This is a genomic window from Microbacterium sp. p3-SID336, from assembly GCF_025143365.1.
GTDB lineage: Bacteria > Actinomycetota > Actinomycetes > Actinomycetales > Microbacteriaceae > Microbacterium.
On record NZ_JALXPE010000021.1, the window covers coordinates 1 to 56,936 of the forward strand.

The window sequence follows — 56,936 nt, forward strand, 5'->3', positions numbered from 1 at the left end:
CACGCGGTGCCCCGCTCAGCGCTGCTCCCACACGTCGTTCTCGACCACGCGCGGTCGGCGCGTGCGGCGCGCCGCCGAGCGCTCAGGGTCGGCGGTGATGATCACGCGCTGAAGCCACCGGTCCGTGCCGTCGTAGCGGGGTTCGAAGCTGGTCCGCGCGTGCAGCACGCGCCGGTTGTCGAACAGCAGGATGTCGCCGGCGCGGAGGTTGACCGCAAGGCGCGCGGCGTCGGCGGCATCGTGGAACCGCTGCAGCGCGGCGGCGGCCTCCGCGTCGCCCTCGATCGCGGCGGCGCAGTCCATGTCGACACGCACGAAGCGCTCGCCCTGCTCGCCGGAGAGAACAGGGCCGACCACGCCGTCCTCGGGGCGCCCCGTGCCGCCTGACGCCTTGTCGATGCCGTGCCGGAACCGCGGCTGCCGCAGGATTGCGTCGTCCTCGTCCGAGATGCTGATCCGGTCGATCGGGGCGAGGGCGGTGTCGGCGTGGACGTCGCCGCGGACGCACAGGAGGCCGACGTAGTGCGGGTGGGCGTCGTCGAACGCGTCTTCCGTGTGCCAGTCGAGCAGTCCTCTGCTGCCGGTGCCAACGGCGTCGTACTCGTGGCCCTTCACCGGTGCCACGTTCTGGATCTGCGCGCCGTCGTGCTGACGCGCGAACGAGAAGATCGAGCCCGCCGTGCCGGCGACGGCGAGCAGAGCGGCTTCGGTGCGCGGATCCCTGTCCTCGTTCTGATGCTCGAGCTGCCAGCCCTCCGGGGTCGCCCCCATCTGCTCCTGGTCGACCTGGAAGCCCGTGAACAGCACTGCGCCGTCCGGCACCTCGGCGGCGGCGAAGCGGCGGACCACCTCGACCGTCTCGGAGTCGTGTGCAGCGAGTGCGGCGGTGGCCGCCGCCAGCAGGTCCTCGAAAGCGCGGTCGTCGCGGTAGATGCCGCGGCGTCCCGCGGAGACCTGCGCCAGCGCGGCGAGAGCCTCGGGAGCGAGCGCGTGCGTGATCATCGTGTCACCTCCCGCCTGATCGATTTCGAACTGCCGGACGAGGGGAGGAGGTGCGACATCGGACTCTTCTTTCTGGAGGGCGCCCGCACCACGGGCTCGTGATGCGGATGTCCCCACCGTAGCCTGTTACGTGTAACACGTTAGTGACATGCCGATGTTCTCTTGCTGTCGCGCAGCCGCGCCGAGGGCGACGGAGTCTCGATGGGGGAGGGGATTCGAGACCCCGCCGCCGGTCTCAGGGTGCGACGCGGATCTCGGCGATGACCTCGCCGTACGCGGTCTCTCCGACCGGCGTGAAGCCGACGCGGTGGAAGAAGTTCTCCGGCCCGCCCTCGCCCGCCTCGTAGATCACGTTGACGTGGTCGACACCGCGACGGCGGGCCTCCTCCACGAGGCTCTCGACGGCGAAGCGGCCGACTCCGCGCCCCTGGTCGTCGGCGTCGACGTTGATGCGCCACAGCACGGAGCGGAAGTGCTCCTCCGGCGCCTCGTCGTCGAAGTTCGCGCTGACGAAGCCCACGACCTCGTTGCGGTCGAGGATCACCCGCTGCCACGAGGTCTGCGGGTTGATGACGGTGGCCGCGATGCCGTACGAGACCGGGGCGAGGAACTGCTCCTGTCCGGGCTTGAGCGACAGGTTGTTCACGGCGACGATCGTCGCAGCGGAGAGTTCGACCATGCGCAGTTCGGACATGAACCCAGGCTAGCCCCTCCCACGCGGCGGTACACCGTTCCCGCCCACTTTTCCTCGGCGCCCGCCTCGCCGGAGCCGCCCGTCGGCCGCCCCGCGTCGCGGCCATGAGCGGCTCAGGTATCTTGGTATCGAGACAAATAGACCTCGTGAACGGAGAACCTCCCGGTGACCGACGACGCCATCATCTACACCTACACCGACGAGGCACCGGCACTGGCCACCGCCTCGTTCCTGCCGATCATCCAGGCCTACACCGGCCAGGCGGGCATCGAGTTCGAGACGCGGGACATCTCTCTGGCCGGACGCATCCTCGCCGCGTTCCCGCAGAAGCTGTCGCCGGAGCAGCAGGTGGGCGATGCGCTCGCCGAGCTCGGCGGCCTGGCCACTCTGCCCGAGGCGAACATCATCAAGCTGCCGAACATCTCCGCCTCGATCCCGCAGCTCAAGGCGGCCATCGCCGAGCTGCAGCAGCAGGGCTACGACGTCCCCGACTTCCCGGACGAGCCGTCCTCCCTCGAGGAGAAGGACGTGCGCGCCCGCTACGACCGCATCAAGGGCTCCGCCGTGAACCCGGTGCTCCGCGAGGGCAACAGCGACCGCCGTGCCCCGCTGGCCGTGAAGAACTACGCCAAGAAGCACCCGCACCGCAACAAGCCGTTCGCGGAGGGCTCGAAGACCCGCGTCGCGACCCTGGGGCACGACGACTTCAAGCACAACGAGCGTTCGTGGGTCGCCGCGCACGACGACGTGCTCTCCTTCCGCCACACCGCGAAGGACGGCACGGTCACGGTGCTGAAGGAGGGGCTCAAGATCCTGCCGCGCGAGATCATCGACGCGACGTTCCTGTCGGCGAAGGAGCTCGACGCCTTCCTCGCGGAGACGCTCGCGCAGGCCAAGGCCGACGACGTGCTCTACTCGGTGCACCTCAAGGCCACCATGATGAAGGTCAGCGACCCGATCATCTTCGGTCACGTGGTGAAGGCGTTCTTCGCTGACGTCTTCGACCAGTACGGCGCGCAGCTCGCCGAGGCGGGCCTGAGCGCGAACGACGGTCTCGGCTCGATCCTCGCCGGGCTGGCCGATGTGGCCGGCGGCGATGAGATCGCGGCGGCGTTCGACAAGGCCATCGCAGAGGGCCCGCGTCTGTCGTACGTGAACTCCGACAAGGGCATCACCAACCTGCATGTCCCCAGCGACGTGATCGTCGACGCCTCGATGCCCGCACTCGTCCGCAACGGGGGGAAGCTGTGGGGTAAGGACGGCGAGGAGGCGGACACCATCGCGGTCATCCCCGACTCCTCCTACGCCAGCGTCTACCAGGCCGTGATCGACGACGTGATCGCGAACGGACCGCTCGACCCGGCGACCATCGGCACGGTGCCGAACGTGGGTCTCATGGCGCAGGCCGCGGAGGAGTACGGCAGCCACGACAAGACGTTCGAGATCGCCGCGGACGGCATCGTCCAGGTGCTCGACAGCGAGGGCACCGTGCTCATCGAGCACGAGGTCGGCAAGGGCGACATCTGGCGCGCGACGCAGACCAAGCACATCCCCGTCATGGACTGGGTCAAGCTGGCGGTCGGCCGTGCGCGCGCGACCGGCGCTCCCGCGGTCTTCTGGCTCGACGCGAACCGCTCGCACGACGCCCAGATCATCGCGAAGGTGCACCAGGGTCTCGCCACGCTCGACACGAAGGGTCTGACGATCACGATCCTCGCGCCGGAGGAGGCCACGCGCTACACGCTCGCCCGCATGCGCCACGGTCTGGACACGATCTCGGTGACCGGCAACGTGCTGCGTGACTACCTCACCGACCTGTTCCCGATCCTCGAGGTCGGCACGAGCGCCAAGATGCTGTCGATCGTGCCGCTGCTCGCGGGCGGCGGGCTGTTCGAGACCGGTGCGGGCGGCTCCGCACCGAAGCACGTCCAGCAGCTGGTCGAAGAGAACTACCTGCGCTGGGACTCGCTCGGCGAGTTCTTCGCGCTGGCAGCGTCTCTCGAGCACTTCGCCGACCGCACGGGCAACGAGAAGGCCCGCGTGCTCGCCGAGACGCTCGACGCGGCCACGGGTACCTTCCTCGAGGAGGATCGCTCGCCCGGCCGTGCGCTCGGCACGATCGACAACCGCGGCAGCCACTTCTACCTCGGCCTCTACTGGGCGCAGGAGCTGGCGAAGCAGACGAAGGATGCAGAACTCGCCGCAGCCTTCGCGCCGGTCGCCGAGAAGCTCGCGGCGAACGAGGAGACCATCGTCTCCGAGCTGAACGCGGTCCAGGGCTCGCCGGTGGACATCGGCGGTTACTACCGTCCGGACGAGAAACTCGTCGCAGCCGTCATGCGGCCCTCGGCGACGCTGAACGAGATCGTCGACGCGCTGCGCTGACAGACGACGAAGGGGGCGGATGCGATGGCATCCGCCCCCTTCGGCATGTCCGGCACCGGTGCTCGGCTCGACGAACCTGGCACGGTTCGGCCGAGGTGCCGGTCGGCGTCAGTTGTGGACGGAGACCTCGAGGCCGACAGGCGACCAGTCGTAGACGTACTTCGCGAGGTCGATCGGCAGGTTGACGCAGCCGTGGCTCATGCGCTGGCCGAAGTTGTTGTGCCAGTACGTCCCGTGGAAGCCGATGTTGGTCGTGAACCACGTGATCCACGGCACGTCCTCGGTGCAGTACGGCGCACCCTCGTAGCAGCCCATGTCCTGCATGCGCGTGTGGGCGAAGACCTTGAAGTTGCCGGTCGGCGTCAGCGTGCCCGGCAGGCCCGTCGACACGGCCCAGGACTTCACGACCTCGTTGTTCTCGAAGAGGATGGCGCGCTGCGAGCCCAGGTCGATCTCGATGCGGCGGAACAGGCTGACCGTCTCGAACGGCGTCTCGGTCACCGACAGTGCGAAGACACCGTCGCCGGCGGCGAGCTGCGCGGCGAACTGATCCGCAATGCCGGAGGTGTCGCCCAGCGCGCGGCCGGTCATGCCCTCCTGCTCTGCCCGCAGGACGTTGCCGGCGGAGTCGACGATGTTGGTCGCGTTGACCGGGGCGCGGTCGACGACCGCGGGCAGGGCGTCGACCGTGGCCTGGATGGCCTGCGGGTCGGCTTCGATGCGCAGCTGACCCTCGTCGTCCACGACGGTCAGCCACGAGGCGGCGACCGCAGGGTCGATCGGGACGGTGCGCTCGTCGCCGACGTAGAAGCCGACGGTCGTCAGCATGGTGTTGAGGCTCGTGGCGGTCGCGGTGGCGTCGTCGTCGGACACCGCCGGGAGGGCCTCGGCGGGGCCGCCCGGGTACTCGAACGAGGTGCTTCCCGCGCCGACGGCCTCGACGAAGGCGGCGTTGAGATCCCCGACATCGATCCCGGTGCCGCTCTCGGCCGGGGTGATGCCGTAGACACCGGTCGTCGCGTCGAACACGACACCCGCGTCGACGGGGTCGACGAAGCTGGAGGGAACCGCGTCGCGGAGCGCGGCGGACGCCTTCGCGTCGTCGAGGACGATGTCGGCGGGGACGGGGTCTCCCATCCAGGCGCCGAGGTTCCACATCGGGTGGGCGGCGAACGCGGCATCGGCGAGTGCGGCGGCATCCGCCGTCGCGCCGAGGTCGGCACCCGTCAGCACTGCTCCGTCCCCCTCGCCCGTCAGCGTGACCTCGGTCTGCGCCAGGTGGCTGCTGATGGCCTCGGCGGCGGCGCCGGGGGTCATCCAGCCCACGGGAATGCCGGCGACGGTGGTGCCGGGAGCGATCAGGATCATGGAGGCGGCGCCCGCGCCGAGCACGACGGCGCCGACACCGAGACCGATCCACAGGCCGAGGCGACGCTTCTTCGGGGACGGCTCGATCGGCGCCCAGGCGAGCGGCTGCTCGCCGGTCTGCGGCGGAACCGTCTCCGTCGGTGCCTCCGACGGCGTCAGCACGGTCGTCTCAACCGCATCATCGGCCTGTACCCCCGTTGCAGCGCCCGGCGCTGAGATCAGATCGGTCACGAACTACACCCCCCGCGGTTCGACGTGTCCTGTCTTCCTATGGTACGGGATGGCAGGTAACGGGGAGGCAACGGTCCTGCTACCCTGCCTCCCCGTCCGACCGCTCGTGCTGCCCGGCTGTCAGGAGACGACCGCGAGGCCGTCGATCTCGACCAGCATCTCCTCGCGCGGCAGGCCGGTGAAGACCGTGGTGCGCGAAGGCAGGATGCCGCTCGGGGTGTTGGCGGTGACGAACGCGCCGTAGGCCTCGTTCATGATGGGGAAGTCCTCGCGCTTGGTGAGGTACACGCGCAGCATGACGACGTCGTCGAAGGTGGCGCCGGAGGCCTCCACGATGGCCTTGACGTTCTCGAGCGTGCGAGTGGTCTGCGCCGCGACGTCTCCGGGGTGGAGGTACTCGTTCGTCTCGGGGTGCACGGGGCCCTGACCCGAGATCTGGACGATCGGTCCCTTGCGGACACCCTGCGAGAAGGTGTGGGCGGGAGCGGGGGCGGCGTCGGTCGAAACTCGTGTCTTCTCGGTCATGCCGCCAGCCTAGTAGCCTTGTTAGATGCCTCTACAAATCCCGGATCCCGTTCTCGGCGCCTGGACGAAGGGGTTTCCGGCGCGTGCCGCCGGGCTTCGGCTGTCCGATGTGGCCGGCGCGGACCTGCACCTGTCCGACCTCGTCACCCCGGTGCTGACCGTGCACGCCGACGCCCTCGCGCACAACGAGAAGACGGTGTTCGACTGGGCCGCGCGGCAGGGAGTGCACCTGGCGCCCCACGGCAAGACCACGATGGCCCCGGCGCTGTGGCAGCGACTGCTCGACGCCGGCGCCTGGGGCATCTCGGTCGCGACGCCCTGGCAGGCCGAGGTCGCCGTCGATGCGGGCGTGCCGACGGTGCTGATCGCCAACGCGGTCACCGACGCCGCCGCCGCCCGTCGGCTCGGCGAGCTGCTTGCCGCGGACGAGGGGCTGCGCATCCTGTGCTGGGCCGACTCGGTCGCCGGCGTCGACCTGCTGGCCGCCGCGCTCGCCGCGGCGCCCCGGCCCCTGGATGTGCTGGTCGAGCTCGGCGGCGCGGGGGGTCGCACCGGTGCGCGGACCGTCGCCGAGGGCGAGCGCATCGCCGCGGCCGTCACGGCAGCGCCAGGGCTGCGACTCGCCGGAGTCACCGGGTACGAGGGGCCGTTCGGGCCTGACCGCTCCGACACCTCGGTCGCCGCGGTCGACGCCTACCTCGCCACGCTCGTCGAACTGCATCGCCGGCTCGACTACCCCGCGGATGTGCGCCCCGTGGTCAGCGCGGGCGGCAGCTCCTTCCCCGATCGCGCCGCCGCGGTGCTCGCGCCGCTGGCCGCGGAGGCGGACGTGGTGCTGCGCTCGGGGGCGTTCCAGATCCACGACGACGGGTTCTACGCGCGGATGTCGCCGTTCGGTCCTCTCACCGGAACGGCGCCACTGCGCTCGGCGATGCACGCCTGGAGCCGCGTGGTGTCGCAGCCCGAGGGAGGGCTCGCCCTGCTCGATGCCGGGCGCCGCGACGTGCCCTTCGACCTCGACCTGCCCGTGCCGCAGTCCGTCGCCGGGGAGATCACCGCGCTGAACGACCAGCACGCGTTCCTGCGGCTCGCGCCGGAGGCCTCGGTCGGGATCGGCGACGTCGTGCGGCTCGGTCTCTCGCACCCGTGCACCGCGTTCGACAAGTGGCGCGTGGTCGCGGTGATCGACGACCCGGACGCGGCCGACCCGCGCGTGATCGGGGCGGTGGCGACGTGCTTCTGAGTGCGGAGAAGGCCGCGGCCGGTCTGGTGCGCGTGTACCGCGACGCCACGGTGGTCGACGGCACCGGCGCCCCGCGCTACCTCGCGGACGTCGCCGTCGAGGGCGCCCGCATCGCGGCGGTCGTGCCGCAGGTCGACGAGCGCGGACTCGAGCTGCCGGAGGGCGCGGTCGAGGTGGACGCGGCCGGCCTCGTGCTGGCGCCCGGCTTCATCGACCTGCACGCGCACAGCGACCTCGCCGTGCTGCAGGGTGCGCAGCACGACGCGAAGATCCGCCAGGGCGTCACGACCGAGGTGCTCGGTCAGGACGGCCTGGGCTACGCACCGCTCGACGACGCGACGGCCGCGGTCATCCCGCTGCAGATCGCCGGGTGGAACGGTCTCCCGGCCACCGTGCCGTGGCGCTCGATGGGCGACCTGCTGGCCGAGATCGATGCGGCGGCCGTCGCCAACGCCGCGGTGCTCGTGCCCCAGGGCAATCTGCGGATGATGGTCGTCGGACACGAGAACAGGGCGGCCACCGCGGCCGAGATCGACGCCATGGCCGCGCTGCTGGGAGAGGCCCTGGACGCCGGTGCGTTCGGCATGTCGAGCGGCCTCACCTACACGCCGGGGATGTACGCCGACACCGCGGAGCTGGAGGCGCTGTGCCGCGTGGTCGCCGAGCGCGGCGGGTACTGGGCTCCGCACACCCGCAGCTATGGCGGCGCCGCCCTGGAGGCGTATGCGGAGGCGATCGAGATCGGGCGACGCACCGGGTGTCCGGTGCACCTCACCCACGCCACCATGAACTTCGCCCCCAACCGTGGTCGGGCCGGCGAGCTGCTGGCACTCGTCGACGCGGCGCTCGCCGACGGCGTCGATGTGACGCTCGACACGTACCCCTACCTGCCGGGCGCCACCACGCTGTCCGCCCTGCTGCCCAGCCGCCTCGCGGCCTCGGGCGATCTGCTGAGCGCCATCGCCGCGCTCGACGCCGAGGGGCGGGAGGCCGTGCGGGTCGAGCTGGAGGAGATCGGCTGCGACGGCTTCCACGGGGAGCGCGCCGACTGGTCGGTCATCCAGATCTCCGGCACGGCGAACCCCGCCCTGTCCGGTCTCATCGGCCGGACGGTCGCGGAGATCGCGGCCGCGAGCGGACGGCGTGCCGTCGATGTCGTCCTGGACACGATCCTGGCCGATGCGGGCGCCACCGGGGTTCTCATGCACATCGGCGACGAGGACAACGTGCAGGCCATCATGCGGCACCCGCGACACGGCGGCGGCAGCGACGGCATCCTCATCGGGGCCCGCCCCCACCCGCGCGGTCGCGGCACGTTCCCGCGCTACCTCGGCCACTACGTGCGCGAGCTCGGGGTGCTCACGCTGGAGGAGGCCGTGCAGCATCTCGCGGGGAACCCGGCTGCGCGCCTCGGCCTCGACCGGGGCGATGCGCCGCGCGGCGTGATCCGCGAGGGCGCGACCGCGGACCTCGTGCTGTTCGATCCGCAGACGGTCGCCGCCGGTGCCACGTTCGAGGATCCGCACCGCGCGCCGGAGGGGATCCGCGAGGTCCTGGTCGCCGGGGTCCCGGTGCTGCGCGACGGCGAGCTGACCGGAGCCGTCGCGGGACGGGCGCTGCGGATGCCGCCGCCCCCGCACCGGGCGACGGTGCCGCGGATCGCGGCGCACATCGACCCTGGCGCGCCCGGGTTCCTGTGGTCGCCGGAGACCCCGGTCGACGCGTCCCCCGAGCTCGCCGCCGCCGCCGCGCGGCTCGCCGGAGCAGTGCGGGACGATTCCGCCGCGGGCCCTCGGCACACCGACACGAGCGCCGGCTCTGGCCCCCACGCCGCCGTGGACTCCTCCGCGGCAGGCATCACCTCCGACGGAGGCGGCGCACCGATCCGGCTCCTGGTGGATGAGGCTCTCGGCGCCGCGGCCACGGCGGCCGGTCGCATCGGCGAGGAGGCGTTCCGCGTGACCGTGGCGGCGGAGGGAGTGGAGATCCGCGGTGGTGGCCCCGCCGGCGTGTTCCGCGGAGCGACCGTGCTGCGTCAGCTGCGCGACCCCGACGCGGCGGCCACCGCATCCGCACTGCTGCCGGCCGGGGTCTGGGAGGGCGCGCCCGCTCACGCCTGGCGTGGGATGATGCTCGACGTCGCGCGGCACTTCCGTCCCGTCGAGGACGTGAAGCGCCTGATCGACCTGCTGGCGGACCACCACCTGAACGTGCTGCACCTGCACCTCTCGGACGACCAGGGGTGGCGCTTCGAGGTGCCCGGCTACCCGCGGCTCACCGCGGTGGGCGCTCGGCGCGAGGCCACGCAGCGCGGACACGGCCCGCAGGCGACGGTGGAGCCCGGCGTGCACGAGGGGTTCTACTCGACCGCGGAACTGCGCGAGCTGGTGCGCTACGCCGACGATCGCGCGGTGACCCTGGTTCCGGAGGTGGAGCTGCCCGGCCACGTCCAGGCGGCGCTCGCGGCCTACCCGGAGCTCGGCAACCTCGATGTGGGCGAGCCGGCCGCAGGGCCGTGGGAGCGGTTCGGCGTGAACCCGCGCACGCTCGCGCCGACCGAGGCCTCGCTGGCCTTCGGCCGGGCGGCCATCGACGCGCTGTGCGACGTCTTCACCTCGGAGTGGATCGGGATCGGCGGCGACGAGGTGCCCGTGACGGAGTGGGCGCAGAGTCAGGCCGCCGCGTCGCGCATGGCGGAGCTGGGCCTGGCGACCGCGCACGACGTGCAGCCGTGGTTCACGGCGCACTTCGTGGCGCACGTGCGCGCTCGTGGTCGCACCGCGCTCGCCTGGGACGAAGTGCTCGAGGGGGAGGTGCCGGACGGCGTCCGCATCCTCGCCTGGCGCGGGCCGGTCGCGATGCAGGAGGCGCTGGAGCGCGGCATCCCGGTGGTGGCCTGTCCCGACCTGGAGGCGTATCTGGACTACCCGCAGTCGGAGTCGACCGAGGAGCCGATCCGCGTGGGCCCGCCGCTGTCGATCGAACGCGCGTACACGCTGCGCGTCCCGGACGGTGCGGTCGGCGGTCAGGCGAACGTGTGGAGCGAGCATCTGCCGACCAGGGACAGGGTGGACTTCGCGGTGTTCCCGCGCCTGGCCGCCGTCGCCGAGCGACTCTGGGAGGGAGGGGAGCCGCGCGCGTTCGCCGACTTCGCGCGGCGACTGCCCCCGCATCTGCGCCGGCTGGCCGCGGTGGGTGTACGGTATCGTCCGCTGGACGGTCCGACGCCGGAGCAGCGGCGCCCCGGAGTGCCGGGCAAGCCGATGACGGTGGCGGCACGAGAGGCCATCGTGGCGGGGCTGGTGGAGCGGCTCGTGGAGCGGTCGGCCGCGCGGGCCCTGGACGCTCGAAAGTAATGTAACGTTTCGGTAACCCTGCCCGCGCCCCCGCGGGGAGAGGTTGCGCAATTTTTGTTCGTAAGGTCTACTAACAAACATGTCCGTTTCGGATGATCAGCGCCCCGCGGCGACGACAGACTTCGCCGCCGCGAATGCGCATGCCTTCGGTCCGGCGCGTCACCTGCGCTCGCGCACCAAGGTGCTGCCTGAGCACGCCCGCGGGCACAACCGCGCGCTCGTGCTGCAGACCCTGTACCACGCGGGTGCGATGAGCAGAGCGGATCTCTCCCGGGAGACCGGGCTGACGCGCGTCACCATCTCCGACCTCGTCGCCGAGTTCATCGCCGACGGCATCGTGATCGAGATGGGCGTGCGCGAGGCGGTGGGACCGGGGAAGCCCCCGATCCTGATCGACATCGACCGCGGCGGACACCAGATCGTCGGCCTCGACCTGTCAGGGCCCAACGCCTTCGAAGGGGCCGTGCTCAGCCTCGACGGCGACGTGCTCGAACGACGCCAGGTCCCGCGGCCCGAGACGCCGGACGGCGACGCGGCCTACGCCGCACTGCGCGAGCTCGCGCAGACGCTCGTGGACGCCGCCACCCGACCCGTCCTCGGGGTCGGCATCGGCACCCCCGGCGTGGTGCGCCCCGACGGGCTCGTGCTGAGCTCTCCGAACCTCGGATGGACGGACTTCCCGCTGGAGGCGAAGCTCGGCGCCGAACTCGACCTGCCGGTGCTCGCCCGCAACGACGCGAACGCGGCGGTGCTCGCCGAGTACACGTTCGGCGACGCCAAGGCCGACTTCATGCTCATCAAGATCGGCCGCGGTGTCGGCGCCGGTCTCATCACCGGCAGCCAGCCGCTGCTGGGAAGCCGCTTCGCGGCCGGGGAGATCGGCCACGTCGTGGTCGGCACGGACGGCGGTCCGCGCTGCGCCTGCGGCAAGATCGGCTGTCTGGAGGCCTGGCTCAGCGTGAGTCGCATGCGCGAGGCGCTGGAGGCGGATCCGCCGGCGCGCGAGGAGATCCTGCGCGACTCCGGCACCCGCATGGCCATCGCGATCGCGCCGATCGTGGCTGCGCTCGACCTCTCCGAAGTCGTGCTCTCCGGCCCGGCAGAGCTGCTCGACGGCACGCTGATCGACGCCGCGATCGAGACACTGCACGCCCGCACCCTCGAGGGCGTGTTCGAGGATGTCATGGTGCGGCTCACCCACCAGGACGACATCGTGCTGCGCGGAGCCGCGGTGATGGTGCTGTCCGGGCAGCTGGGAGTGTCGTGACGTCCGCGACCACGACAGAGACCGGCATCCGATGACCCTCGCTGCTGCCGCCGACCTCTCGGGTCGGCCGATTCGCGTTGGCCTGGACGTCGGCGGGACCAAGATCGACGCCGTCGCCGTGAACCCCGCAGGAGAGATCCTCGGACGCCTGCGCCGCCCCACCGGCTGGGGCGAGGACGCGGTGGTCGAGAGCGTCGTCACGACGGTGGTCGCGCTCGCCGAGGAGACGGGCATCCCGCTGTCCGACGTCGGCTCCGCGGGCGTCGGCATCCCCGGGCTCGTCGACGCCGAGGCGGGGCGCGTCGTCCACGCCGTGAATCTGGGGGTGGAGGCGCTCGACCTCGCGGATCGTGCCGAGCGGTCCCTCGGCGTGCCGTTCCGCGTGGAGAACGACGTGAAGGCCGCTGCTCTGGGCGCAGCCGTCCTGAGCGGCGTGACCGGATCGATGGCCTACCTCAACCTGGGGACCGGGGTGGCCGCGGGCATCGTGGTGGACGGGCGCATCTGGCGCGGAGCGCGGGGCACCGCGGGCGAGGTCGGTCACATCTCGGTCGACCCGCGCGGACGCCTCTGCGGCTGCGGTCAGCGCGGCTGCGTGGAGACGTTCTGCGGCGGTGGGGCGCTCTCGAAGGCGTGGGGTCGCCCCGGCGCGCTGCCCATCAGGGACATCTTCGACGCGGCGGACGCAGGGGACCGGCAGGCGCTGGCACTGCGCGACGATCTGTACTTCGGCGCCGCCGCAGCCGTGCGGGTGCTGGTGCTGTCCGCCGACGTCGAGACCGTCGTCATCGGGGGTGGCCTCACCGCGCTGGGCGCGCGGCTCGAGGAGGGGATCAGGGGCGCGCTGCACGCCGGAGCGGAGGCGTCACCGTTCATGCGGTCGCTGCGCCTTGATGAGAGAATCGAACTGCTCCCCGCGGGTTCCCCCGCCGCCGCTCTCGGCGCCGCTCTGGTGGGCGCATCCGTTTCTGAGAAGGAGATCGTTCCGCATGGCTGAGGTCGTCATCGTCGAGAGTCCCGAGGCCGCCGGTGCGCTGGTCGCCACCGAGATCGTGGAGCTCATCGACAGCCGTTCCGACGCCGTGCTGGGCCTGGCCACCGGCTCCACGCCGCTTCCGGTCTACCAGGCGCTGCGCGCGAAGCTCGCCGGCCGCGACGTCTCTCAGGTCCGCGGCTTCGCGCTCGACGAGTACGTCGGCATCGACCCGAGCCACCCCGAGAGCTACCGCTCGGTCATCACCCGCGAGGTCGTGGAGCCGCTGGGGCTCGACCCCGAGCGCATCCACGTGCCGAACGGCGCGGAGGCGACGATCCAGCACGCGGGGGAGGACTACGAGGCCGCCATCGAGGCCGCCGGCGGCGTCGACCTGCAGATCCTCGGCATCGGCACGGACGGCCACATCGGCTTCAACGAGCCGGGCTCCTCGTTCGCGTCCCGCACCCGGGTGAAGACCCTCACGGAGCAGACCCGCGAGGACAACGCGCGCTTCTTCGACTCGATCGACGATGTGCCCATGCACTGCATCACGCAGGGCCTCGGTACCATCCTCCGCGCCCGCCACCTCGTGCTCCTCGCGTTCGGCGAGGGCAAGGCCGATGCGGTCGCGGCGGCCGTGGAGGGTCCGCTCACCGCGCTGCTGCCCGGCTCCGCCATCCAGCTGCACCCGCACGCCACCATCGTCGTCGACGAGGCTGCGGCGTCGCGCCTGCAGCTTGCCGACTACTACCGGTACACGTTCGCCAACAAGCCGGCCTGGCAGGGCATCTGAGAGACGCGCAGCACCCCGCGTGCGGCGGGGAGCCCCTCAGTGCGAGGGCCAGGCGAGCGGCAGCAGATGCTCGACGCTCAGCGGCGCGAGCGGCAGCGTCTCGGCGTCGACCGGCGTGATCCAGCGCAGCTCGGCAAGCTCGGCCTGCACACGCACCGTCGCGGGATCGACGGACGTGGCGAAGGCCTCGGCGACCACGCGGTGACCCGGCTCGTTGGCGGCGGCGGAGACGAACGTGCCCAGCGGCCGCAGCGCGTCCTCGGCGAGCAGCAGACCCAGCTCCTCGTGCAGCTCGCGGATGAGGGTCTGCGCCGCTGACTCTCCCGCCTCCGGCTTGCCTCCCGGCTGCATGAACCGGGTCGTCCCGTGTTTGCGCACGACCAGGACCCGGCCCTCGTCGTCGACGATCACGGCTGCGCTCACGTGGATGTCAGGCATCGGGGGCGAACACCTTTCCGGGGTTGAGGATTCCGAGGGGATCGAACACCGCGGCGATGTCGCGCTGCAGCTGCCACTGATCCTCGCCGAGCTCTTCGGCGAGCCACCGTCGCTTCAGCACACCGATGCCGTGCTCGCCGGTGAGCGTGCCACCCAGCCGGATCGCGGCGCGGAACAGCTCGTCGGCCGCCGCCCACACCTGCGCCGGGGTCTCGGGGCCTTCGAAGATGAAGTTCGGATGCAGGTTGCCGTCTCCCGCGTGCGCCACGGTCGGGATCACGAGCCCGAACTCGCGCTCGATGCGGGCGATCTCGTCGAACATCGCGGGCATCGCGCTGCGCGGCACCGAGACGTCCTCGATTAGCGTCGTGCCGAGAGACGCCATGGCCGCGTGCATGGACCGGCGGATCGCCAGCAGGCGCTCACCCTCCTCGCGGTCGTGTGACACCACCGGGACGCCCTGGTGCGCGGCGAGCACCGCTGCGATCGCGTCGGCCTCCGCGCGCGCGGCGGGACCGTCGGTCTGGATGGTCAGCTGAGCGGCACCCGGCGTCGGCGCCGGCAGGCCGAGCAGGGCATGCACGGCCGCGAGGCTCGTCGCATCCATCAGCTCCATGATCGCGGGCTGCACACCCGCGGCGGTGACCGCGGCGGAGGCCGCCGCAGCGGCGCGCACTCCGGGGAAGGTCGCGGTCACGGTGCAGGTCTCGCCGGGCACGAGGCGCCGCAGTTTCAGCGTCGCGCCCACCACGACGCCGAGGATGCCCTCGGAACCCACCACGAGCGCCGTGAGGTCGAGGCCGGTGACGCCCTTGACGCTGCGATGTCCGAGCCGCAGCAGCCGCCCGTCGGCCAGCACGAGGTCGACGCCGAGCACCGCGTCGCGCACGACCCCGTACTTGGCGCACAGTAGCCCGCCGGCGCCCGTGGCGATGTTGCCGCCGACGGTCGAGATGTCGCGACTGGCCGGATCGGGGGCCCACCACAGGCCGTGCGCGGCGAGGTGCGCATTGAGATCGGCGTTCAGGATGCCCGGTTCGACCACGGCGAGCAGATCGTCGGGGCGTACCTCGTGGATCGCGGTCATGCGCCGCAGCGACAGCACGATCTCGCCGTCGCCCGCGTTCGCCGCTCCCGCCAGCCCCGTGCCGGCGCCGCGGACCACGACGGGCGTGCGGGTGGCGGTGGCGATGCGCAGGGTCTGCTGCACATGCTCGACGCGCTCCGCATGCACGATCGCGAGGGGGCGACCGACCGCGGCATGACCCGAGCGGTCGGAGCGCGCCTGCTCCCTGGCGCCCTCGTCGGTGTCGACCAGGGCGCCTAGTGCCTCCTGGAGCAGCGCGACGACGCTCACGGCCGCGAGCTCACGCCAGGGCGCGACGGCCGCTGAGCACTCCGGCAACCACGGCCACCAGCGCGAAGGCGGTGCCGATCAGGGCCTGACCCATCGACCACCAGGCGATGGTCACGCCGACGTAGATGAGCAGCTCCACGATCGCGCGGAGGAAGGGGTGCACGCGCAGCACGGCGCGGGGCGACAGGAACAGGGCCCACAGGACGAGAGCGATGAGCGGGGCGCCGACGCCGAACACGATGTTCCACGGCAGGTCCCAGCTCGCGAAGCCCCAGAGGGCGAGAGACGCGATCGCGACGAGCAGGACGACGACGCGCACGATGTCGAGGGCCGAGAGGGCCGGACGTTCGACGCCGGGGACGGGTGCGGGATCCGGGGTCATGGATCCAGTCTATTCGGCGATCGGCGCGTCCTCCGCCGGCACGGTCGCTGCGACCGCCGCTGCGGTCTCCACCACGGCGGGGGCGGGCTCCGCCACGGCAGGGGCGTCGACGGGCGCCGGAGCGGGCTCCACGGGCGCCGGCGCGGGCTCGACCGATGCCGGAGCGGGCTCGACAGGCGCAGGCGCGGTTTCGACCGGTGCCGGGGCGGGCTCGACCGGCGCCGCCGCCTCGGGAGCAGCGGCGACAGTGGCAGCGGCGACAGTGGCATCGGTGACGGCGGCATCGGCGACCGCGGCATCGGCATCGGCGACCGCATCGGCGTCCGCGACGGCCGGAGCAGCCTCATCGGCGTCCGCGAGCGAGCCGAGCGTGAGCGCCAACAGTGTGGTGTCGGTGGACGGTCCGGGACCGGCGGCCAGAACGTACCGGAAAGTCACGATCGTCGCGGCCGCGTCCCACAGCTGACTCGCCGTGGGGCGCAGGTCGATCGTCCCGGTCCCGTCGGCGCCGAGAACGATGCTGTCTCCGCCGCCGGTGCGGCCGTCGATCAGCGCCTCGACCTGCGTGCCGGCGGCGCCGGACACGGGGACGTAGTAGTGCAGCTGGATGCCCGTGAAGTCCAGCCTGGCCGTGCTCCACTGCGGGGCCTCGGTCGGCTCCGCCGGCTCGGTCGGGTCGACGGGCGTCTCGGGGTCGACGGGCGTCTCGGGGTCGACGGGAGTCTCGGGGTCGACGGGAGTCTCGGGGTCGACGGGAGTCTCCGGGTCGACGGGAGTCTCGGGGTCGACGGGCCCTGCCTCCTCCGGCGGCGCGACGGGCGCCGCAGGGACGACGGGCGGCGCGGGCTCCCCGGCGACCGGACCCGTCTGCTCGCTGGGTTGCGGGGAAGGCATGAGGTCGGCCGGAGGAACCGGCGCCTCCTCCTTCGTCTCGGGGGTCTCGATGACCACCGGCTCCTCCAGGTCCAACGAGGAGTCCGGCGCGATGTCCGTCGTGATGGACGACGGGTCGCTGTCCCCCGCGCTGGGCAGGGAGGTGGCGGGGTCCGCCCCGGCGAGCCCAGGCACGATGGCCGCGGCGGTGACGACGCCTGCCACGACCAGAGCGGCCGAACCTGCACCGACGAGTGCACCCATCCCGGTGAACACGCCCCCGGAGCTCGTGCCGCCGCCGGCGCCGCCGGAACCCGACCCCCCGGCGCCGGAGCCGGATGCGGCGAGACCGGTCGCGGCGTGACCGGCACCGCCGTCGCCCGCGAAGACCGCGCCGGGGATGCTCGAGGGCATCGCGGCCAGTGCGACGATCGGGGTTCCCGCACCCTGCAGGGTGGCGAGGTAGCCCGACGCTCCGGTGACTCCGAGCACGAGCGGCAGGAGCACGAGGGCGAGGCGCTTGGAGACGTCCTTCGCTTCGGCCGCGACGATCATGCAGCGGGCGCACTCGTCCAGGTGCAGCTCCAGGCGCTTGTGATCGCGCGTGCCGAGGTTCCCTCGCGAGTAGGCGCCGAGGTGCTCGATGGTCCACTGGCAGTCCGACCCAGGGGCCGCGCTGCGCAGGTGCGCCTGGATCCATGCTTCGCGCAGGCCCTCGCGAGCGCGGAACGCGAGCTGCGAGACGGCGCCGGCCTTCATGCCGAGCAGCGGACCCACATCCTGAGGCTTCATCTGCTCGATCTCGGTGTACCAGAGCACCTCCTGCCACCGGGACGGCAGGCTGCGGAACGCCTGCGCCGTGAGGCTGCGGTCGAGGGCCTCGTTCGAGGCGTGCTCGGTGCTGTCCGGATCGGCCACGGTGTCGAGCTCGTCGATCGCGGTCTCGCGACGAGCTCGGCCCCAGGCCGCCGCGGTGTTGCGGATGCTCGTGAACAGATAGGCGCGGAACGAGCCGTTGGGGCCGCCGCCCTTGATGATCGCCTGGTAGATGCGCGTGTACGCCTCCTGCACCAGGTCGTCGGGGTCGATGGACGACGTCACGGACCGTGCGACCGCGAGGCCGGACGGATAGTGGCGCTTCCAGAGTTCGCCGAAAGCCTCCGTGTCGCCCGAGCGGGCGCGAAGGATCAGGTCGGCATCGCCGATGGGCTCGTCAGGTGTGGTGTTCTCTCGGTGCACAATCATCCATCTGTCCCGGGGCGCGAGTCGCCCTCAGGAGAAGAGACGCAGGGAAGCGCATCTCATTACGCGGTTCAACGATTCTCTCCCGAATCCGTGCGCGGGGCCACCCCCAGCCGGCCATTTAAGGGAGATCCATGGCAGGCATCGAGCGGGCGGACAGAAACCATGGGCGGCGCGATAGCGGCTTCCGAAACTTTTTTTCGAAGTCGCGTAATGAACCGTGGAGTCCCTCGTCTCATCCGGTGGAGACAGCCACACGAACTCCTCCGGGGGGCGGAGTTCTGGCGCTGGTGCGGGGGGTCTGCACCAGGGGGCGGGTCGGGATCCTCGGGGGAGGAGCTCCCGGCCCCGCCCGCTCATACGGGGGGAACGGGCCGCCGATCTGGGGAGAACGGCGGCCCGCCACCCCCGCTCTATGGAGAGCCAGGCACCGATCTGGGGAGAACGGTGCCGGTCGATTCCGCTCTATGGGAGAGCCAGGCACCGATCTGGGGAGAACGGTGCTGGTCGATTCCGCTCTTTGGGAGAGCCAGGCACCGGTCTGGGGAGAACGGTGCCGGTCCACCCGCTCTATGGGAGAGTCCGACGCCGATCTGGGGAACGGTGCTGGTCGCTCTCGCTCTTCGGGAGAGAAGGGCCGCCGGTCTGGGGGAGAACGGCGGCCGTTCCCCCACTCGTCCGATCAGAAGCCGCAGCGCTGCGCGTCGCGCGGAGCGCTGCCTACTCGGAGGGCAGCGCCGGGCCCGTCCAGACCCGCGCGACGCGCAGCTCCGCGTCCAGCAGCACCGCATCGCCGAGCATGCCCGGACGCAGCGCCCCGAGGTGAGCGTCACGGCCGATGGCCTTCGCCGGCGTCTCGGTCAGGGCGCGCACCGCCTCCGCCAGCGGGACTCCGGCGCGCACCGAACGCAGCAGAGCCCCGTCCTGCGTGAGCGTGGACCCGGCGATCGAGCCGGTGTCGTCGGCTCTGGCGATGCCGTCCTGCACGGTCACGCGCACGGCGCCGAGATCGTAGTGGCCGTCCGCGCTGCCTGCTGCGGCCATGGCATCGGTGATGAGTGCCACGCGTCCAGGAGCCGCGTCGAAGACGAGCTTCACGACGGTCGGGTCCAGATGGATGTCGTCGGCGATGACCTCGAGGATCACCCGGTGATCAGCGGCCGCCGCCAGCACGGGGCCGGGCGCGCGGTGATGGATGCCGGGCATGGCGTTGAACGCGTGCGTCAGGATCGAGGCGCCCGCCTCGAAGGCGGCCACCGCCATCGCGGCGTCCGCGTCGGTGTGGCCGACCGCCGCGGCGGCGCCGGCGTCCACGATCTGACGGACGGCGTCGAGCCCTCCGGGCAGCTCGGGGGCGATGGTCACCTGGCGGACGGTGCCGCGCCCGGCATCGAGCAGGCGGGCCACGTCGTCTGCCACGGGATGCCGCAGCAGCGAAGGCTCGTGGGCACCGTGATGGCCGGGGTCGAGGAACGGACCCTCCAGATGCGAGCCGAGGATGTCGCCGTCGGTCTCGGTCAGATCGGCGATCGTCGCGACGCTCTGCGCGAGCGCATCCAGGGTGCCCGTCACGAGGGAGATCACGGCGCGCGTCGTGCCGTGCGCGCGATGCAGCGCGCGCCCGGTGCGGATCGCATCGACGCCGTCGTCGTAAGCGGCACCGGCGCCCCCATGCCCGTGGATGTCGACGAAGCCCGGCGTCAGGAGGGCCCCGTCACCCGCGAGCTGGGCGGCATCGATCACGACGTCGGCCGGCGCCCAGTCCGAGCCTGCGCCCCGCGCGGCGATGACGCCGTCCTCGATGCGGACCCAGCCGTCCTCCGCGATCTCTCCGCGGTCGACCAGTCGGGCGGAGTGGACGACCAGGGATCCGGTCGCGGAGGAATGGGTCGTCAACGTGCGCTCCAGGGGATCTCGGCAGAGGGGTGGAATTCGACCCCCTCAGCTTTCCACAGCGGTGCGAGGGATCCGACACGCACCCGGAACGACTCCCACGACCGCTCCGCGCCCTCGCGGGGGGACCAGGCGATCTCGGCCTGCGCGGCGGCGCGCGGGAACACCAGCTGCTCGACCTCGCCGAGCGTGCGGGTGGTCTCGGTCCACATCGGCGCCTCGACGCCGAGGATCGCGGCGTCCGGCACGTCCAGCACCGCCGTCGGCTCCCACTCGTAGGCCGAGCGCACGTCGATGATCGCGGCCCACGTGAGACCGAGCGGGAAGTCGGCCGTGTACTTCATGTCGAGGTAGGTCACATCGGCCGCCGACATGATCAGCGCCCCGCCGCGCTCGGCGAAGTGCGCGGCCTCCTCGGCGTGCGATCCCTGCGGGGTGGTCTTGCCCCAGTACTGGCCGACGGTGCCCTCGGCGATCCCTGCCGCGGAGCCCATCTCGTGCCAGGCGACAGGAGTCTTCCCCTCCTCGACCACGATCGCCGTGACGCGCTCGGCGAAGTGGTCGAAGTCGGCCTGCGGCGTGCCAAGGGACTCGTCGCCGCCGACGTGGATGTACGGTCCCGGCGTCAGCGCGGCGAGCTCGCGGACGACGTCGCGCACGAACTCGTACGTGCGCTCGGAGCGGATGCGGACGCTCGAGTGCCCGACGCCCCACCCCAGGTACGGCTCGCCCGCGACCGGCAGCGGCTGCCCGAGGCGCTCGGACTCCGTGATCAGGGTGTCGTTCATGACCGGCGCCTCCACGAGCTCCGGATAGGCGACGCCGATCGCGTGCGTGTGGCCGGGCAGGTCGATCTCGGGGATGACGATCATGTGCCGCGAGGCCGCGTGGGCGACGATCTCGCGATAGTCGTCCTGGGTGTAGAAGCCGCCGGGGTCGCCGTTCGCCGAGGTCGTGGCCGCACGCTCCGTCAGCAGGGGCCAGGAGTCGATATGCACGCGCCAGCCCTGGTCGTCGCTCAGATGCAGGTGCAGGTGGTTGTACTTCAACGCACTCGTCCGGTCGATGAAGCGCTTGACGTCGTCCACGCCGAAGAAGTGGCGCGCGACGTCGAGCATCACGCCGCGCCGGGCGAACCGCGGGGCGTCGGCGATGTCCGCGCACAGCAGGCCCCAGCCGGACTCGTCTTCGCGGAGCAGCTGCAGCAGCGTCTGGACGCCGTAGAACAGCCCCGCCTCGTCGGCGCCGGTGACGACCGCGCGCTCGCCGATCATGAGGGTGTAGGACTCGGCGTCCTCGGCGTCGGGGTCGACGCGCAGCTCGATCTCGGCCGGGCGCTCGGGCGTCGTGGCGAGGCTGATGCCGGTGCGGCGCTCGACCGCGTCGAGGAGCTGGGCGACGGCGGGGGAAGTGCCGTGCACGCGCGTCGTCGCGGTGATCGGCAGCCGTCCCTCCCCGGGGGTCGCGGAGACGGGCGTCGGCACGAGCGGAAGCGCATGAGGAAGGACCATGAACAAAACCTAGCGGGCGCAGCGCCCCAGGGGAACAGGGGAATCGAAACGATTCTGTACGCGGGTGGGAACGGGTCCCGGTGGCCGCCGCGCGGTGCTCTCCGCATCCGCTATGCTCATAACCGTCGCGACTGGCGTCTGGGTGGACTACCACCGGGGAGCGACTGACCACGGAATTCGACCGCGCGCCTGGGCCGATGCGAACACCCCTCGAATCCGTCGTCAAAGGAGCACGTCATGACCGACCGTTACTTCAACGCCCCGCTCGCCGAGGTCGACCCGGAGATCGCCGAGGTCCTCGACCGCGAGCTGAAGCGTCAGCAGACCTTCCTCGAGATGATCGCCTCGGAGAACTTCGTCCCCGTCTCGGTGCTGCAGTCGCAGGGCTCCGTGCTCACGAACAAGTACGCCGAGGGCTACCCCGGGCGCCGCTACTACGGCGGCTGCGAAGAGGTCGACGTCGCCGAGTCCCTGGCCATCGAGCGGGCGAAGAGCCTCTTCGGCGCCGAGTTCGCCAACGTCCAGCCGCACTCCGGCGCCTCAGCGAACGCCGCCGTGCTGCACGCCATCGCCCGCCCCGGCGACACGCTCCTCGGTCTGTCCCTCGACCAGGGCGGCCACCTCACGCACGGCATGAAGATCAACTTCTCGGGCCGCCTGTACGACATCGTCGCCTACGGCGTGAACCCGGAGACCTCGACCATCGACATGGACGAGGTGCGCCGCCTCGCCCTCGAGCACAAGCCGAAGGTCATCATCGCCGGCTGGTCGGCCTACCCGCGCACGATGGACTTCGCCGCCTTCCGGGCGATCGCCGACGAGGTCGGCGCGATCCTCTGGGTCGACATGGCGCACTTCGCGGGACTGGTCGCGGCCGGGCTGCACCCGAACCCCGTGCCGCACGCGCACGTGGTGTCGTCGACCGTGCACAAGACCATCGGCGGTCCGCGCTCGGGCTTCATCCTCACGAACGACGCCGAGATCGCCAAGAAGATCAACAGCGCCGTGTTCCCCGGCCAGCAGGGCGGCCCCCTCATGCACGTGATCGCCGCCAAGGCCACCGCGTTCAAGCTCGCCGGCACCCCCGAGTTCAAGGAGCGTCAGGAGCGCGTGCTGCGCGGCGCCGCGCTGATCGCCGAGCGGCTGTCGCAGCAGGACGTGAAGGACGCAGGCATCGCCGTGCGCTCCGGCGGCACCGACGTGCACCTGGTGCTGGTCGACCTGCGCGACGCGGAGATCGACGGCAAGCAGGCCGAAGACCTCCTGCACGACATCCACATCACCGTCAACCGCAACGCGGTGCCGAACGACCCGCGTCCGCCGATGGTGACCTCGGGTCTGCGCGTCGGCACCCCCGCGCTCGCGACCCGCGGCTTCGGCGACGCCGAGTTCACCGAGGTGGCCGACATCATCGCGCTCGCGCTGCTGCCCGGCGCCGACGTCGAGGCTCTGCGCGCGCGCGTCGACGCGCTCGCCGCCGCCTTCCCGCTCTACCCGGACCTGCAGCAGTGACCGCGGTCGTCCTCGACGGCAAGGCGGCAGCGGCCGAGATCCGCGCCGAGCTCACCGAGCGGGTCGCGGCGCTGAAGCAGAAGGGCATCACGCCCGGCATCGCGACCGTGCTCGTCGGCGCCGACCCCGCCTCGCAGCTCTACGTGGGCATGAAGCACCGGCAGTCCTCCGGCATCGGGATGAACTCGATCCAGCGCGAACTGCCCGCCGACGCCACGCAGGCCGAGGTGGAGGCGCTGATCGACGAGCTCAACGCCGACCCCGCGTGCCATGGTTACATCGTGCAGCTGCCGCTGCCGAAGCACCTGGACACGGACGCCATCCTGGAGCGGATCGACCCCGCCAAGGACGCGGACGGCCTCCACCCGACCAACCTCGGGCGGCTCGTGCTCAACGTCAACGCGCCGATCCACACGCCGCTGCCGTGCACGCCCCGTGGTGTGATCGAGCTGCTGCTGCGCAATGACTACGACCTGAAGGGCAAGCACGTGGTCGTCGTCGGCCGTGGTGTGACGATCGGCCGCTCGATCGGGCTGCTGCTCACGCGCCGCGACCTCAACGCCACGGTCACCCTGACGCACACCGGCACGGTCGACATGCCGCGGTACCTGCGGGAAGCGGACGTCATCGTCGCCGCGGCCGGGGTCAAGCACCTGATCCGCGCCGAGGACGTGAAGCCCGGCGCCGCGGTGCTCGACGTCGGCGTGACGCGCGAGACCGATCCGGAGACGGGCAGGAGCCTCGTGTTCGGCGATGTCGCGCCCGAGGTCGCCGAGGTCGCCGGGTACCTGTCGCCGAACCCCGGCGGCGTGGGGCCGATGACCGTGGCCCTGCTCATGACCAACGTCGTGGAGGCCGCAGAGCGCGTGGCCTGACCGGTGCCACGTCGCACTCTCACGCGAACGCCGCAGGAATCCGCACGATCCCTGCGGCGTTCGTGCGTTTCTGCGACCGCAGCCCTGGGCGTGGCGCGATCTCAGCCCTGGGCGTGCAGGCGTGTTCAGCCCTGGCCGTGCAGGGAGCTCTCGACGCCGCTGATGCGCGCCTGGTCGTCGAAGCGGAAGCTCGCTGTCCCCGTGGTGTCGGTGACCGTGGCGCCGCTGAACGCCTCGTCGGCCCAGGTGAGCGTCCACCCCGCCAGGCGGGCGAGGTCCCATACGGCCGTGCGAGCATCGGGCAGCGTCGTGGCGGACAGCACGCGGGGGAGCGCGACGACAGCATCCGCCACCGTGAGCGCGGGGATCGGTGCATCGAGCAGGAACACCGCGCGCGTGCCGCCGTCGACCGGGGCGGAGTAGTACGGCGAGCGGCCGGTGAGCTCCACCGCGACGCCGCCGACGGTGTGCGCGGCCTGGGCGATCGCGTCCGCGTCGACGGAGGCGTCGGCGGGGAACGGGACCTCGGCCGACGACAGCTCGGTGATGCCGTGCTCGGCGCCGTACGCCCGGAGCTGGGCGGCCACCCCCTGCGCGTCGCCCTGGGGGTGCGCCCAGGCCCACAGCAGCGAGCGGGGCCCGGGGGCGATCGTCGCGATCAGGTGCGCACGTGTCACGAGCTGCCTGGTCGGATCGGCCTCCGCGGTGAACGTGAGGGTGCCTGCCGTGAGGTCGGCGTCCCAGCGGTGCGCGCCCAGTGCGTCTGCTGCCGCGGAGAGGGCATCCTGACGGAGCGCGGTGAAGAGGGCGGCACGGTCGGCGAGAGGCTGGAGCGCGGCGAAGGTCATGACGACAGTCTCGCGGGATCGCCTATGAATCCGCCAGTTCCGCACGCACCGCCGAGGCCTCGGCCGGGCGTCCCATCCGCCACACGCTCGGCACGAGCAGCGTGATCAGGGCGACCGTCGCGTACACCGCCGCCGACGTGACCAGCACGGTGGAGGCATCGGCCCGGGTGATGAGCCAGCCGTACACGAGCGTGCCGATCGGCATCACCACGAAGCTGCCCAGCATGTCGTAGCTCGCCACCCGGGAGAGCTTCTCGCCGGGCACGTTCTCCATCATCGCGAGGTTCCATCCGGTCGCGAACACCTCGGCGCCCGCGCCCGCGATGAACGCCGCCATGGCCAGCAGCACGACGGCCGGATGCACCCCGAGCACGGTCAGCGGCACCGCGAACACGGCCATGCCGATCATCCCGTAGCGGAGCGGTCGCCGCAGCGGGAACCACATCAGCAGCAGGGTCATCACCAGGACCCCCGCGCCCTCCGCGCTGACGACCCACCCCCATCCGGCGATGCCGAGGCGGTCGTCGTTCTTGGCGATGTACGGACCCACCACACCCCACGCCCCGATGTGGATCGCGTTCATGATCATGAAGGCCAGCACGATCGTCCACAGCCACGATCGACCCCAGAACTCCTGCCAGCCCACGCGCAGGTCGCGGAACAGGGAGTCGCCCCCGCCGTGTGCGGGCGGCGGCAGCTTCACGAGCGCGAGCACCGGGATCGCGAGGAGCCAGCCCGCCGCCTGCACGACCATGGCCCACGCCGGCCCCGCGGTCGCCACGAGGACCCCCGCGATCACGGGTCCGCCGATGGTGACCGCCGAGCGCACGAACGACAGCATCGCGTTGGCCTGCTGCAGGTGGGCCGCCGTGGTCAGCTGCGGGATGATGCCCTGCATCGCCGGGAGCACGAACGCGGAGGAGGCGCCGTTGACCGCCGACAGGACCGCCAGCAGCGGCACCGTGGCGGAGCCCGTGAACAGGAGCGCGGCCATCGCTCCGACCGACAGGATGTCGATCACGTAGCAGGACTGGATGATCAGCGCGCGCGGCAGCCGGTCGGCGACGACACCGCCGAACAGCACGAAGACGATGTTGCTGACCGTGAAGGCGGCGAGGACGAGCGAGAGCGACCGGGCGTCGTTGTCGATCTCGAGCACCGCGAACGCGAGGGCGATCGACGACATCGATCCGGTGACGAGCGTGATCGCCCTGGCGACGAAGAACCAGCGGAAGTTGCGGTCCTGGAGCGCGGCGAGACCGCGGATCACGACCCGGTCCCGACGCTGCGCACCCGGCTATCCTGCCACGGCCCGCGTAGGCCCGACCTGCCCTCCGTGAACGCCGCTCAGTAGCTGGCGCGGGCGGAGCCGTCCGCGCCGAGGAAGCGCGCCGCCAGGCCCTCGGAGGCACGGGCGAGCAGTGCGACGTCGGCCCCGACCGCGACGAAGTCGGCGCCGGCCGCCAGATAGGCGTCGGCGGCGGCCGGGTCGAACGCGTTCACCCCCACGGGCTTCCCCGCGGCCTTCACCGCCGCGAACACGGTCTCGACCGCGGCCACCACTTGCGGGTGGGTCTGCTGGCCGAGGTGGCCCATCGAGGCGGACAGGTCGGACGGACCGACGAACACCGCATCCACGCCGTCGACCGCCGCGATGTCGGCCGCGGCCTCCACCCCCGCGGACGTCTCGATCTGCACCGTGAGCGAGGTGTGCTGCGCGGACTCCTGCAGGTACCGGTCCACGCGGTTCCAGCGGGCGCTGCGGGCCAGGGCGCTGCCGACGCCGCGCACGCCGAGCGGGGGATAGCGGGTGGCGGCGACCGCGGCCTCCGCCTCCGCCGCCGACGACACCATCGGGACGATCAGGTTCTGGGCGCCGAGGTCGAGGATCTGCTTGATCGCGACGGCGTCGTTGAACGGCGCCCGCACGAGCGGCGTGACCGGGTACGCGGCGACGGCCTGCAGCTGCAGCAGCACGGACTCGAGCGTGTTCGCCGAGTGCTCCATGTCGATCAGCAGCCAGTCCAGCCCCGACCCCGCGGCGACCTCGGCCAGCAGCGGACTGCCGGAGCAGACCCACATCCCCACCAACGGGTGATCGGCGGCGGCGAGGCGCTCGCGGAACGACGGCTCTAGACGAAGCGGCATGTGATGGTTCCCATCGGTCCGTAGTCGCACAGCACCTCATCGCCGCGCGACACCCACATCGGGCGCGTGAACGATCCTGCCAGGATGATCTCGCCCGCCTCCAGGCGCGCGCCGTGCTGATGGAACTTGTTCGCCAGCCAGGCGACGCCCGTGGCGGGGTGGCCGAGGACGCCGGCGGCGACCCCGGTCTCCTCGATCTCGCCGTTGCGCGAGAGCACGCCGGGCACCCACCGCAGGTCGATCTCGTCCGGCCGCTTGCGCACGGTGCCGAGCACCATCGCGCCGTAGGCGGCGTTGTCGCTGATGGTGTCGACGATCGTGCGGCCCTCCAGCTCGATGTGCGAGTTCAGCACCTCGAGCGCCGGGACGGCGTAGTCGATCGCGGCCAGTGCGTCCTCCAGGGTGCAGTCCGGGCCTTCGAGCGGCTCCTTGAGCACGAACGCCAGCTCCACCTCGATGCGGACGTTGGAGAAGTGGTCGGTGGGGATCTCGGCACCCGACTCGTACACGGTGTCGTCGAACATCACGCCGTAGTCGGGCTCGGTGATACCTGTGGCCTGCTGCATGGCCTTCGACGTGAGGCCGATCTTGCGCCCGACGAGCGTGCGCCCGGCCGCGACCTGCGAGTCGCGCCACACGCCCTGGATGGCGTACGAGTCCTCGACCGTCGCCTCGGGGTAGCGCGCGGTGATGCGCGGGATCACCCCGTGCGTGCGGTCGGCCTCCGCCAGCTCGGCGGCGATCTGCGTGATGGTCTCCTGCGTCAGCATTTCCCGTTCCCCGTCTCTTCCCTCGTCCGTGCGCCTCGCCCGCGCGGCGGCCCCTCGGTGCATCCGGGAGGCCGCCGCGAGCGGCTCAGAGCTGGTGGCCCAGCTTGTACTCGCCCTGCTTCCACTCCGGCATCGAGCCCTCGCCCTCGTCCTGACGGGTGTAGGAGAAGCCGTCGGCGCCGATGGTCACGGCCATCTCGCTCGAGTCGGTGCGGGCGACCACGGGCTGCGGGTTGCCGTCGAGGTCGAGCACGAGCGAGGCGTCCGTGTACCAGGAGGGGACCACGGGGGTGCCCCACCAGTCGCGACGCTGGTTGTCGTGCACATCCCACGTGACCACGGGGTTGTCGGGGTCGCCCGTGTAGTAGTCCTGCGTGTAGATCTCGACGCGGTGGCCGTCGGGGTCGCGCAGGTAGAGGTAGAACGCGTTGGAGACGCCGTGGCGGCCCGGGCCGCGCTCGATCGCGTCGGAGCGGCGCAGCGCGCCCAGCTTGTCGCAGATCGCCAGGATGTTGTGCTTCTCGTGCGTGGCGAACGCGACGTGGTGCATGCGCGGGCCGTCGCCGCCGGTGGCCGCGGTGTCGTGCACCGTGGGCTTGCGGCGCATCCACGCGGCGTACACGGTGCCCTCGTCGTCCTGGATGTCCTCCGTGACGCGGAAGCCGAGGTCCTGGTAGTGACGCACGGCACGCGGCACGTCGGGGGTGACCTGATTGAAGTGGTCCAGGCGCACCAGCTCGCCCGGGGTGTGCAGGTCGTAGCGCCACGACAGGCGCTCCACGTGCTCGGTCGCGTAGAAGAACTCGTACGGGAAGCCCAGCGGGTCCACCACGCGCACCGAGTCGCCGATGCCCTTCACGAAGCCGTTCTCGTTGCGGCGGACGTCGCAGCCGATCTCGGTGTAGAACTCCACGGCGCGGTCGAGGTCCTCCGCCGAGCGCACCCGGTAGGAGAACGCGGCGACGGCAGCGACCGGTCCCTTGCGCAGCACCAGGTTGTGGTGGATGAACTCCTCGGTCGAGCGCAGGTAGATCGCCTCGTCGTCCTCCTCGGTCACGTACAGGCCGAGGATGTCGACGTAGAACTGGCGCGATGCGGCGAGGTCCGTCACCACGAGCTCCATGTACGCGCAGCGCAGGATGTCCGGCGGGGTGCTCTTCGGCGTCGCGACCGGGTTGTCGGTCTGGATCGGCGCCTCCTGGCTCACGTAGTAGCCCGAGGAGGTGAGGGTCTTGGCTGTCTTCTCTGTCATGTCCTGATCCTTGTTCTCGTGGCGGTGGGGGTCAGCTCTCGGCGTCTTCCGCGGACTCGGCCACGTCCTCCGCCGGCGACGACTTGCCGAACGTGGGGTTGTGCGCAGGTCCCAGCGTGATGTGCACGCTCTGCTGGTCCGTGTAGAAGTCGATGGATCGGTAGCCGCCCTCATGACCGAGGCCCGAGGCCTTGACGCCGCCGAACGGGGTGCGGAGGTCGCGCACGTTGTTGCTGTTCAGCCACACCATGCCGGCCTCGACCGACTGCGCGAAGTTGTGCGCGCGCTTGAGGTCGTTCGTCCAGATGTAGGCCGCGAGACCGTACTTCGTGTTGTTGGCGAGCGCCAGCGCCTCCTCGTCGGAGTCGAACGGAGTGATCGCGACGACAGGGCCGAAGATCTCCTCCTGGAAGATGCGGGCGTCGGGAGCGACGTCGGCGAACACGGTCGGCGCGACGAAGTTGCCCTCCTCGAAGCCTTCGGGGCGACCGCCGCCGGCGACGAGACGGCCCTCGCTCTTGCCGATCTCGACGTAGCTCATGACCTTCTCGTAGTGCTCGGGGTGCACGAGCGCCCCCACCTCGGTCGCGGGGTCGTGCGGGTAGCCGACCTTCACGCGCTTCGCCTGCGCGGCGTAGCGCTCCACGAACTCCTCGTAGATCGAGCGCTCCACGATGATGCGGGAGCCGGCGGTGCAGCGCTCGCCGTTGAGGGAGAAGACGCCGAAGATGGTCGCGTCGACCGCGGCCTCCAGGTCGGCGTCGGCGAACACGACGGCGGGGGACTTGCCGCCCAGCTCCATCGACAGCCCCTTGAGGTACGGGGCGGCGTTGCCGAAGATGATCTGGCCCGTGCGGCTCTCGCCCGTGAACGAGATGAGCGGCACGTCCGGGTGCTTGACGAGGGCGTCACCCGCATCCTCCCCGAGACCGTTGACGAGGTTGAACACGCCCTGGGGCAGCCCGGCCTCCTCGAAGATGCCTGCCCACAGGGAGGCGGACAGCGGCGTGAACTCGGCCGGCTTCAGCACGACCGTGTTGCCGGTCGCGAGAGCGGGGCCGAGCTTCCAGGACTCGAGCATGAACGGCGTGTTCCACGGCGTGATGAGCCCGGCGACGCCGATCGGCTTGCGGTTGACGTAGTTCATCTGGCGACCGGGCACCTTGAAGGCGTCATCGGCCTGCGCCACGATCAGATCCGCGAAGAAGCGGAAGTTCTCGGCGGCACGACGGGCCTGCCCGAGCGCCTGCGTGATCGGCAGACCGGAGTCGTACGACTCCAGCTCGGCGAGACGCGCGTCGCGCGACTCCACGAGATCGGCGATCCGGTGCAGCACGCGGGAGCGCTCGCGGGGGAGCATGCGCGGCCACGGGCCCTCGTCGAACGCGCGCTTGGCGGCGGCCACGGCCAGGTCGATGTCGGCCTTCTTGCCGGCGGCGGCGGTCGTGTAGGTCTTGTTGGTGACCGGGTCGAGCACGTCGAACGTGTCGCCGTCGACCGAGTCGACGAACGCGCCGTCGATGTAGTGCTGGATGTGGTCGGGCAGGTCGGCGGGGATGCGGGAGTCGGTCATGATGCTTCTCCTTCGGCGGGGACGGAACGGGTGTGCAGCGCATCGAGGAACGCATCCCTCGTGCGCCAGCGGTGGTTGCGGGCGGCGAGCTCGATCTCCAGCGGCTCGGCGCCGTCGCGGATCAGCTCGAGGATCTGGGCGTGCTCGTCCACCGAGTGATGCGCCCGGCCAGGCACGTACGCGAACGTCGAGTCGCGGATGCCAGACAGGCGCGCCCAGCCGCGGTGCACGAGGTCGAGCAGGTGCGGATTGGGGCACGGCTCGAACAGCACCGAGTGGAACTGCCGGTTGAGCTCGGTGAACGTGTGCGGGTCGAAGTGGTCGAGCAGCCGGCTCATGCGCTCATTGACCTCCGCGGCCTGCGCGAGCGCATCGGCGTCGAGCAGGGGAGCGGACAGAGCGGTCGCGGCGCCTTCGACGAGTCCGAGGGTCTGCATCGTGTGGGCGTACTCGCCCTCGTCGACGAGGGTCACGCGGGCGCCGACGTTGCGCTCGAAGGTCACGAGCCCCTCGGCCTCCAGCCGGCGGATGGCCTCGCGCACCGGCACAACGCTCATGCCGAGCTCCTCGGCGATCGGCCCGAGCACGAGGCGGTAGCCGGGGCCGTACGTGTGCGCCGAGATGCGCGCGCGGATCCAGGTGTAGGCCTGCTCCGACTTGCTGGCGCTCTCGACCGTGCTCACTGCTGCTCCGCTCCGGCCCCGGTCGCCTGCTCGTAACGCGCGCGCCATTCGGCGTTGAGGGGGAAGAGTCCGTCCACCGCGTGACCAGCGGCGACCTGCTCAGCGATCCACGCGTCCTCGACCTCCTGCGCGATGGCGTCGGCGGCGACCTCCGCGGCCAGGGCCGGCGGGATCACGATCACGCCGTCGCCGTCGCCGACGATGATGTCTCCCGGCTGCACGGTCGCGCCGCCGCAGGAGATGGTCACATCGACGTCCCACGGCACGTGCTTGCGGCCGAGCACGGAGGGGTGGGCGCCCTGCGAGAACACCGGAAGGCCGATCTCGGCGACGGCATCGAAGTCGCGCACGCCGCCGTCCGTCACGACACCGGCGGCGCCGCGCGCCTTCGCACGCAGGGCGAGGATGTCGCCGAGCGTGCCGGTGGTGGCATCGCCGCGGGCCTCGATGACGATGACCTCGCCCTCCGCGACCGCGTCGAACGCGCGCTTCTGCGCGTTGTAGCCGCCGCCGTGTGTCGTGAACAGGTCTTCGCGGAACGGGACGAAGCGGAGCGTCTTCGCGGTGCCGACGATCTTGGTGCCGGAGAGGTTCGCGGAGACGCCGTCGACGAAGCAGGCGTGGTGGCCGCGCTTGCGCAGCTGCGCCGACAGGCCGGCGGTCGGCGCCTCCAGGAGCTGGGCGCGCAGTTCGGGGGTGAGGGTCGGCGCGGCCTCGACGGGCGGAAGGCCCGCCTCTTCGCGCGAGCCCCAGGCCTCCGTGCGCTGCAGGTCGTCGACGGCGGGGAGCGAGCCCAGGTCGCCATCGAAGGGCGTGTCGCCCTGGGTCACCGTGGTCACCAGCCGCCCGGAGGTCGGGGCGCCGGGGGCGTCGGGGGCGTCCACCTCGACCTCGACCACGTCTCCGGGGACGATGACGGAGGACCCGGCGGGAGTGCCGGTGAGGATGACGTCGCCCGTCTCGAGGGTGAAGTGCTGCGAGAGGTCGGCGACGAGCTGCGCGAGCGGGAAGATCAGCCCGGCGGTGGTGTCGTCCTGCCGGAGCTCGCCGTTGACCCAGGTGCGCACGCGCAGGGCGGCGGGGTCGACCGTGCGCGCGTCGATCAGCCCGGGGCCGAGCGGCGTGTAGCCGTCTCCGCCCTTGGAGCGGACGTTGGAGCCCTTGTCGTTGGCGCGCAGGTCGTACAGACCCAGGTCGTTGGAGGCGGTGACGGCCTGCACGTGGTCCCAGGCCTCGGCGAGCGAGACGTGCCGGGCCGGGGTGCCGATGATCAGCGCGATCTCGCCCTCGAACGCCAGCAGCTCGGTGCCGGCCGGGCGCTCGACGGTGCCGCCGGACGCGGCCACGGAACTGGCGGGCTTGAAGAAGTAGGAGGGGGCGGCGGGGCGCCTGCCGCGCTGATCGGCGCGAGAGGCGTAGCTCAGGTGGATCGCGATGATCTTGCCGGGGCGGCTGATGGTGTCCGTCACGGAGGCGCCTCCTCGCGCTCGTCGTCGACGCCTTGTGCGTCGTATTCGAAATCATATATCATCGTTTCACCCCTCGGCAAGCAACTTCGGATTCACGTCCGCGCGCGCCGTGACAATGCGGTCACAAGCAAAAGGAGACCCCGATGAGCGGGCAGTCACAGGACGGGTTCACACCCACAGGCACCATCGCGACGGCGGCCGACCGGCGTCGCGTCGTGTTCGCCACCGTCGTCGGCACCACCGTGGAGTGGTACGACTTCTTCATCTACGCCACGGCCGTCGGCCTGGTGTTCGGACAGCTCTTCTTCGCCCCGCTCGGCGAGAACAGTGCCCTGATCGGCTTCGCCACGGTCGGCGTGAGCTTCCTCTTCCGCCCGCTCGGCGCCTTCCTCGCCGGGCACTACGGCGACAAGCTCGGACGCAAGGCCGTGCTGATGTGGACGCTGATCCTGATGGGAGCGGCCACCGCGCTCATCGGCATCCTGCCGACCTACGAGACCATCGGCATCGCGGCGCCCGTGCTGCTCGTGCTGCTGCGCATCGTGCAGGGCATCTCGGCGGGCGGCGAGTGGGGCGGCGCGGTGCTGATGGCCGTCGAGCACGCTCCCCGCAAGAAGCGCGGCATCTTCGGCGCCTCCCCGCAGATCGGTGTGCCGCTCGGCCTGCTGCTCGCCTCCGGCGTGATGGCGCTGATGACCGCGATCGCCCCCGGCGACCAGTTCCTGGCGTGGGGCTGGCGCGTGCCGTTCCTGCTCAGCGTGGTGCTCATCCTCGTCGGCTACTACGTGCGGCGCCGCGTGGAGGAGAGCCCGGTGTTCGCCGAGCTCGCCGAGCGCAAGGAGAAGGCGAAGATGCCGATCGTGCAGCTGTTCCGCAAGCACCTGCTGCTCGTGATCGTCGCCGCGCTCGTGTTCGCGGGCAACAACGCGGTGGGCTACATGACCACCGGCGGCTACATCCAGGGCTACGCGACCGACCCCGCAGGCCCCATCGGTCTCGAGCGCGGTCCCGTGCTGTGGGCCGTCGCAGGCTCCGCCGTCACCTGGCTGCTGACCACGCTGCTCGCCGGGTGGGTGTCCGACCGGATCGGCCGCCGCAGCACGTACATCGTCGGCTGGGTGCTGCAGCTGGTCGGCGTGTTCACGCTGTTCCCGCTCGTCAACACGGGCGAGATCGGGCTGCTGTTCGCCGGGCTCGCGATCCTCACGATCGGCCTCGGCTTCACGTACGGCCCGCAGGCGGCGCTCTACACCGAGCTGTTCCCGGCGAGCATCCGCTTCTCGGGCGTCTCGATCTCCTACGCCATCGGCGCGATCGCCGGCGGGGCCTTCGCGCCCACCATCGCCACGGCCATCGTGAAGGCCACGGGCTCCACGGGAGCGGTGACCTGGTACCTCGCCGGGATGACTCTGCTCGGCCTGATCGCGACGCTGCTGCTGCGCGACCGCTCGGGCATCCCGCTGGGTCCCGACCACGAGGAGGAGCAGTCCGTGAGCCCCATCCGCGGGCTCGCCAAGGCCTGATCCCTCCGATGCCCGTCCGCCACCCGGCGGGCGGGCATCGTCGTGTCTGCGGCTTGGTGCGGGCGGCGGGATGGCGGCTGGCGCGCTGGCGCGGGCGTCGTCGGGATCGCGGCTGGCGCGCTGCGGGGCCGGGTTGTCGCGTCTGCCGGCGGCGCTGACGTCAGCCGTCGAGCGCCTCGCGGATGAGGTCTGCGGAGCGCTGCAGGCGCGCGGCGATCTCGGCGTCGTCGAGGTCGGTCGCGACGTGCACCACGGCGATCGCGGCGGGGCGCTGTCCACGCAGCGCGAGGGGGACGGCCACCGACTGCACCGTCGGGATCACCTCGTCGTGGCTCGTCGCGAAGCCGCGGCTGAGCATCGTGTCGATGTCCGCGCGCAGGGCGACGCTGATGTCGCTGGGGCGCTCGGCGGGCTCCAGCTGCGCGAGGATCGCCTTGCCCGGTGCCCCGACCGTCACGGGGTGGCGTGCGCCGGGGCGCTGCGCGACGCTGGCGACCGCGTGCCGCGGTTCCACGCTCGCGAGCGTGATGCACTCGGCCGCATCCAGCACGGCGAGGAAGCAGGTCATGCCGAGCTCGTTCGCGATCGCCGTGAGCTCGGGGAGCGCCTCCGCCTGGAGGTCGTGTGCGACGCCCGCGGCGAGAGCCGCCATCCGCGCGCCGAGGTTGACGGCGCCGGCGGCGTCGCGCGAGACCAGCCCGTGGTCCTCCAGGGTGCGCAGCAGGCGGTACGCGATGGAGCGGTGCACGCCGAGCCGCAGCGCGATCTCGTCGATCGTGAGCGGTCCTCGCGCGTCGGCCAGCACCTCGAGGATGCGGATGCCGCGGCTCAGGGTCTGGGAGGCGGGGGCGGCGGTCGTGCGGTCCGGCATGCGTGCGCTCCTTGCGATGCGAGGGACGGCGGTTTAGGCTGTGTTCAATAGTAGAACATTGTGTTCGAATATAGAACACGAATGTTCCGGGACGCAACACCCGACAGAGACGTCCGGAAGGAATCGACGACGATGCAGTTCCACCACCACGGCTACGTGTCCGGAGACCCGCGCGTGCAGGACGCCGCAGGCATCGGCACCGACCGGCCCGCCGACCTGCCCGACGAGGTCGACGTGCTGATCGTCGGCTCGGGCCCGGCCGGCATGCTGCTCGCCGCGCAGATGTCGCAGTACCCCGACATCTCCACGCGCCTCATCGAGAAGCGCGAGGGGCGGCTCGTGCTCGGCCAGGCCGACGGCATCCAGCCGCGCAGCGTCGAGACGTTCCAGGCGTTCGGCTTCGCCGAGCGCATCATCGCCGAGGCCTACAACATCGGCTGGATGAACTTCTGGGGCCCGGACCCCGACGATCGCAGCCGGATCGTCCGCACCTCCCGCACCGCCGACTACGCCTACGACATCTGCGAGTTCCCGCACCTGATCGTGAACCAGGCCCGGGTGCTCGACTACTTCGCCGAGGCCGCCGTCAACGGTCCCGGCCGCATCAAGCCCGACTACGGAGTGGAGTTCCTCGGACTCACCGTGCACGACGAGGGGGAGTACCCCGTCGAGGTGCGGGTGCGGTTCCTCGCCGGCGACCGCGCCGGCGAGGAGCGCACCATCCACGCCAAGTACGTCGCGGGGTGCGACGGTGCACGCAGCGGGGTACGCGAGGCCATCGGCCGCAAGCACGTGGGCGGCATCTCCGCGCACGCCTGGGGCGTCATGGACGTGCTCGTCAACACCGACTTCCCCGACTGGCGCACCAAGTGCGCGATCAACTCGGCCGCGGGCAACATCCTGCACATCCCGCGCGAGGGCGGCTACCTGAGCCGGATGTACATCGACCTGGGCGAGGTCGCCGCGGACGACGACCACCGCGTGCGGCAGACCCCGATCGAGGAGATCATGCGCCGGGCCAACGAGATCCTGCACCCGTACACGCTCGACGTGCGCGAGGTCGCCTGGCACAGCGTGTACGAGGTCGGCCACCGGGTCACCGACGGCTTCGACGACGTCGACGAGGGGGAGGAGCGCACGCCTCGCGTGTTCCTCACCGGCGACGCGTGCCACACGCACAGCGCCAAGGCCGGACAGGGCATGAACGTGTCGATGCAGGACGGCTTCAACCTCGGATGGAAGCTCGGCTCCGTGCTGAGCGGTCGTGCGCCCGAATCCCTGCTCGCGACCTACGGCGCGGAGCGTCGCCCCGTCGCGCAGCAGCTGATCGACTTCGACCGCGAGTGGTCGAGCCTCATGGCGCGCAAGCCGGAGGAGATCTCCGACCCCAACGACCTGGCCACGTACTACCTGGCGACGGCCGAGTTCCCGTCCGGGTTCATGACGCAGTACACCGCGTCGATGATCATCGGCTCCGACGCGCACCAGGACCTCGCCGCGGGATACCCGCTCGGCAAGAGGTTCAAGTCGGCCGAGGTCGTGCGCGTGGGCGACGGCAACGTGATCCACCTGGGGCACCATGCCAAGGCCGACGGTCGCTGGCGCGTGTACGCCTTCGGCGACCGGACCGGAGAGGCGCTGGCCCGCTGGGCGGAGGCGGCCGCCCCGGTGTTCGCACGCTTCACCCCGGCCGACGCCGACGAGGACGCGGTGTTCGACGTGAAGGCCGTGTACCGGCAGCCGTTCGAAGAGGTCGAGGTCACGGCGGCTCCCGCGCTGTTCCAGCCGCAGACCGGCCCGTTCGGGCTCACCGACTGGGAGAAGGTGTACGCCGCGGGGCCGAGCAAGTGGTGCGCCACGGACATCTTCGAGGCGCGCGAGGTCTCCCGTGACGGGGCCGTCGTGGTGGTGCGTCCGGATCAGTACGTCGCGGCGATCCTGCCGCTCGACGGGGTGGAGGAGCTGTCCGGCTTCCTGGACGGCGCGCTGCTCCCCGCCCGCTGACTCGGGGCTCCGCCGGTCGCGCGTCCCCGCGACGGTGCCTGTGGTGCCATTTCCCCCTGCGGTGAGGGAGATCGCACGACGTGAAGGAGTTCGCACGGCTTGAAGGAGTTCGCACGAACGGAAGGAGCGGGTGGCGGGATCTCTCCTTCATGGTGAGAGATCTCCTTCGTGTTGAGAGAACTCCTACCGGTTGAGAGCTGGCCGACTCTCCAGCGCATGACACGTGTCATGCGGAGGAGATGACACCGGCCTCCGGCGCCGACACCACCGCGCCGCGAGGCTGGAGTCATGGATGAGACCTCAGCGGGCGGCACGGCGACACGCGTCGCGCCCCGCCCCACACCCGAACCCCCGCAGGAGCCCCCGGTCGTGCTGGAGCTGCACGACGTGCGGCGCCACTTCGGCAGCGGCGACCGGCGCGTGCAGGCCGTCGACGGCGTGGACCTGACGATCCGTCGCGGCGAGGTCGTCGCGCTGCTCGGTCCCAACGGCGCCGGCAAGACCACCACGCTCGACATGCTGCTCGGACTCACCGCGCCCAGCAGCGGCACCGTGCGCGTGCTCGGTGTCGCGCCAGACCGTGCGACCGCGAGCGGTGCGATCGGTGCGGTGCTGCAGACGGGCGGGCTGCTGGGCGACCTCACGGTCGGCGAGACCGTGCGCCTCATCGCCTCGCTCCATGGCGCCGAGGCCCTGTCCAGGGTGCCGGAGGTGATGGTCCGCGCCGACCTCGCCGGGCTCGCGCGCCGCCGCGTCGCGAAGTGCTCGGGCGGGGAGCAGCAGCGCGTGAAGTTCGCGCTCGCCATGGTCTCCGACCCGGACATCCTGGTGCTCGACGAGCCGACCGCGGGGATGGACGTGACGGCGCGCCGCCACTTCTGGGACGTCATGCGCGCGGACGCCGACGCGGGCCGCACCATCGTCTTCGCCACCCACTACCTGGAGGAGGCGGAGCAGTTCGCGCGGCGGACCGTGGTCATGCACCGCGGCACCGTCGTCGCGGATGCGCCGACCGCCCTGCTCCGAGCGAGTCTGGGCGAACGGACCGTCTCCGCGACGGTGCCCGCGACCGGCGAAGAACTCGTCGCCCGGGTCGCCCTGATCGATGGCGTGTCCGGAGCACGGCTCGACGGCGATCGGCTCACCCTGCGAGCCACCGATTCCGATGCCGTCGCCCAGCTGCTGCTCGACAGCGGCGCGCACGATCTGGAGATCGCCGCCCCCACGCTCGAGACCGCCTTCACCGCTCTCACGGAGGATTGACATGACCATCTCGTCGACCATGCTGCGCATCGAGGGCGTGCGCCAGCTGCGCAACCCCTACACGCTCGCATTCACCCTGGCCATGCCGGTCGCCATGTACCTGCTGTTCGGGGCGGGGATGGGGTACGGCTCGTTGTCCGCGGGGAACGGCAACGTCTCGTTCTACGTCATGACCTCGATGGCGGCATACGGCACCGCGGTGGCCATGAGCTCGCTCACCTCGCTCGCCGCGACCGAGGCGAAGCAGGGCTGGGGGCGCCAGCTGGCGATGACCCCCCTCACCACCGCCGGGTACGCGGTGACGAAGCTGCTGACGGCGGTGACGTTCGCGGCGCTCGCGCTGGGGGCGGTGTTCGTCGCCGGGGCGCTCACCGGGGCGCAGGCGGACGACGCGTGGCGGTGGGCGGCCACGGCGGGCATCATCCTGAGCATCGGGCTGATGTACGGGCTGTTCGGGCTGGGGGTCGGGTTGTTCTTCAGCTCGGACTCGGCGGCGGCGCTCGCCTCGATCTCGATGACGTTCTTCGCGTTCTTCGGCAACGTCTTCATGCCGCTCGACGGCGTCATGCTGGACATCGCCCGCTTCACGCCGCTGTACGGCTTCGTCGCGCTGAGGCGCTGGCCGCTCACCGAGGGCGTCCTCACGACGGGCCAGACGGATCCGCTGTGGGCCCTGTTCCTGAACGTGGCCGTGTGGCTGGCGGTGTTCGCGGTGCTCGTGATGCTGGGTGTCCGCCGCTCGCGGTCCCGCCAGTGACCCGCGTGCGGCGACAGTAGGTTGGATCCATGACGCAGCACGAACACGGGGAGTCCGCCGGCGCGACGGCGGACTCCCCGGCCGCGCGGTTCGCCGCCGACAGTTCGCAGACGCCTTCGGACGGCGCCGGGCCAGACGGATCGCGGACGTCCGCGGGCGGGTTCGGGTCAGAGGGATCGTGGACGCCTGCGGGCGGGTCCGGGTCGGACGGATCGCGGGCGCCTGCGGGCGGGTCCGCGTCAGACGGGTCCCGGACACCTGCGGATCGCGCCGCTCGCGCCACCGGGAAGGATCCGTGGGCGCGCTTCGGCTGGGTGATGGCCGTGATCTGGCTCGTGTTCCTGGTGTATCCGGTGGTCGTGCTGCTCGACTCGCCGGCGGAGACCCGATGGGTGGTCGTCGGCTGGGTCGCGCTCGTCGCGTTCATCGTCCTCTACGTGACCGGTTTCCTGCACGGTCTGCGCGGCGGGGGCGGACTCGGCCGTCCGCCGACGACGCGCCAGTGGATCACGTTCGGTGCGCTGAACGTCTGTGCGCTGGCGACCGTTCCCGCGGTCGGCGGATCGGCCATGAGCTTCCTGCCGTTCATCATGTCCTTCGCGTCTTACGGGCTGACGCGCACGTGGCACTGGATCACGACCGTCGGCGCCGGCCTCGTCGCCGCCGGGTGCGTGCTGCTCATCCCCGGGAACCTCCCGTATCTCTCGGTGCTGGCGATCGTCGCCCTGCTCGGGGTCGTCAACACGGTGTCGACCTGGCTCATCCTGCGCTCGGCGGAGGCCGAGCGTCTGGGCCTGGAGCTGGCGACCAGCGAGGGGCGCGAGGCGGTGGCGCGCGACGTGCACGACCTGATCGGCCACTCGCTGACCGTCGTGGGCCTGAAGGCGCAGCTGGTGCGACGGCTGATGGACGACGACCCCGCCAGGGCGAAGGCCGAGCTGGCCGACATCGAGCGGCTGACGGCCGAGGCGATCGCCGGTGTGCGGCAGACCGTCGCGGGCGCGCGGGCGACGACGCTCGTCGAGCAGCTCGCCCTCACCGCGGACTCGTTGCGCGCGGCCGACATCGCGCTCACGGTCGAGGGAGGGCCGGATGCGCTGTCGCCCGCGCAGGCGATCACCGCGAGCTGGATCCTGCGGGAGGCCACGACGAACACGCTGCGTCATTCGGGGGCGGCAGCCGTCCGGGTGCGGATCGCACCGGGGAGGCTCGTCGTCGAGGACGACGGGGCCGGGATCGGCGACGGCGAGGGCAACGGGATCCGCAGCATGCGCGAACGGGCCTCGGCGGCGGGTGCACGGTTCGCGGTGGGGCGCGCCGACGCGGCGGGCACGAAGGTGGAGGTGACCTGGTGAGCGCGGAACGGGAGAGCATCCGGCTGCTGATCGCCGACGACCAGGCACTCGTCCGGGGAGCGCTCGGTGCGCTGCTCGACCTGGAGCCGGACCTGACCGTGAGCGGCCTGGCGTCGGACGGTGCGGAGGCGCTGCGACTGGCGGAGGAGCTGCGTCCGGACGTGTGCCTGATGGACATCCAGATGCCCGACGTGGACGGGGTGGAGGCGACGCGGCGCATCCGGGAGCGGAGCCCCGGCACCCGGGTGCTGATCGTGACGACGTTCGCCCGACCCGGCTACCTGCGGGCGGCTCTCGATGCGGGAGCGAGCGGCTTCCTCGTGAAGGACACCCCGGCGGAGCAGCTCGCCGACGCGGTGCGTCGCGTGCACTCCGGACTCCGGGTGCTGGACCCCGTGCTCGCCGAGGAGAGCCTGTTCGACGGCGCGAACCCCCTGAGCGACCGCGAGCGGCAGGTGCTGCGGCTCGCGGCGGACGGTCGCTCCGCGGCGGCCATCGCGGCAGAGGTGTTCCTGTCGGCCGGCACTGTCCGAAACCATCTCTCCGCGGCGATCGGGAAGACCGGGGCGGACAACCGGGCGCAGGCGGTGCGCGTCGCCGTGGACAAGGGCTGGCTCTGACGGACGGGCCCGCCGTGAGCCGAGGAGCGATCACGTCCGGCTGAGGTTCGCACCGGGTCGGGCGGGGGGACCGGGTCGGCCAGCGCCGGGAGCCCCGTGCCGCTGACGGGAGGGGCTGCCGGGGCCTGCCGGAGGGTGCTGTCGGGCGACGCTGGCCCGATGTCGGTGGGCGGGCGTACGGTGACCCCGACGGGCGACGACGCCCGAGCAGGAGGAGTGCGCGATGGACTGGAAGATCGAGCTCATCTTCGTCCCGGTCTCGGATGTGGACAGGGCGAAGGAGTTCTACACGAGGATCGGATTCAACCCCGACCACGATCATGTGCCCTACGAGGGGTTGCGGTTCGTGCAGATGACCCCGCCGGGTTCTGCCTGCTCGATCGCCTTCGGCACCGGGATGGGCACGGGGCTCGAGCCCGGGCAGCAGAACACCATCCAGGTCGTGGTGCCCGATGCCGACGAAGCGCTGGCGCACCTGCGCGGGCTCGGGGTCGCGGCCGAGGGCGTCGATGAGCAGGACTGGGGGAGATTCGTGCGCTTCGACGACCCCGACGGCAACACCTGGACCCTGCAGCAGATCCCGGACTACGGCGCGCAGAGCTGACACCGCACGGTGGCGGGCGGCGCCGGGTGGGTGGCCCGGGGCGGGTGGCCCGGGGCGGGTGACGCCGGGCGGGTGACGCCGGGCGGGTGACGCCGGGCGGGTGACGCCGGACGGGTGGCGCCGGGCGGGTGGCGCGGGGCGGGTGACGCGGGGCGGGTGACGCGGGGCGGGTGGCGCGGGCTCAGCCGATGCGCGTCGCGCCGCCCGACACGATGATGCCGCCCGTGGCGGGGATGGTCACGCGCAGCTCGCTCGGCCGTCCGACGTGAGCGCCCTGACGGATCCGGACGGCATCGCCGGGGAACCCCTGGTCGCGCAGGTAGGCCCCGACGGACGCCGCTGCCGAGCCCGTCGCCGGGTCTTCGGTGATGCGCCCGACCGGGAACAGGTTCCTGGCCTCGATGTCGCCAGGGTCGTCTGCGTGCAGCACGGTCACGGTGCCGAGCCAGCCCTGTTCGCGCATGAGCTCTGCGACCTCGGCCGGCGCGAAGCGGAACTGGTGGAACAGCTCGCGGTCGCCCAGGAACACGATCGGGTGCCAGTTGCCCGCGAAGGCCTCGCGCACCGGGAACCGGGGGTCCACATCGGCGGCCGTCGCACCGAGCAGGGCGAGCAGCCGGTCGCGCGTGGCCGGGGCGAGGTCACGCACCGCGGGCTCCACGCTCGTGAAGGCCACCGTGACGCGACCGTCCGCGTCGGCGAACGACTCCATCGTGACGGACCCCGCCGGGGTGTCGAACACCACGGTGCCCGGTCCGTCGCGTTCGGCGAGGGCCACGGCGGTCGCCACGGTCGCGTGCCCGCAGAATGGGACCTCGGCCCCCGGGGACCAGTAGCGCACCGTGAAGCGGGCGCTGTCGTGTTCTGCTCCGGTCAGGAACGCGGTCTCCGAGAAGCCGACCTCGGCCGCGATCCGCTGCATCTCCGCATCGTCGAGCCCTGCGGCGTCGAGCACGACCCCCGCAGGGTTGCCGCCGTCCGGTACCGCGGCAAACGCGCTGTAGCGCAGGATCTCGGGAGCGACCGTCATGCGGCGAGCCTAGCGGTGCGGGCCCCCAGGAGGTCACGCCGGGGTCTCGCTCTTGCGCGGCGCGCAGGGGCGGGCACCGGTGCGAGCTCACGCGGCGCCTCTCCTGCGGGCGCAGCGCGATCAGGAGTCACACCGGGGTCTCGGTCTCGCGCGGCGCGCAGGGGCGGGCGCCGGTACGAGTTCACGCGGCGCCTCTCCTGGGGGCGCGGCGCGATCAGGAGTTCACGCGGATGATCTCCTGCTGGTACGGCGCGATCACGTCGCCCGAGATGCGCAGGTCGAGCAGCAGGAAGCGGCGCGTGGCCGGATCCTCCTGCGTCCACGACGCCAGGCGCTCCAGGTCGGCGAGGGTGCGCACGACGACGCCCTCCGCGCCGACTGCGGCACCGAAGGCCGCGAAGTCGACCTCGGGGATGCGCATCGGTCCCTCGGCGAGCCCCTTCAGGCCGTAGAGGTTCACCTCCGCACCGTACGCCGCGTCGTTCCACACCACGGCCATCCCGCGCCCGGCCGCCGCACGCACGGCGGACTCGAGGTCGGCGATGGCCATGAGGCCGCCCCCGTCGCCCGAGGTGAGCACGATCGTGGCGTCGCGACGCGCGAGGGCGGCGCCGACCACGCTGGGCCAGCCCTGGCCGATGGACTGGAAGGCCGTGCCGACCATCATCATCCGATCGGGGGCCGCGACCGGCCAGTACATGTTGGCCCAGCCGATGAAGTGCCCGCCGTCGGACACCACGACCCGGTCCTCGGGCAGCAGCTCGGCGATGCGGCGGGCGGCGGAGCGGGGGTCGAGGCGGCCGTCCGCGGCCAGCTCCTCGCCGGGCTCATACGCGCGGGCGGCGGCCACGTCCACCGTCTCCCGCCACGGGCGAGCGGACGCCGTGCCGGATGCGGGCGCTTCGCCGGGGGCTGCACTGGCCGCGTGTGCTTCGCCAGGGGCCGTGTCGCCGCCTGCGGGCGCCGCGCCGAGTGCTGCGGTCGTACCGAGGGCACCGCGTGCACCGAGGGCGGTGAGTCGCGCGACCAGGGCCTCCGCGGCGATCCGTGCGTCGGCGCGCACGAACCCGCCCACGTGGGCGTGGGTGGCCGCGGGGGCGACGTCGACCTGGAAGACCCGGGTACCGGGGGCGAACAGCTCGCCGAAGCGCATCGTGAACTGGTTCAGGCTCGCCCCGAAGACCACCGCGACATCGGCCGTGCGCACGAGTTCCATCGCGCCGTCGGCGCCGAATCCGCCCGTGACGCCCAGGTCGTAGCGGCTCTCCGGGAAGATGCCGCGGCCGAGCGCGGAGGATGCGGTGAGGGCGCCGGTCAGAGCGGCCAGTTCGCCCAGGGCCGTGCCGGCGCCGGCCAGCCAGGCGCCGCGACCGGCGAGGAGGAACGGGCGCTCTGCGTCATGCAGGGCGGCCGCGATGTCGTCGAGCATCCCCTCGGCGAACTCGCCTCGCGGCGCGAGCGGAGACGGCAGTCGCGGCGACGGCGCTTCCGGCACCTCGCCGGCATCGAGCGCGGCGACGTCGTAGGGGATCGCGAGCACGACGGGCACGCGATACGTGAGGGCGTGCTCGACCGCGATGACGGTGGTGGCGGCGGCATCCGTGCGGCCGACCGTATAGGTGCGGGCGCCGACGGCCGAGGCCAGGGCGATCTGATCCACGTCCCACGGGCGTGGGCCCGACGTGGGCTCGTCGCCCACCACGAGGACGAGCGGGACCTGCGCCTGCACGGCCTCGGCGAGCGCGGTGATTGTGTTGGTGAATCCGGCGCCGTAGGTGGAGGTGCCGGCGGCGATGCGACCGGAGGCGCGGAAGTGCGCGTCGGCCGCGACCACGGCACCCTGCTCGTGACGCACGGCGGTGAACACGGCGCGGGTGTGCTTCTCCAGCGCGTCCAGGAAGTAGGCGTTGCCGTTGCCCATCACACCGAAGACGGCATCGACGTGCTGCGCGAGGGTGAGGGCGACGTGGGCGGAGACGGTGGGCATGCGAAAGCCTTTCGAGACAGGGACGGAGAGAGGGGGTTCCGTATGTGTCTCGCCCCCGCGGCGATGCGGGGTGCTTCGTGCCTCTTTTTCAGGCACCGGCCGGGCCGGACCACCTCAGTCTAGCGGCGTGCCCTGGACCTCGGATACGCGAGAATGGGGCGATGACGGATGCATCGATCGAGCGCGAGACGCTCACCTGGGACGGTTTCGGAGCGGCGACGCGGGAGCTGGCGCGCGCCATCGTCGCGAGCGGCTTCGAACCCGAGGTCGTGGTGGCGATCGCCCGGGGCGGTCTGCTTCCGGCCGGCGCCATCGCCTACGGCCTGGGGGTGAAGAACTGCGGGGCTATCAACGTGGAGTTCTACACCGGCATCGGCACCGTGCTCGACGCTCCCGAGGTGCTGCCTCCCGAGCTCGACATGGCGTACCTCGACGGTCGTCGCGTGCTGCTGGTCGACGACGTGGCGGACTCCGGGCGCACCCTCGCCCTCGCGGTCCGGCTCCTGCAGGAGAAGGGCGCCGACGTGCGCTCGGTCACGATCTACACCAAGCCCACGACGATCATCCAGCCGGACTTCGCATGGAAGGACACCGACCGCTGGATCGACTTCCCCTGGTCGTTCCGCGGCTCGGTGCGCGAAGAGGACGCGGGCCTCGCCCCCTCCGCCTGACCTCGCGTCCGGCGTCCGCTCGCTCGACGCCCTCGCCTCACCCCCGCAGTAGCGCCCGGAGCGTCTGGATGGTGTCGGCTTCGCCGGGTGACTTGTCCGGACGGTAGCCCTTCACCCGCGCGAAGCGCAGCGCGAGCCCGCCCGGGTAGCGCGGGGAGCGCTGCACGCCGTCGATCGCGATCTCCACCACGAGCTCGGGGCGCAGGAACACGGTCGAGGCGGTGCGGTGCGACTCGTGCGCGGGGAACTCCTCGGTCTGCCAGCGCAGCAGCTCGTCGGTCAGGCCCTTGAAGGTCTTGCCCACCATGACGAATCCGCCGGGCTCGCCGAACTCCCCATCGGGGTCGCGCGCCCCGAGGTGCAGGTTGGACAGCCAGCCGCGGCGACGACCCGAGCCCCATTCGGCGCCCAGCACCACGAGCTCGAAGGTGAGCACGGGCTTGACCTTGACCCAGGACTTGCCGCGGCGACCCGCGGCGTAGGGGGCGTCGATCGCCTTCACGAGCACTCCTTCGTGTCCCGCCGCCAGGGCCTCGCGCGACAGACGCTCGGCTTCCTCCGCGTTGTCGGTCACGACCCCCCGGCATGCGCCATTCCCCGGCGACGCGGTCGAGCACCTCCTGCCGCACGGCGAGCGGCTCGTCGAGGAGGTCGCGCCCGTCCACGTGCAGCACGTCGAAGAACCAGGGACGCAGCGCCAGCGTGCGCGCGGCATCGGCTCCGAACCGGGACATGGTCTCCTGGAACGGGCGCGGCCCGCCGTCCTCGTCCAGCGCGAGGGTCTCGCCGTCGAGGATCAGCTCGCGCGCGGGAAGGCCGCGGACCACCTCCACGATCTCGGGCAGGCGATGGGTCACGTCCGCGAGACTGCGTGTGTAGATGCCCACCTCGTCCCCGCGGCGGTGCACCTGGATGCGCGCGCCGTCGAGCTTGTACTCCACGGAGGCGCGGCCGGTGATCCCGATGGCGTCCGTCGGCGTGGCGGCGGTGGCGGCGAGCATCGGCAGCACCGGCCGCCCGATGCGCAGCCCGACCGCCTCCAACGCGCCCTCGCCGCCCGTGAGAGCCAGGAGCGCCGTCTCGCCGAGGTCGCCGGAGAGCATCGCCGCACGCCGCACCGTGGCGACCGGCTGGTCCGCGGCGCGGGCGATCGCATCGAGCAGCACGCCGCTCAGTGCGCCGGTGCGCAGCTCGCCGAGCATCGCTCTGCCGAGGAAGTCCCATTCCGGGGCTGTCGCGCGGGCGGCGAGATCGTGCAGAAGCTCGCTCCGCCTGCCGGCCGAGCCGCTCCCCGACGCGGCGGCGAGCGCATCGAAGGTGTGGTCGACGGCGGCGATCGTCAGCTCCGACTCCGCGGAGTGCGCGATGTCGAGCGCCGCCAGGCCGCGCCAGCCCACCCCGAGCCTGCCCTGGCGCGGAGCCGCGAGCAGCAGCCCGACCACCGCGGGGAGGTCGGCGGCGTCGGCGCGACGCAGCAGCTGCGCGATCGCCTCGATCTTGGCGAGGCGCGAGGAGGTCGCGGCGACCTGTTCCGTGGTGACGACGAGCTCCGAGAGCAGCATCCCCGCATCATCCCACCGGGGTCGGACACGCGGGAGACGCTTGACAGCGTCGCGGCCCTCCCGTGCTCAGCGCCCGCGGAAGGCCGGCTTCCTCTTCTCCTGGAACGCGGCGAAGCCCTCCCGGTAGTCCTCGGTGTCGCACAGCGCGGCCTGCGCGGCGTTCTCCACGTCGACCGACTCCCACAGGGTCAGACGCTCGTCGCGGATGCGGGCGACCAGCTCCTTGCTCGCCAGGAACGCCGCCGTGGCGCCGCGGGCCGCCGTCGCTGCGGCCTCCGCGGTCGCCGCGACCACCTCGTCATCGGGGAGCACGCGGGAGAACAGGCCGGACTGCACCGCCTCGGCACCGCTCATCAGACGGCCCGTGTAGATGAGGTCGAGCGTCTTGTGGGCGCCGAGCCGGTCGAGGAACAGTGCGTGCCCGCCCGAGTCGAGCGTGGCCCCGAGCGCCGCGAACGGCGAGCCGATCCTGGCGGACTCGGCGACGTACACCACGTCGGTCGCGATCAGCAGCCCGAGCCCCACGCCCAGGCAGGCGCCGTGCGCCACCGCGAACGTCGGGGCGGGGAAGCGCGCCATGCGCTGCAGCAGCGGTGTGACACGGCCGCCCAGGTAGCCGAGCACGTCGTCGTCGCGGGGGTCGACCGCGGAGATGTCACGGCCGGCGCAGAAGGCCCTGCCTTCGCCGCGGAGCAGGAGGGCGCGCACGCCGGCTTCCTCCGCCCGCCGGTACGCGGCGTCGAGTTCGGTCAGCGCCGCCTCGTCCAGGGCGTTGAGCTTCGCCGGTGCGTTCAGCACGACGGTCGCGACGTCGTCGGCGATGGTCAGGTCGATCACGGTGGTCCTCCGGGTCAGACGTCGTAGTCGACGACCAGGCGGTCGCTGGTCGGGTGGGACTGGCAGGTCAGCACGTACCCGCGTTCGAGCTCATCCGGTTCGAGCGCGTAGTTCTCTGTCATGGTGACACTGCCCTCGATCACCCGCGCGCGACACGTGCCGCATACGCCGCCCGCGCACGCGAAGGGCGCGTCGGGGCGAACGCGGAGGGCGGCGTTCAGCACCGACTCCCGCGCTGCGACCGGGCTCTTCACGGTCGAGGAGACGCCGTCGAGGTTCACCTCGATGCGCACGGTCTTCTCGCCGCTGCGCACCGTGACGGGTCGCGCAGCCCTGACCGGCTCGTCGCCCGTGGTGAACAGCTCGAAGCGGATGTGCTCGCGCGGCACGCCCACGTCGGCGAGCACCTCCCGGCACAGGTCGACCAGGGCGAGCGGTCCGCACAGGAACCACTCGTCGACATCGGCCGGGTCGATCAGTGCGCCGAGGATCGTGCGCAGCTTCGCGTCGTCGATGCGGCCGGACAGCACCGGGGCCGTGCGCTGCTCGCGGGAGAGCACGTGGTGCAGCGTGAGGCGCGTGGGGTAGCGGTCCTTCAGATCGGCGAGGTCCTCCAGGAACATCACGTCGAGCGTCGACCGGTTCGTGTACAGCAGGGTGAAGCGCGAGCTCTCCGACCGTGACAGCACGGTGTGCGCGAGCGCCATCAGCGGCGTGATGCCGGAGCCGGCGGCGATGCCGACCACGTGCTTCCTGTCGAGGTCGTCGAGCCCGGAGGTGAAGGTGCCCTGTGGGCTCATCACGTCGATGCGGTACCCCGGGTGCAGACCCGTCTGCGCCCACGTCGAGAACAGCCCGCCCTCGTCGCGCTTGACCGCCACGCTCAGTCTCGTCGGCAGTCCGTCCCCTCGGTGCTCCGGCGCACGGCACAGCGAGTAGGAGCGGCGCACCTCGACGCCGTCCAGCGTGGTCCGCAGCGCCACGTACTGCCCCGGCAGGTGGTCGTAGTCGTCGGCGAGCTCCGCAGGCACCGTGAACGTGACCTCCACCGCGTCTTCGGTGAGCGGGCGCACGTCCTCGACCGTGAGGGTGTGGAAGCGCGCCCGGGTGCGTTCGCGCGCGGCGGGGCCCGGGGAAGGGGACGACGTCGTCGGCGCGGCGGCACGGACGGGGGAGAACAGCGACATCAATGCACCTTGAAGTGGTCGAAGGGCTCGAGGCAGGCGCGGCACTCGAAGAGCGCCTTGCACGAGGTCGAGCCGAAGCGGGACACCTCCCTGGTGTCGAGCGACCCGCACCGCGGGCAGCGCACGCTCAGGGCGAGGCGGATCGGTCCGGACGGCACGGCGGCGCGGCCGGACGGCGGGGCGATGCCGTAGGCGCGGAGCTTCTGCCGACCCTCCTCGCTCATCCAGTCCGTCGTCCACGCAGGGGAGAGGACGAGACGCACCTCGACCGTGTCGAAACCCGCAGCGGTCAGGGCGAGCACCACGTCGTCGCGGATCGTGTCCATCGCGGGGCAGCCGCTGTACGTCGGGGTGATGTCCACCCGCACGCGGGCGCCGTCGACCTCCACGGCGCGCAGCACACCCAGGTCCTCGATCGTGAGTACCGGCACCTCGGGGTCCGGCACGGCAGCGGCGATGCGCCACGCCTCGGTGCGTGCGCCCACGGCGGTGTCGACGGTCGTGCGCGTCACCATGACGCCCCCGGGTGCCGACGTGCCAGCACCTGCATCTCGGCGAGGATGTGTCCGAGCGGGGTGGCGTGCGCGCCGCGTCGCCCTCCTGCGGAGGAGGCTGCCACCTGCGGGACCTCGAGCTCCGCCTGCGCGAACACCGTGTCCACGACCGCGTCGAAGCCGGCGCGAAGGGTCGACGGGCGCACGGCCGCGTCGCCCAGCCGGTCGATCAGCGGCTCGTCGCGGAACAGCTCGTCCACGTAGGGCCACACGTCTGCGACGGCGCGGATCATCCGGCGCCGCGACTCCTCCGTGCCGCCCGCAAGCCGCAGCACCCACTGCACGGCGTGGTCGCGGTGGTAGTCGACCTCCTTGAGCGCCTTCTCGGCGATAGCCGCGAACGTGGGCTCGCTGCTCGCACGCAGAGCCGTGTACAGCTCCACCAGATACACCGACACCACGAACTGCCGCGCGATCGTCTGCGCGAAGTCCCCGTTGGGCTGCTCCACGATCCAGGCGCTGCGGAACTCCGGCTCGTCGCGGAAGTACGCCAGATCGTCCTCCGAACGGCCGTCGAAGGTTCCCGCGAAGTGCAGGAGGGAGCGTGCGTGCCCGAGCAGATCGAGGGCGATGTTGCCGAGCGCCACGTCCTCCTCCAGCTCGGGGGCACGGGAGATCCACGCGCCGAGCTGCTGCGACAGGATGAGCGCGTCGTCGCCGAGCCACAGCGCGTATTCGGCGATGTCCGCGCTCGCCGCGGTGGTGTCGGCCCCGGCGAGCTCCGCGCTCAGCCGCAGCTCGTCGACCGAGACGTCGCCGTGGAGATCCTCGTGCATGTCGTCGTGCACGTCCGCCTGCACCGGGTGCTGCCTGCTCACAGGTGCGGCACCCCCTCGGAGGCCGTGTAGTACACGGCGTGACGGTAGTTCTTGCCTGCGGGGCTCTCGAAGTAGGCGCCCTTGGCGTCCGGGTCGCTCGTGGTGACGGCCTCCGCGGGGACCACCCAGATCGAGACGCCCTCGCCGCGACGCGTGTAGAGGTCGCGCGCGTTGCGGATGGCCATCTCGGAGTCGGGGGCGTGCAGCGACCCCACGTGCACGTGGCTGAGGCCGCGGTTCGCGCGCACGAACACCTCCCACAGCGGCCAGGGCTCGCGCTCGTCGGCGCCGGGAGTGGCCATCACGCCACCGCCTTCGTGGCGAGTGCCTGCTTGCGGGCGTACTCCGCCGCGGCCTCGCGCACCCAGGCGCCCTCGTCGTGCGCGGTGCGTCGGCGCTCCAGCCGTTCCGCATTGCAGGGGCCGTTGCCGCGCAGCACCTGGAAGAACTCGTCCCAGTCGATCTCGCCCATCTCGTAGCGGCCCGTCTCCTCGTCGAAGCGCAGCTGCGGATCGGGCAGCGTGACCCCGAGGATCTCCGCCTGCGGCACGAGCATGCTCACGAAGCGCTGGCGCAGCTCGTCGTTGGAGAAGCGCTTGATCTTCCAGGCCATGGACTGGGCGGAGTTGGGGGACTGGTCGTCGGGCGGCCCGAACATGGCCAGGCTCGGCCAGTACCAGCGGTTCACGGCATCCTGCGCCATCTGCCGCTGCTCCTCGCTGCCGCGCATGAGCGTGAGCAGGATCTCGAACCCCTGCCGCTGATGGAACGACTCCTCCTTGCAGATGCGTACCATCGCGCGGCCGTAGGGACCGTACGACGCCCGACAGAGCGGGACCTGATTGCAGATCGCGGCGCCGTCGACGAGCCAGCCGATCGCGCCCATGTCGGCCCAGGTCGGGGTGGGGTAGTTGAAGATCGAGGAGTACTTGGCCTTGCCGCTGATGAGCTGGTCCATCATCTCGTCGCGCGTGATCCCGAGGGTCTGGGCGGCCGAGTAGAGGTAGAGGCCGTGTCCCGCCTCGTCCTGCACCTTCGCCAGCAGGATCGCCTTGCGCTTGAGGCTGGGGGCGCGGGTGATCCAGTTGCCCTCGGGCTGCATGCCGATGATCTCGGAGTGCGCGTGCTGGGAGATCTGCCGGATGAGGGTCTTGCGATACGCGTCCGGCATCCAGTCGCGCGGCTCGATGCGCTGCTCGTTCGCGATGAGCTCGTCGAACAGGCGCTCCTCTTCGGTGCTCCCGTCTCCCACGAGCGACAGGTCTGCAGGACTGGTCATCGTCGACTCCTCGCCATCCGGTCTTCTTTACTGACCGATCGTTAGGTAATTCTGGCACAGGCGGGGGAGGGATACAAGACGAGCCCGTCGTGGGCGACGTCGTCCGGGGGAGCCGATGTCCGCGGGCTGAGGCAGAGTGGAGGGCATGACCTCCGCCCCGTCCGGCACCCTGCACGCCGCCGCCCTCTCCGCCCTCGGCGAGCTCGTCGGACGCCCCGACGTCGACTTCCATGAGGGGCAGTACGAGGCGATCGAGGCGCTGGTCGAGGGGCGTCGCCGCGCCCTCGTCGTGCAGCGCACGGGCTGGGGCAAGTCGGCGGTGTACTTCGTCGCGACCCTGCTCCGCCGTCGGCAGGGGGCCGGTCCGACCGTGCTGGTGTCTCCGCTCCTAGCCCTCATGCGCGACCAGATCGCCGCGGCCGAGCGGGCGGGAGTGCGCGCCGTCGCGATCAACTCCACGAACGCGCATGAGTGGGCCGAGGTGCAGGAGAGGCTGGCGCGAGACGAGGTCGACGTGCTGCTCGTCTCGCCGGAGCGGCTGAACAACCCCGCGTTCCGCGAGGAGCAGCTGCCCGCCCTCGTGGCGCGGCTGGGGATGCTCGTCGTGGACGAGGCGCACTGCATCAGCGACTGGGGCCACGACTTCCGGCCGGACTACCGGCGGCTGCGCGACCTCATCGCACAGATGCCGGCCGACGTGCCGGTGCTGGCGACGACCGCGACGGCCAACAGCCGCGTGGTGGCCGACGTGGCGGAGCAGCTCGGCGGCGAGGAGCAGTCCGGCGCCGCCGCTCCGGTGCTCACGATCCGCGGACCGCTGGCCCGCACCTCGCTGCGGCTCGGGGTGCTCCGCCTCAAGGACTCGGCAAGTCGTCTGGCCTGGCTGCTGAGCCACCTCGACGACCTCCCCGGCAGCGGCATCATCTACACGCTCACGGTCGCGGCCGCCGTCGACACGGCGCGGCTGCTGCGTGAGCACGGCCACGAGGTGCGCGCGTACACCGGGCAGACCGACGCCGAGGAACGGGCGGAGTCGGAGGGGATGCTCAAGCGCAACGAGGTCAAGGCGCTCGTGGCGACCAGTGCGCTCGGGATGGGGTTCGACAAGCCCGACCTGGGTTTCGTGGTGCACCTCGGCGCTCCGTCGTCGCCGGTCGCCTACTACCAGCAGGTGGGTCGTGCGGGGCGGGCCAGCGAGAGCGCCGACGTGCTGCTGCTTCCCGGCGTGGAGGACCGCGACATCTGGCATTACTTCGCGACGGCATCGATGCCGGACAGGGAGCGGGCCGAGCGGGTCATCGCCGCCCTCGGCGACAGTCCGATCTCGACGCCCGCCCTGGAGGCGCTGGTCGACCTCCGGCGCACGCCTCTGGAGCTGCTGCTGAAGGTTCTCGACGTCGACGGCGCCGTGCGCCGCGTGCAGGGCGGCTGGATCGCGACCGGGGCCCCCTGGAGCTACGACGCCGAGCGGTACGAGCGCATCGCCGCGGAGCGGGTCGCGGAGCAGCAGCACATGCTCGAGTACGAGCAGACCGATGGCTGCCGCATGGCGTTCCTGCAGCGTGCCCTCGACGACGACACCGCGGCGCCCTGCGGTCGCTGCGACAACTGCGCGGGCGTGTGGTTCCCGCAGGAGGTCGCGCAGAGCGCGAGCGCGCAGGCCGTGGCGTCGCTCGATCGGGTCGGCGTGCCGATCGAGCCCCGTCGCGCGTGGCCGACGGGTGCCGACCGGTTGGACGTGCCCGTGCGCGGGCGCATCCCCGCCGAGGAGCAGGCCGAGGAGGGGCGTGCGCTCGCCCGGCTCACCGACCTGGGCTGGGGCGGGACGCTCCGCGAGGTGTTCGCCGCCAGCGCCGCGGATGCGCCGGTGACTCCCCAGCTGCTGCAGGCGTGCGTCCGGGTGCTGGCCGGGTGGGGATGGGCCGAGCGGCCGGCCGCCGTGGTGGCGCTGCCGTCTCGTGCGCATCCGCAGCTCGTGGATTCGCTGGCACGGGGGCTCGCGGAGATCGGGCGCTTGCCGTACCTGGGGGCGCTCACGCCGCGGAACGGAGGTCCGTCCGGGCAGGCGGGCGGCAACAGCGTCTTCCGGCTCGCGGGGGTGTGGGACAGGTTCGATGCGGCGCACCTGGAGGTGCCGGCTGGCCCGGTGCTGCTCGTGGACGACCTCGTGGACAGCCGGTGGACCATGACGGTCGCCGCACGCGAGCTCCGGCGTGCGGGCGCGACGGCCGTCCTCCCGTTCGCACTGGCGCTGCGCGGCTGAGGCGGGGCAGGAATGCTCGGCCGGATCCGCGTCAGTCGTCGGCGGGGGCGATGCGCGGCGGCCAGGACGTGGCGCCGAGCTCGCGCGAGATGTTCCTGGCGGTCTCGCGCAGCGCGTTGACGATCGCGTCGGTCGCGGGCGTCTGCGAGGTCGGCATGACCACGGCGACCGCGGCGACGATCGCGTCGGAGGCATCGGCGATGGGGGCGGCGAGCGAGGACTCGCCCAGCACGGCCTCGTCGAACTCGCCCGCGGTGCCCCGCTCGGCGATCGACGGGAGCTCGAGCGTGAGCCGGGCGACGTCGGTGACGGTGTCGCCGGTGAGGCTGCGCAGGGGGGCGGCGAACACACTCTGCTGGAAGCCCTGGTCGTACGCGAGCAGCACCTTGCCCATGGCGGAGGCGTGCGCGGGGATGGCCATCCCGGTCTCGAGCATCTGCTGACTGTCGTCGGGGCGCAGGTTGTGGTGGATCACGAGTACGTCGGTGAAATGCGGGGCGCCCAGGCGCACGGAGAGGCGGGTGCGGCGTGCGAGCTCCTGGGTCCAGCGCATGGCCCTGGCGCGCACGTCGAGCGTGTCGAGGTAGACGTTGCTGAGACGCAGCAGCGTGGGGCCGAGCATGTACCGCTGACCGCCCCGCTCCTTGGCGACGAGGCCGTGCGCGCGCAAGGACTTCACGATGCCGTGCACGGTGGACGGCGGCAGACCGAGCGCGGCGGACAGGTCGGTGATGCCGAGGTGACGCGCTCCCTGGAGCAGGTCGAGGATCTTCGCCGCGCGGTCGATCGCCTGGATCATGCGCGTCCTCCTTCCGGTCGTCGTCGAGCCGGTGATGCCGGTCGCCGGATCGATCTTGACAAGCCCGCAGGCTCCGAGCATATTCGACATTGACGAATTCCTTTCGGATTTTCGCGAAAACGTCACGACGCATCAAAGGAGATCGCACGATGAAGAAGCTCATCAACGCCCCGGAGGACGTCCTCGTCGAGTCCCTGCGGGGCGTCGCCGCCGCGCATCCGGAGCTGTCCGTCGACCTGGAGAACCACGTCATCACCCGCGCCACGCCCAAGGAACAGGGCAAGGTCGCCGTGGTGTCCGGCGGCGGATCCGGGCACGAGCCGCTGCACGGCGGCTTCGTCGGCACCGGGATGCTCGACGCCGCCGTCGCCGGGGAGGTCTTCACCTCGCCGACCCCCGACCGCGTGCAGGTGGCCACCAAGGCCGTCGACCGGGGCGCCGGCGTCCTGCACATCGTGAAGAACTACACCGGCGACGTGCTCAACTTCGAGATGGCCGCCGAGCTCGCCTCCATGGAGGGCATCGAGGTCGGCACCGTCGTGGTCGACGACGACGTCGCCGTGCAGGACTCCCTCTACACCGCCGGACGACGCGGCGTGGGCCTGACCGTGCTGCTCGAGAAGCTCGTCGGCGCCGCCGCCGAGGAAGGGCGGGACCTGGCCGCGGTGGTCGAACTCGCGAAGCGCATCAACGGGCAGGGGCGCTCGATGGGCATGGCGCTCACGAGCTGCACTGTCCCCGCCGCAGGCAAGCCGACGTTCGACCTCCCCGACGACCAGATGGAGATCGGCATCGGCATCCACGGTGAACCGGGACGCCACCGCGAGCCCCTGGCACCCGCCGCCGACATCGCCCGGCAGCTCGTGGAACCCATCCTGGGCGACATCGACGCCGCAGGTCCCGCGATCGTGATGCTCAACGGCATGGGCGCCACCCCGCTCATCGAGCTGTATCTCATGTACGGCGAGGTCGCGGCGATCCTCGAGAAGTCCGGCGTGCAGATCGCCAGGAACCTGGTCGGCAACTACATCACCTCGCTCGACATGGCGGGCTGCTCGGTCACCGTGCTGAAGGCCGACGACGAGCTGCTGCGGCTGTGGGACGCACCGGTGAACACCCCCGGACTGCGGTGGGGCGCATGATGGCGGCAGTGGACACGGGCGTGCTCGTCGACTGGATCACCCGTTACCGCGAGGCGGTCACTGCACAGCGCGACTGGCTCACGGAACTCGACTCCGCGATCGGCGACGCCGACCACGGTGCGAACATGGCCCGCGGCTTCGCCGCCGTGGGGGAGAAGCTCGCCGCCGGTGCTCCCGGCACGATCGACGAGCTGCTGAAGACGGTCGGCATGACGCTCGTGAGCTCCGTGGGCGGGGCGAGCGGGCCGCTCTACGGCACCTTCTTCCTGCGCATGGGCATGAACGCCGGGGCGGTCGCCGAGCTGGACGGTCCTGCGCTGGCCGCCGCACTGCGCGCCGGGCTCGAGGGCATCGTCGCGCGTGGCAAGCCCGAGGCGGGGGACAAGACCATGTACGACGCGATGGCCCCGGCCGTCGACGCCTTCGACGCGGCGCTCGCCGCCGGGTCCGCTCTCCCCGACGCCGCACGGGCCGCCGCGGACGCCGCCGCCGCCGGTCGCGATGCCACCCTGCCGCTCGTGGCACGCAAGGGCAGGGCGAGCTACCTGGGCGAACGCAGCGCCGGTCACCTCGACCCGGGCGCCGCATCGACCGCGATCCTCTTCGAGACGCTCGCCGCGGCGGTCGCGGACAGCGCCTGATGATCGGGATCGTCGCCGTCTCCCACAGCGCCCGGCTCGGGGAGGCGGCGCTGGAGCTCGCCCAGCAGATGGTGACCGGCGACAGTGTGCGCGTGCGAGTCGCCGCCGGCGCGGGGACCGACCCGCAGGGCGAGCCGATCCTCGGCACGGACGCGGTGGCGGTGGCCGGAGCGATCGACGAGCTCGCCGCGGAGTGCGAGGGAGTGCTCGTGCTGATGGACCTCGGCTCCGCCGTGCTGAGTGCGGAGCTCGCGCTGGAGCTGCGGGCGAGCGACGTGCCGGTCCGGCTCGCGCCCGCGCCGTTCGTGGAGGGCCTGCTCGCGGCCGTGGTCGCCGCCGCGGCCGGCGCCGACCTGGCGACGGTGGCGGACGAGGCATCCGGCGCGCTCGCGGCGAAGACCGGGCAGCTGGGGCCGGCCGCGGGGGAGGAGCCCGCCCCGGCTGCCGACCTCATGGACAGCGATCGCCCCGCGGGTTCGCCGCCCGGTGCTGCGGGCCAGAAG

48 protein-coding genes, 1 pseudogene and 1 riboswitch (1 of these 50 running past the window's edge) are annotated in these 56,936 nt (G+C 71.8%); of the genes and pseudogenes, 20 read left to right on the forward strand and 29 right to left on the reverse strand.

The features are described from left to right. Positions 1–15: 15 nt before the first annotated feature. Complete coding sequence (locus tag M3C17_RS07940; protein WP_259977107.1) at positions 16–1,002, reverse strand: TauD/TfdA family dioxygenase; 987 nt, start codon at positions 1,000–1,002, stop codon at positions 16–18. A 235-nt stretch (positions 1,003–1,237) separates the two neighbouring features. Beyond that, entirely contained in the window at positions 1,238–1,696 is a 459-nt protein-coding gene (locus tag M3C17_RS07945; protein WP_259977108.1) for a GNAT family N-acetyltransferase, read from the reverse strand. 165 nt (positions 1,697–1,861) lie between these two features. On the opposite strand from M3C17_RS07945, the gene M3C17_RS07950 reads away from it, so the two are divergent. Continuing rightward, positions 1,862–4,081 (forward strand): NADP-dependent isocitrate dehydrogenase, encoded by a 2,220-nt coding sequence (locus tag M3C17_RS07950; protein WP_259977109.1) that lies wholly within the window; start codon positions 1,862–1,864, stop codon positions 4,079–4,081. A 108-nt stretch (positions 4,082–4,189) separates the two neighbouring features. Here M3C17_RS07950 and M3C17_RS07955 read toward each other — a convergent pair whose 3' ends face one another. Continuing rightward, positions 4,190–5,680, reverse strand: a complete 1,491-nt coding sequence (locus tag M3C17_RS07955) for a L,D-transpeptidase family protein (RefSeq protein WP_259977110.1) — start codon at positions 5,678–5,680, stop codon at positions 4,190–4,192. 120 nt (positions 5,681–5,800) lie between these two features. Next, positions 5,801–6,205: a RidA family protein gene (locus tag M3C17_RS07960; protein ID WP_259977111.1), complete on the reverse strand. Its 405-nt coding sequence runs from the start codon at positions 6,203–6,205 to the stop codon at positions 5,801–5,803. A gap of 25 nt (positions 6,206–6,230) precedes the next feature. Here M3C17_RS07960 and M3C17_RS07965 point away from each other — a divergent pair, with 25 nt between their 5' ends. The 5 genes from M3C17_RS07965 (at position 6,231) to nagB (ending at position 13,840) form a co-directional block, all read left to right on the forward strand. After that, complete coding sequence (locus tag M3C17_RS07965) at positions 6,231–7,448, forward strand: alanine racemase (RefSeq protein WP_259977112.1); 1,218 nt, start codon at positions 6,231–6,233, stop codon at positions 7,446–7,448. Then, positions 7,439–10,804: a family 20 glycosylhydrolase gene (locus tag M3C17_RS07970; RefSeq protein ID WP_259977113.1), complete on the forward strand. Its 3,366-nt coding sequence runs from the start codon at positions 7,439–7,441 to the stop codon at positions 10,802–10,804. Before M3C17_RS07965 ends, M3C17_RS07970 begins: the two co-directional genes overlap by 10 nt. A 79-nt stretch (positions 10,805–10,883) precedes the next feature. Then, complete coding sequence (locus M3C17_RS07975; protein WP_259977114.1) at positions 10,884–12,071, forward strand: ROK family transcriptional regulator; 1,188 nt, start codon at positions 10,884–10,886, stop codon at positions 12,069–12,071. A 31-nt stretch (positions 12,072–12,102) separates the two neighbouring features. Beyond that, positions 12,103–13,068: an ROK family protein gene (locus tag M3C17_RS07980; protein WP_259977115.1), complete on the forward strand. Its 966-nt coding sequence runs from the start codon at positions 12,103–12,105 to the stop codon at positions 13,066–13,068. Continuing rightward, entirely contained in the window at positions 13,061–13,840 is a 780-nt protein-coding gene (gene nagB, locus M3C17_RS07985) for a glucosamine-6-phosphate deaminase (protein ID WP_259977116.1), read from the forward strand. The genes M3C17_RS07980 and nagB overlap by 8 nt, the downstream gene beginning before the upstream one ends. 36 nt (positions 13,841–13,876) lie before the next feature. On the opposite strand, the gene M3C17_RS07990 is transcribed toward nagB, so the two are convergent. The 6 genes from M3C17_RS07990 to M3C17_RS08015 form a co-directional block, all read right to left on the reverse strand. Next, the gene (locus M3C17_RS07990; RefSeq protein ID WP_259977117.1) at positions 13,877–14,278 is read right to left on the reverse strand and encodes an NUDIX domain-containing protein; all 402 of its coding nucleotides are present in this window, start codon (positions 14,276–14,278) and stop codon (positions 13,877–13,879) included. Continuing rightward, on the reverse strand, positions 14,271–15,635 hold the full coding sequence (locus M3C17_RS07995) for an FAD-binding oxidoreductase (RefSeq protein WP_259977118.1): 1,365 nt from the start codon (positions 15,633–15,635) through the stop codon (positions 14,271–14,273). Before M3C17_RS07995 ends, M3C17_RS07990 begins: the two co-directional genes overlap by 8 nt. Positions 15,636–15,645: 10 nt before the next feature. Continuing rightward, positions 15,646–16,017, reverse strand: a complete 372-nt coding sequence (locus tag M3C17_RS08000) for a YrdB family protein (protein WP_259977119.1) — start codon at positions 16,015–16,017, stop codon at positions 15,646–15,648. A 9-nt stretch (positions 16,018–16,026) separates the two neighbouring features. Then, positions 16,027–18,135 carry a sigma-70 family RNA polymerase sigma factor gene (locus tag M3C17_RS08005; RefSeq protein ID WP_259977120.1) on the reverse strand — a complete coding sequence of 703 codons (2,109 nt, stop codon included), beginning with the start codon at positions 18,133–18,135 and terminating at the stop codon, positions 16,027–16,029. Positions 18,136–18,852: 717 nt separating this feature from the next. Next, the gene (locus M3C17_RS08010; RefSeq protein WP_259977121.1) at positions 18,853–20,028 is read right to left on the reverse strand and encodes an N-acetylglucosamine-6-phosphate deacetylase; all 1,176 of its coding nucleotides are present in this window, start codon (positions 20,026–20,028) and stop codon (positions 18,853–18,855) included. After that, the gene (locus M3C17_RS08015; RefSeq protein WP_259977122.1) at positions 20,025–21,536 is read right to left on the reverse strand and encodes a beta-N-acetylhexosaminidase; all 1,512 of its coding nucleotides are present in this window, start codon (positions 21,534–21,536) and stop codon (positions 20,025–20,027) included. Before M3C17_RS08015 ends, M3C17_RS08010 begins: the two co-directional genes overlap by 4 nt. A gap of 117 nt (positions 21,537–21,653) precedes the next feature. After that, positions 21,654–21,738: riboswitch (ZMP/ZTP riboswitch) on the forward strand. A gap of 35 nt (positions 21,739–21,773) precedes the next feature. Here M3C17_RS08015 and glyA point away from each other — a divergent pair. Next, positions 21,774–23,048 carry a serine hydroxymethyltransferase gene (glyA, locus tag M3C17_RS08020; RefSeq protein ID WP_259977123.1) on the forward strand — a complete coding sequence of 425 codons (1,275 nt, stop codon included), beginning with the start codon at positions 21,774–21,776 and terminating at the stop codon, positions 23,046–23,048. Then, positions 23,045–23,923, forward strand: coding sequence for a bifunctional methylenetetrahydrofolate dehydrogenase/methenyltetrahydrofolate cyclohydrolase (locus tag M3C17_RS08025; protein ID WP_259977125.1), 879 nt, complete (start codon positions 23,045–23,047; stop codon positions 23,921–23,923). Before glyA ends, M3C17_RS08025 begins: the two co-directional genes overlap by 4 nt. Positions 23,924–24,048: 125 nt before the next feature. On the opposite strand, the gene M3C17_RS08030 is transcribed toward M3C17_RS08025, so the two are convergent. The 8 genes from M3C17_RS08030 to M3C17_RS08065 form a co-directional block, all read right to left on the reverse strand. Continuing rightward, positions 24,049–24,771 (reverse strand): DUF6882 domain-containing protein, encoded by a 723-nt coding sequence (locus M3C17_RS08030; protein ID WP_259977126.1) that lies wholly within the window; start codon positions 24,769–24,771, stop codon positions 24,049–24,051. Positions 24,772–24,793: 22 nt separating this feature from the next. Continuing rightward, a complete protein-coding gene (locus M3C17_RS08035) occupies positions 24,794–26,041 on the reverse strand; it encodes an MFS transporter (RefSeq protein ID WP_259977127.1) in 1,248 nt (415 codons plus the stop codon). 77 nt (positions 26,042–26,118) lie between these two features. Further along, the gene (locus tag M3C17_RS08040) at positions 26,119–26,919 is read right to left on the reverse strand and encodes an HpcH/HpaI aldolase/citrate lyase family protein (protein ID WP_259977128.1); all 801 of its coding nucleotides are present in this window, start codon (positions 26,917–26,919) and stop codon (positions 26,119–26,121) included. After that, positions 26,904–27,689, reverse strand: coding sequence for a fumarylacetoacetate hydrolase family protein (locus M3C17_RS08045; RefSeq protein ID WP_259977129.1), 786 nt, complete (start codon positions 27,687–27,689; stop codon positions 26,904–26,906). The genes M3C17_RS08040 and M3C17_RS08045 overlap by 16 nt, the downstream gene beginning before the upstream one ends. A gap of 85 nt (positions 27,690–27,774) precedes the next feature. Further along, positions 27,775–28,941, reverse strand: a complete 1,167-nt coding sequence (gene hpaD, locus M3C17_RS08050) for a 3,4-dihydroxyphenylacetate 2,3-dioxygenase (protein ID WP_259977131.1) — start codon at positions 28,939–28,941, stop codon at positions 27,775–27,777. Positions 28,942–28,972: 31 nt separating this feature from the next. After that, a complete protein-coding gene (hpaE, locus tag M3C17_RS08055) occupies positions 28,973–30,514 on the reverse strand; it encodes a 5-carboxymethyl-2-hydroxymuconate semialdehyde dehydrogenase (protein ID WP_259977132.1) in 1,542 nt (513 codons plus the stop codon). Then, entirely contained in the window at positions 30,511–31,197 is a 687-nt protein-coding gene (locus M3C17_RS08060) for a GntR family transcriptional regulator (protein ID WP_259977133.1), read from the reverse strand. Before M3C17_RS08060 ends, hpaE begins: the two co-directional genes overlap by 4 nt. Beyond that, entirely contained in the window at positions 31,194–32,666 is a 1,473-nt protein-coding gene (locus M3C17_RS08065) for a fumarylacetoacetate hydrolase family protein (RefSeq protein WP_259977134.1), read from the reverse strand. The genes M3C17_RS08060 and M3C17_RS08065 overlap by 4 nt, the downstream gene beginning before the upstream one ends. A gap of 143 nt (positions 32,667–32,809) precedes the next feature. Here M3C17_RS08065 and M3C17_RS08070 point away from each other — a divergent pair, with 143 nt between their 5' ends. Further along, positions 32,810–34,189, forward strand: a complete 1,380-nt coding sequence (locus M3C17_RS08070; RefSeq protein WP_259977135.1) for an MFS transporter — start codon at positions 32,810–32,812, stop codon at positions 34,187–34,189. Positions 34,190–34,349: 160 nt separating this feature from the next. On the opposite strand, the gene M3C17_RS08075 is transcribed toward M3C17_RS08070, so the two are convergent. Beyond that, on the reverse strand, positions 34,350–35,060 hold the full coding sequence (locus tag M3C17_RS08075; protein ID WP_259977136.1) for an IclR family transcriptional regulator: 711 nt from the start codon (positions 35,058–35,060) through the stop codon (positions 34,350–34,352). A gap of 132 nt (positions 35,061–35,192) precedes the next feature. Between M3C17_RS08075 and M3C17_RS08080 the strand changes: the two genes are divergently transcribed. The 6 genes from M3C17_RS08080 (at position 35,193) to M3C17_RS08105 (ending at position 41,663) form a co-directional block, all read left to right on the forward strand. Beyond that, positions 35,193–37,064 carry an FAD-dependent monooxygenase gene (locus M3C17_RS08080; protein WP_259977137.1) on the forward strand — a complete coding sequence of 624 codons (1,872 nt, stop codon included), beginning with the start codon at positions 35,193–35,195 and terminating at the stop codon, positions 37,062–37,064. A 288-nt stretch (positions 37,065–37,352) separates the two neighbouring features. Next, positions 37,353–38,327: an ABC transporter ATP-binding protein gene (locus M3C17_RS08085; RefSeq protein WP_259977138.1), complete on the forward strand. Its 975-nt coding sequence runs from the start codon at positions 37,353–37,355 to the stop codon at positions 38,325–38,327. A gap of 1 nt (position 38,328) precedes the next feature. Continuing rightward, a complete protein-coding gene (locus tag M3C17_RS08090; RefSeq protein WP_259977139.1) occupies positions 38,329–39,084 on the forward strand; it encodes an ABC transporter permease in 756 nt (251 codons plus the stop codon). A 317-nt stretch (positions 39,085–39,401) separates the two neighbouring features. Then, a complete protein-coding gene (locus M3C17_RS08095; RefSeq protein ID WP_259977140.1) occupies positions 39,402–40,439 on the forward strand; it encodes a sensor histidine kinase in 1,038 nt (345 codons plus the stop codon). Then, positions 40,433–41,059, forward strand: a complete 627-nt coding sequence (locus M3C17_RS08100) for a response regulator transcription factor (RefSeq protein ID WP_259977156.1) — start codon at positions 40,433–40,435, stop codon at positions 41,057–41,059. Before M3C17_RS08095 ends, M3C17_RS08100 begins: the two co-directional genes overlap by 7 nt. A gap of 223 nt (positions 41,060–41,282) precedes the next feature. Further along, entirely contained in the window at positions 41,283–41,663 is a 381-nt protein-coding gene (locus M3C17_RS08105) for a VOC family protein (protein ID WP_259977141.1), read from the forward strand. Positions 41,664–41,844: 181 nt separating this feature from the next. On the opposite strand, the gene M3C17_RS08110 is transcribed toward M3C17_RS08105, so the two are convergent. Together M3C17_RS08110 and M3C17_RS08115 are read right to left on the reverse strand one after the other, a co-directional pair. Then, a complete protein-coding gene (locus tag M3C17_RS08110) occupies positions 41,845–42,693 on the reverse strand; it encodes a PhzF family phenazine biosynthesis protein (RefSeq protein ID WP_259977143.1) in 849 nt (282 codons plus the stop codon). 214 nt (positions 42,694–42,907) lie between these two features. After that, the gene (locus M3C17_RS08115; RefSeq protein ID WP_259977144.1) at positions 42,908–44,680 is read right to left on the reverse strand and encodes a thiamine pyrophosphate-binding protein; all 1,773 of its coding nucleotides are present in this window, start codon (positions 44,678–44,680) and stop codon (positions 42,908–42,910) included. A 161-nt stretch (positions 44,681–44,841) separates the two neighbouring features. Here M3C17_RS08115 and M3C17_RS08120 point away from each other — a divergent pair, with 161 nt between their 5' ends. Beyond that, a complete protein-coding gene (locus M3C17_RS08120; protein ID WP_259977146.1) occupies positions 44,842–45,351 on the forward strand; it encodes a phosphoribosyltransferase in 510 nt (169 codons plus the stop codon). Positions 45,352–45,388: 37 nt separating this feature from the next. Here the strand turns inward: M3C17_RS08120 and M3C17_RS08125 are convergent. The 7 genes and pseudogenes from M3C17_RS08125 to paaA all read right to left on the reverse strand — a co-directional run bounded on the left by M3C17_RS08125 (position 45,389) and on the right by paaA (position 51,588). Continuing rightward, positions 45,389–46,913 (reverse strand): annotated as a pseudogene (locus M3C17_RS08125) (ATP-dependent DNA ligase). Between the two features lie 66 nt (positions 46,914–46,979). After that, positions 46,980–47,750 carry an enoyl-CoA hydratase/isomerase family protein gene (locus tag M3C17_RS08130; protein ID WP_259977147.1) on the reverse strand — a complete coding sequence of 257 codons (771 nt, stop codon included), beginning with the start codon at positions 47,748–47,750 and terminating at the stop codon, positions 46,980–46,982. A gap of 14 nt (positions 47,751–47,764) precedes the next feature. Then, positions 47,765–48,937: a 1,2-phenylacetyl-CoA epoxidase subunit PaaE gene (gene paaE, locus M3C17_RS08135; protein WP_259977148.1), complete on the reverse strand. Its 1,173-nt coding sequence runs from the start codon at positions 48,935–48,937 to the stop codon at positions 47,765–47,767. Continuing rightward, positions 48,937–49,452, reverse strand: coding sequence for a 1,2-phenylacetyl-CoA epoxidase subunit PaaD (gene paaD, locus M3C17_RS08140; protein WP_259977149.1), 516 nt, complete (start codon positions 49,450–49,452; stop codon positions 48,937–48,939). Before paaD ends, paaE begins: the two co-directional genes overlap by 1 nt. Continuing rightward, entirely contained in the window at positions 49,446–50,267 is an 822-nt protein-coding gene (gene paaC / locus M3C17_RS08145; RefSeq protein ID WP_259977157.1) for a 1,2-phenylacetyl-CoA epoxidase subunit PaaC, read from the reverse strand. The genes paaD and paaC overlap by 7 nt, the downstream gene beginning before the upstream one ends. A 38-nt stretch (positions 50,268–50,305) precedes the next feature. Further along, positions 50,306–50,611: a 1,2-phenylacetyl-CoA epoxidase subunit PaaB gene (gene paaB / locus M3C17_RS08150; protein ID WP_259977150.1), complete on the reverse strand. Its 306-nt coding sequence runs from the start codon at positions 50,609–50,611 to the stop codon at positions 50,306–50,308. Further along, the gene (gene paaA, locus M3C17_RS08155; RefSeq protein ID WP_259977151.1) at positions 50,611–51,588 is read right to left on the reverse strand and encodes a 1,2-phenylacetyl-CoA epoxidase subunit PaaA; all 978 of its coding nucleotides are present in this window, start codon (positions 51,586–51,588) and stop codon (positions 50,611–50,613) included. The genes paaB and paaA overlap by 1 nt, the downstream gene beginning before the upstream one ends. A 145-nt stretch (positions 51,589–51,733) precedes the next feature. On the opposite strand from paaA, the gene M3C17_RS08160 reads away from it, so the two are divergent. Next, entirely contained in the window at positions 51,734–53,851 is a 2,118-nt protein-coding gene (locus M3C17_RS08160) for a RecQ family ATP-dependent DNA helicase (RefSeq protein WP_259977152.1), read from the forward strand. Positions 53,852–53,882: 31 nt separating this feature from the next. Here M3C17_RS08160 and M3C17_RS08165 read toward each other — a convergent pair whose 3' ends face one another. Further along, positions 53,883–54,740: an IclR family transcriptional regulator gene (locus M3C17_RS08165; RefSeq protein ID WP_259977153.1), complete on the reverse strand. Its 858-nt coding sequence runs from the start codon at positions 54,738–54,740 to the stop codon at positions 53,883–53,885. A gap of 59 nt (positions 54,741–54,799) precedes the next feature. Here M3C17_RS08165 and dhaK point away from each other — a divergent pair, with 59 nt between their 5' ends. The 3 genes in view from dhaK to ptsP are tightly spaced (each overlapping or abutting the next) and all read left to right on the forward strand, a layout consistent with a single transcriptional unit that may run on beyond the window. Continuing rightward, on the forward strand, positions 54,800–55,792 hold the full coding sequence (gene dhaK, locus M3C17_RS08170) for a dihydroxyacetone kinase subunit DhaK (protein ID WP_259977154.1): 993 nt from the start codon (positions 54,800–54,802) through the stop codon (positions 55,790–55,792). After that, entirely contained in the window at positions 55,792–56,433 is a 642-nt protein-coding gene (gene dhaL / locus M3C17_RS08175) for a dihydroxyacetone kinase subunit DhaL (RefSeq protein WP_259977158.1), read from the forward strand. Before dhaK ends, dhaL begins: the two co-directional genes overlap by 1 nt. Then, on the forward strand, positions 56,433–56,936 hold the start of the coding sequence (ptsP, locus tag M3C17_RS08180; protein WP_311198439.1) for a phosphoenolpyruvate--protein phosphotransferase. 2,151 nt of this gene lie beyond the right edge of the window; only the first 504 of its 2,655 coding nucleotides appear in the window; it begins with the start codon at positions 56,433–56,435; its stop codon lies off the right edge, out of view. Before dhaL ends, ptsP begins: the two co-directional genes overlap by 1 nt.

What these genes read in the sequence shown, in the direction of transcription:
- M3C17_RS07940 (WP_259977107.1), bottom strand. Translation starts at nt 1,002, where the DNA reads ATGATCACGCACGCGCTCGCTCCCGAGGCTCTCGCCGCGCTGGCGCAG.
- M3C17_RS07945 (WP_259977108.1), bottom strand. Translation starts at nt 1,696, where the DNA reads ATGTCCGAACTGCGCATGGTCGAACTCTCCGCTGCGACGATCGTCGCC.
- M3C17_RS07960 (WP_259977111.1), bottom strand. Translation starts at nt 6,205, where the DNA reads ATGACCGAGAAGACACGAGTTTCGACCGACGCCGCCCCCGCTCCCGCC.
- M3C17_RS07965 (WP_259977112.1), top strand. Translation starts at nt 6,231, where the DNA reads ATGCCTCTACAAATCCCGGATCCCGTTCTCGGCGCCTGGACGAAGGGG.
- M3C17_RS07975 (WP_259977114.1), top strand. Translation starts at nt 10,884, where the DNA reads ATGTCCGTTTCGGATGATCAGCGCCCCGCGGCGACGACAGACTTCGCC.
- M3C17_RS07980 (WP_259977115.1), top strand. Translation starts at nt 12,103, where the DNA reads ATGACCCTCGCTGCTGCCGCCGACCTCTCGGGTCGGCCGATTCGCGTT.
- nagB (WP_259977116.1), top strand. Translation starts at nt 13,061, where the DNA reads ATGGCTGAGGTCGTCATCGTCGAGAGTCCCGAGGCCGCCGGTGCGCTG.
- M3C17_RS07990 (WP_259977117.1), bottom strand. Translation starts at nt 14,278, where the DNA reads ATGCCTGACATCCACGTGAGCGCAGCCGTGATCGTCGACGACGAGGGC.
- M3C17_RS08000 (WP_259977119.1), bottom strand. Translation starts at nt 16,017, where the DNA reads ATGACCCCGGATCCCGCACCCGTCCCCGGCGTCGAACGTCCGGCCCTC.
- M3C17_RS08005 (WP_259977120.1), bottom strand. Translation starts at nt 18,135, where the DNA reads ATGATTGTGCACCGAGAGAACACCACACCTGACGAGCCCATCGGCGAT.
- M3C17_RS08015 (WP_259977122.1), bottom strand. Translation starts at nt 21,536, where the DNA reads ATGGTCCTTCCTCATGCGCTTCCGCTCGTGCCGACGCCCGTCTCCGCG.
- glyA (WP_259977123.1), top strand. Translation starts at nt 21,774, where the DNA reads ATGACCGACCGTTACTTCAACGCCCCGCTCGCCGAGGTCGACCCGGAG.
- M3C17_RS08030 (WP_259977126.1), bottom strand. Translation starts at nt 24,771, where the DNA reads ATGACCTTCGCCGCGCTCCAGCCTCTCGCCGACCGTGCCGCCCTCTTC.
- M3C17_RS08040 (WP_259977128.1), bottom strand. Translation starts at nt 26,919, where the DNA reads ATGCCGCTTCGTCTAGAGCCGTCGTTCCGCGAGCGCCTCGCCGCCGCC.
- M3C17_RS08045 (WP_259977129.1), bottom strand. Translation starts at nt 27,689, where the DNA reads ATGCTGACGCAGGAGACCATCACGCAGATCGCCGCCGAGCTGGCGGAG.
- hpaD (WP_259977131.1), bottom strand. Translation starts at nt 28,941, where the DNA reads ATGACAGAGAAGACAGCCAAGACCCTCACCTCCTCGGGCTACTACGTG.
- hpaE (WP_259977132.1), bottom strand. Translation starts at nt 30,514, where the DNA reads ATGACCGACTCCCGCATCCCCGCCGACCTGCCCGACCACATCCAGCAC.
- M3C17_RS08070 (WP_259977135.1), top strand. Translation starts at nt 32,810, where the DNA reads ATGAGCGGGCAGTCACAGGACGGGTTCACACCCACAGGCACCATCGCG.
- M3C17_RS08075 (WP_259977136.1), bottom strand. Translation starts at nt 35,060, where the DNA reads ATGCCGGACCGCACGACCGCCGCCCCCGCCTCCCAGACCCTGAGCCGC.
- M3C17_RS08080 (WP_259977137.1), top strand. Translation starts at nt 35,193, where the DNA reads ATGCAGTTCCACCACCACGGCTACGTGTCCGGAGACCCGCGCGTGCAG.
- M3C17_RS08085 (WP_259977138.1), top strand. Translation starts at nt 37,353, where the DNA reads ATGGATGAGACCTCAGCGGGCGGCACGGCGACACGCGTCGCGCCCCGC.
- M3C17_RS08090 (WP_259977139.1), top strand. Translation starts at nt 38,329, where the DNA reads ATGACCATCTCGTCGACCATGCTGCGCATCGAGGGCGTGCGCCAGCTG.
- M3C17_RS08095 (WP_259977140.1), top strand. Translation starts at nt 39,402, where the DNA reads ATGGCCGTGATCTGGCTCGTGTTCCTGGTGTATCCGGTGGTCGTGCTG.
- M3C17_RS08105 (WP_259977141.1), top strand. Translation starts at nt 41,283, where the DNA reads ATGGACTGGAAGATCGAGCTCATCTTCGTCCCGGTCTCGGATGTGGAC.
- M3C17_RS08110 (WP_259977143.1), bottom strand. Translation starts at nt 42,693, where the DNA reads ATGACGGTCGCTCCCGAGATCCTGCGCTACAGCGCGTTTGCCGCGGTA.
- M3C17_RS08115 (WP_259977144.1), bottom strand. Translation starts at nt 44,680, where the DNA reads ATGCCCACCGTCTCCGCCCACGTCGCCCTCACCCTCGCGCAGCACGTC.
- M3C17_RS08120 (WP_259977146.1), top strand. Translation starts at nt 44,842, where the DNA reads ATGACGGATGCATCGATCGAGCGCGAGACGCTCACCTGGGACGGTTTC.
- paaE (WP_259977148.1), bottom strand. Translation starts at nt 48,937, where the DNA reads ATGTCGCTGTTCTCCCCCGTCCGTGCCGCCGCGCCGACGACGTCGTCC.
- paaD (WP_259977149.1), bottom strand. Translation starts at nt 49,452, where the DNA reads ATGGTGACGCGCACGACCGTCGACACCGCCGTGGGCGCACGCACCGAG.
- paaC (WP_259977157.1), bottom strand. Translation starts at nt 50,267, where the DNA reads ATGCACGAGGATCTCCACGGCGACGTCTCGGTCGACGAGCTGCGGCTG.
- paaB (WP_259977150.1), bottom strand. Translation starts at nt 50,611, where the DNA reads ATGGCCACTCCCGGCGCCGACGAGCGCGAGCCCTGGCCGCTGTGGGAG.
- paaA (WP_259977151.1), bottom strand. Translation starts at nt 51,588, where the DNA reads ATGACCAGTCCTGCAGACCTGTCGCTCGTGGGAGACGGGAGCACCGAA.
- M3C17_RS08160 (WP_259977152.1), top strand. Translation starts at nt 51,734, where the DNA reads ATGACCTCCGCCCCGTCCGGCACCCTGCACGCCGCCGCCCTCTCCGCC.
- M3C17_RS08165 (WP_259977153.1), bottom strand. Translation starts at nt 54,740, where the DNA reads ATGTCGAATATGCTCGGAGCCTGCGGGCTTGTCAAGATCGATCCGGCG.
- dhaK (WP_259977154.1), top strand. Translation starts at nt 54,800, where the DNA reads ATGAAGAAGCTCATCAACGCCCCGGAGGACGTCCTCGTCGAGTCCCTG.
- dhaL (WP_259977158.1), top strand. Translation starts at nt 55,792, where the DNA reads ATGGCGGCAGTGGACACGGGCGTGCTCGTCGACTGGATCACCCGTTAC.